This is a genomic window from Acidobacteriota bacterium (genome assembly GCA_033549365.1).
Lineage (GTDB): Bacteria > Acidobacteriota > Aminicenantia > Aminicenantales > Saccharicenantaceae > JAWSUF01.
In genome coordinates this window covers 1-57,671 of record JAWSUF010000015.1, presented here as the reverse complement: position 1 = coordinate 57,671, position 57,671 = coordinate 1, and the positions used below count along the sequence as shown (strand labels likewise).

At 59.0% G+C, this 57,671-nt stretch carries 44 protein-coding genes (1 of these 44 running past the window's edge); 19 read left to right on the top strand and 25 right to left on the bottom strand.

Going from position 1 to position 57,671, the window contains the following annotated elements:
• Positions 1-115, top strand: the final stretch of a protein-coding gene (locus SCM96_14435; GenBank protein MDW7761820.1) for a thioredoxin family protein. The gene continues 164 nt to the left of window position 1, outside the view; the window shows 115 of its 279 coding nt (coding positions 165-279); its start codon lies beyond the left edge, outside the window; it ends in the stop codon at positions 113-115.
• A 136-nt stretch (positions 116-251) separates the two neighbouring features.
• Positions 252-6,602 carry a translocation/assembly module TamB domain-containing protein gene (locus tag SCM96_14430; GenBank protein ID MDW7761819.1) on the top strand — a complete coding sequence of 2,117 codons (6,351 nt, stop codon included), beginning with the start codon at positions 252-254 and terminating at the stop codon, positions 6,600-6,602.
• A gap of 85 nt (positions 6,603-6,687) precedes the next feature.
• Here the strand turns inward: SCM96_14430 and SCM96_14425 are convergent, their stop codons facing one another.
• Together SCM96_14425 and SCM96_14420 are read right to left on the bottom strand one after the other, a co-directional pair.
• The gene (locus SCM96_14425; protein ID MDW7761818.1) at positions 6,688-7,341 is read right to left on the bottom strand and encodes a tetratricopeptide repeat protein; all 654 of its coding nucleotides are present in this window, start codon (positions 7,339-7,341) and stop codon (positions 6,688-6,690) included.
• Between the two features lie 91 nt (positions 7,342-7,432).
• Positions 7,433-8,125 carry a hypothetical protein gene (locus SCM96_14420; GenBank protein MDW7761817.1) on the bottom strand — a complete coding sequence of 231 codons (693 nt, stop codon included), beginning with the start codon at positions 8,123-8,125 and terminating at the stop codon, positions 7,433-7,435.
• Between the two features lie 219 nt (positions 8,126-8,344).
• Between SCM96_14420 and fusA the strand changes: the two genes are divergently transcribed.
• The 4 genes from fusA to SCM96_14400 all read left to right on the top strand — a co-directional run bounded on the left by fusA (position 8,345) and on the right by SCM96_14400 (position 14,089).
• Positions 8,345-10,435, top strand: coding sequence for an elongation factor G (gene fusA / locus SCM96_14415; protein ID MDW7761816.1), 2,091 nt, complete (start codon positions 8,345-8,347; stop codon positions 10,433-10,435).
• 15 nt (positions 10,436-10,450) lie between these two features.
• The gene (locus tag SCM96_14410) at positions 10,451-11,203 is read left to right on the top strand and encodes a hypothetical protein (protein ID MDW7761815.1); all 753 of its coding nucleotides are present in this window, start codon (positions 10,451-10,453) and stop codon (positions 11,201-11,203) included.
• 226 nt (positions 11,204-11,429) lie between these two features.
• Positions 11,430-12,860 (top strand): M24 family metallopeptidase, encoded by a 1,431-nt coding sequence (locus SCM96_14405; protein ID MDW7761814.1) that lies wholly within the window; start codon positions 11,430-11,432, stop codon positions 12,858-12,860.
• Between the two features lie 92 nt (positions 12,861-12,952).
• The gene (locus SCM96_14400; protein MDW7761813.1) at positions 12,953-14,089 is read left to right on the top strand and encodes a penicillin-insensitive murein endopeptidase; all 1,137 of its coding nucleotides are present in this window, start codon (positions 12,953-12,955) and stop codon (positions 14,087-14,089) included.
• Between the two features lie 64 nt (positions 14,090-14,153).
• Here the strand turns inward: SCM96_14400 and SCM96_14395 are convergent, their stop codons facing one another.
• Genes SCM96_14395 through SCM96_14385 form a run of 3 tightly spaced genes read right to left on the bottom strand, consistent with a single transcriptional unit; the run spans position 14,154 to position 20,091 of the window.
• A complete protein-coding gene (locus tag SCM96_14395; GenBank protein MDW7761812.1) occupies positions 14,154-17,231 on the bottom strand; it encodes an efflux RND transporter permease subunit in 3,078 nt (1,025 codons plus the stop codon).
• Positions 17,228-18,505, bottom strand: coding sequence for an efflux RND transporter periplasmic adaptor subunit (locus SCM96_14390; protein ID MDW7761811.1), 1,278 nt, complete (start codon positions 18,503-18,505; stop codon positions 17,228-17,230). Before SCM96_14390 ends, SCM96_14395 begins: the two co-directional genes overlap by 4 nt.
• A gap of 14 nt (positions 18,506-18,519) precedes the next feature.
• A complete protein-coding gene (locus SCM96_14385) occupies positions 18,520-20,091 on the bottom strand; it encodes a TolC family protein (protein MDW7761810.1) in 1,572 nt (523 codons plus the stop codon).
• Positions 20,092-20,248: 157 nt separating this feature from the next.
• Between SCM96_14385 and meaB the strand changes: the two genes are divergently transcribed.
• From meaB to SCM96_14350, 7 genes are read left to right on the top strand one after another with little or no spacing between them, the layout of a single operon-like run.
• Entirely contained in the window at positions 20,249-21,235 is a 987-nt protein-coding gene (gene meaB / locus SCM96_14380; GenBank protein MDW7761809.1) for a methylmalonyl Co-A mutase-associated GTPase MeaB, read from the top strand.
• Positions 21,204-22,862, top strand: a complete 1,659-nt coding sequence (locus tag SCM96_14375) for a methylmalonyl-CoA mutase family protein (GenBank protein MDW7761808.1) — start codon at positions 21,204-21,206, stop codon at positions 22,860-22,862. Before meaB ends, SCM96_14375 begins: the two co-directional genes overlap by 32 nt.
• Before the next feature lie 16 nt (positions 22,863-22,878).
• Positions 22,879-23,292, top strand: coding sequence for a cobalamin B12-binding domain-containing protein (locus SCM96_14370; protein ID MDW7761807.1), 414 nt, complete (start codon positions 22,879-22,881; stop codon positions 23,290-23,292).
• An 8-nt stretch (positions 23,293-23,300) separates the two neighbouring features.
• Complete coding sequence (locus SCM96_14365; protein ID MDW7761806.1) at positions 23,301-24,443, top strand: acyl-CoA dehydrogenase family protein; 1,143 nt, start codon at positions 23,301-23,303, stop codon at positions 24,441-24,443.
• Between the two features lie 12 nt (positions 24,444-24,455).
• The gene (locus SCM96_14360; GenBank protein ID MDW7761805.1) at positions 24,456-25,232 is read left to right on the top strand and encodes an enoyl-CoA hydratase-related protein; all 777 of its coding nucleotides are present in this window, start codon (positions 24,456-24,458) and stop codon (positions 25,230-25,232) included.
• A complete protein-coding gene (locus SCM96_14355; protein ID MDW7761804.1) occupies positions 25,229-26,566 on the top strand; it encodes a 3-hydroxyacyl-CoA dehydrogenase family protein in 1,338 nt (445 codons plus the stop codon). The genes SCM96_14360 and SCM96_14355 overlap by 4 nt, the downstream gene beginning before the upstream one ends.
• Positions 26,567-26,575: 9 nt before the next feature.
• Entirely contained in the window at positions 26,576-27,823 is a 1,248-nt protein-coding gene (locus SCM96_14350) for a beta-ketoacyl synthase N-terminal-like domain-containing protein (GenBank protein MDW7761803.1), read from the top strand.
• A gap of 35 nt (positions 27,824-27,858) precedes the next feature.
• Here SCM96_14350 and nfi read toward each other — a convergent pair whose 3' ends face one another.
• Both nfi and SCM96_14340 read right to left on the bottom strand, forming a co-directional pair.
• On the bottom strand, positions 27,859-28,563 hold the full coding sequence (nfi, locus tag SCM96_14345) for a deoxyribonuclease V (GenBank protein MDW7761802.1): 705 nt from the start codon (positions 28,561-28,563) through the stop codon (positions 27,859-27,861).
• 88 nt (positions 28,564-28,651) lie between these two features.
• Positions 28,652-31,387, bottom strand: a complete 2,736-nt coding sequence (locus tag SCM96_14340) for a TonB-dependent receptor (protein MDW7761801.1) — start codon at positions 31,385-31,387, stop codon at positions 28,652-28,654.
• Between the two features lie 183 nt (positions 31,388-31,570).
• Between SCM96_14340 and SCM96_14335 the strand changes: the two genes are divergently transcribed.
• Positions 31,571-32,716 (top strand): acyl-CoA dehydrogenase family protein, encoded by a 1,146-nt coding sequence (locus SCM96_14335; protein ID MDW7761800.1) that lies wholly within the window; start codon positions 31,571-31,573, stop codon positions 32,714-32,716.
• Positions 32,717-32,719: 3 nt separating this feature from the next.
• Here the strand turns inward: SCM96_14335 and SCM96_14330 are convergent, their stop codons facing one another.
• Genes SCM96_14330 through SCM96_14300 form a run of 7 tightly spaced genes read right to left on the bottom strand, consistent with a single transcriptional unit; the run spans position 32,720 to position 39,795 of the window.
• Positions 32,720-33,229, bottom strand: coding sequence for a biotin/lipoyl-containing protein (locus tag SCM96_14330; protein MDW7761799.1), 510 nt, complete (start codon positions 33,227-33,229; stop codon positions 32,720-32,722).
• Positions 33,219-34,754 (bottom strand): acetyl-CoA carboxylase biotin carboxylase subunit, encoded by a 1,536-nt coding sequence (accC, locus tag SCM96_14325; GenBank protein MDW7761798.1) that lies wholly within the window; start codon positions 34,752-34,754, stop codon positions 33,219-33,221. The genes SCM96_14330 and accC overlap by 11 nt, the downstream gene beginning before the upstream one ends.
• Complete coding sequence (locus SCM96_14320) at positions 34,751-35,560, bottom strand: enoyl-CoA hydratase-related protein (protein MDW7761797.1); 810 nt, start codon at positions 35,558-35,560, stop codon at positions 34,751-34,753. Before SCM96_14320 ends, accC begins: the two co-directional genes overlap by 4 nt.
• Positions 35,561-35,568: 8 nt before the next feature.
• Positions 35,569-37,176: a carboxyl transferase domain-containing protein gene (locus tag SCM96_14315; GenBank protein MDW7761796.1), complete on the bottom strand. Its 1,608-nt coding sequence runs from the start codon at positions 37,174-37,176 to the stop codon at positions 35,569-35,571.
• 3 nt (positions 37,177-37,179) lie between these two features.
• Positions 37,180-37,572 carry a Zn-ribbon domain-containing OB-fold protein gene (locus SCM96_14310; protein MDW7761795.1) on the bottom strand — a complete coding sequence of 131 codons (393 nt, stop codon included), beginning with the start codon at positions 37,570-37,572 and terminating at the stop codon, positions 37,180-37,182.
• A 12-nt stretch (positions 37,573-37,584) separates the two neighbouring features.
• The gene (locus tag SCM96_14305; protein ID MDW7761794.1) at positions 37,585-38,739 is read right to left on the bottom strand and encodes a thiolase domain-containing protein; all 1,155 of its coding nucleotides are present in this window, start codon (positions 38,737-38,739) and stop codon (positions 37,585-37,587) included.
• Between the two features lie 9 nt (positions 38,740-38,748).
• The gene (locus tag SCM96_14300) at positions 38,749-39,795 is read right to left on the bottom strand and encodes a hydroxymethylglutaryl-CoA synthase (protein ID MDW7761793.1); all 1,047 of its coding nucleotides are present in this window, start codon (positions 39,793-39,795) and stop codon (positions 38,749-38,751) included.
• Between the two features lie 186 nt (positions 39,796-39,981).
• On the opposite strand from SCM96_14300, the gene SCM96_14295 reads away from it, so the two are divergent.
• Positions 39,982-40,809 (top strand): MBL fold metallo-hydrolase, encoded by an 828-nt coding sequence (locus SCM96_14295; protein MDW7761792.1) that lies wholly within the window; start codon positions 39,982-39,984, stop codon positions 40,807-40,809.
• A gap of 103 nt (positions 40,810-40,912) precedes the next feature.
• Positions 40,913-41,398, top strand: a complete 486-nt coding sequence (locus SCM96_14290) for a DUF2769 domain-containing protein (GenBank protein ID MDW7761791.1) — start codon at positions 40,913-40,915, stop codon at positions 41,396-41,398.
• A 12-nt stretch (positions 41,399-41,410) separates the two neighbouring features.
• Here the strand turns inward: SCM96_14290 and SCM96_14285 are convergent, their stop codons facing one another.
• The 11 genes from SCM96_14285 to SCM96_14235 all read right to left on the bottom strand — a co-directional run bounded on the left by SCM96_14285 (position 41,411) and on the right by SCM96_14235 (position 50,950).
• Positions 41,411-41,893 (bottom strand): DUF456 domain-containing protein, encoded by a 483-nt coding sequence (locus SCM96_14285; protein MDW7761790.1) that lies wholly within the window; start codon positions 41,891-41,893, stop codon positions 41,411-41,413.
• Positions 41,894-42,042: 149 nt separating this feature from the next.
• The gene (locus SCM96_14280) at positions 42,043-42,525 is read right to left on the bottom strand and encodes a hypothetical protein (GenBank protein MDW7761789.1); all 483 of its coding nucleotides are present in this window, start codon (positions 42,523-42,525) and stop codon (positions 42,043-42,045) included.
• An 85-nt stretch (positions 42,526-42,610) separates the two neighbouring features.
• Positions 42,611-42,889 (bottom strand): MoaD/ThiS family protein, encoded by a 279-nt coding sequence (locus tag SCM96_14275; protein ID MDW7761788.1) that lies wholly within the window; start codon positions 42,887-42,889, stop codon positions 42,611-42,613.
• Entirely contained in the window at positions 42,886-43,398 is a 513-nt protein-coding gene (locus SCM96_14270) for a nucleoside-triphosphatase (protein MDW7761787.1), read from the bottom strand. The genes SCM96_14275 and SCM96_14270 overlap by 4 nt, the downstream gene beginning before the upstream one ends.
• A 1-nt stretch (position 43,399) precedes the next feature.
• On the bottom strand, positions 43,400-45,559 hold the full coding sequence (locus tag SCM96_14265; GenBank protein MDW7761786.1) for a secretin N-terminal domain-containing protein: 2,160 nt from the start codon (positions 45,557-45,559) through the stop codon (positions 43,400-43,402).
• The gene (locus SCM96_14260; protein ID MDW7761785.1) at positions 45,556-46,077 is read right to left on the bottom strand and encodes a hypothetical protein; all 522 of its coding nucleotides are present in this window, start codon (positions 46,075-46,077) and stop codon (positions 45,556-45,558) included. Before SCM96_14260 ends, SCM96_14265 begins: the two co-directional genes overlap by 4 nt.
• Positions 46,070-46,624: a hypothetical protein gene (locus tag SCM96_14255; protein ID MDW7761784.1), complete on the bottom strand. Its 555-nt coding sequence runs from the start codon at positions 46,622-46,624 to the stop codon at positions 46,070-46,072. Before SCM96_14255 ends, SCM96_14260 begins: the two co-directional genes overlap by 8 nt.
• Entirely contained in the window at positions 46,608-47,180 is a 573-nt protein-coding gene (locus SCM96_14250; protein ID MDW7761783.1) for a hypothetical protein, read from the bottom strand. Before SCM96_14250 ends, SCM96_14255 begins: the two co-directional genes overlap by 17 nt.
• Entirely contained in the window at positions 47,177-48,115 is a 939-nt protein-coding gene (locus tag SCM96_14245; GenBank protein MDW7761782.1) for a hypothetical protein, read from the bottom strand. The genes SCM96_14250 and SCM96_14245 overlap by 4 nt, the downstream gene beginning before the upstream one ends.
• Positions 48,112-49,731, bottom strand: a complete 1,620-nt coding sequence (locus tag SCM96_14240; GenBank protein ID MDW7761781.1) for a GspE/PulE family protein — start codon at positions 49,729-49,731, stop codon at positions 48,112-48,114. The genes SCM96_14245 and SCM96_14240 overlap by 4 nt, the downstream gene beginning before the upstream one ends.
• Before the next feature lie 10 nt (positions 49,732-49,741).
• Positions 49,742-50,950 (bottom strand): type II secretion system F family protein, encoded by a 1,209-nt coding sequence (locus SCM96_14235; protein MDW7761780.1) that lies wholly within the window; start codon positions 50,948-50,950, stop codon positions 49,742-49,744.
• A 405-nt stretch (positions 50,951-51,355) separates the two neighbouring features.
• Between SCM96_14235 and SCM96_14230 the strand changes: the two genes are divergently transcribed.
• The 3 genes from SCM96_14230 (at position 51,356) to SCM96_14220 (ending at position 57,599) form a co-directional block, all read left to right on the top strand.
• Complete coding sequence (locus SCM96_14230; protein MDW7761779.1) at positions 51,356-54,187, top strand: ATP-binding protein; 2,832 nt, start codon at positions 51,356-51,358, stop codon at positions 54,185-54,187.
• 3 nt (positions 54,188-54,190) lie between these two features.
• Entirely contained in the window at positions 54,191-55,561 is a 1,371-nt protein-coding gene (locus SCM96_14225; protein MDW7761778.1) for a sigma-54 dependent transcriptional regulator, read from the top strand.
• 1,108 nt (positions 55,562-56,669) lie between these two features.
• Positions 56,670-57,599 carry a hypothetical protein gene (locus tag SCM96_14220; protein MDW7761777.1) on the top strand — a complete coding sequence of 310 codons (930 nt, stop codon included), beginning with the start codon at positions 56,670-56,672 and terminating at the stop codon, positions 57,597-57,599.
• Positions 57,600-57,671: the final 72 nt, after the last annotated feature.

Here is a 57,671-nt window from a genome sequence, read left to right as displayed (position 1 = left end):
CGCGCCGAAATGCGGCGGCCAGTTGAAAACGCCGACGTTCTTCAACACGGAAACGCGCGACGTCCTCTGCGGCGAAGTGCCTTACGAAACGCTCAAGGCCTGGGCCGCGTGCTGAGGCCGCCCGACTCGTTCCCGCTCTTGGAGAAAGACGTTCTTTTTCGTGATTGAGGTCGCACAAAAGGACGGCACGCAAAGTCTTGTGGAGCGTTTCGACCGGCGCAAGTCCCCCAAAAATTCGTTATAATAGAGATATGTCGAGAGATCGAACGAAGCGGAAACGCCGGTGGAAAAAGAGACTCATCATCCTGGTCGTTGCCCTCGCCGTCATGCTTGCCGCCGCACTTGCTTTTCTCCACACCCGGACGGCGGGACAGCTTCTTCTCCGAATCGCAGACCGTGCCCTGAGACAATCAGCCGGATTGTCTATTGAAGCCCGTGAGGTGCGATTCCGGCCGTTTTCTCTTGCCGTAAAACTCGAGGATCCCGTCATCCGGAGCCTCGATCCTGATGAATCCTGGCTCCAATCCTTTGCCGCGAAGAAAATCGAGTTCGACTTTCACCGGTCCATCGTTCTCGGGAAGAAGATCCATCTGCAAAAGGTTCTCATCATCCGGCCGCATTTCGAAGCCGTCGCATCCCGCTCCCCCGGCTCGGCTCAGGATATCCCGCATGAAACCGCGCCTCCCGTTGAACCGGAATCCGGGGTCTCCCCGATTCCGGAGATCCGCATCGACGCCCTCGACCTCGTTGAAGGAACTCTGGAAATCGACGGCGGCCCGGCCTCTTTCCTTCTCTCCCTGCGCGACATCGAAGCCGCGGTCCGTTTTCAGGCGCCCGCCGCGATTCACGACGGCCGGTTGAAAATCGGCGGCGGAAAGGCCGTCATCGAAGGTTCGGAGTTCGAGATCCGTGAAGTCGAAACGCGTTTCCGCTTCGACGGGAGCACTGTTTTCCTTGACGAACTCCGCCTGCAGACGGCGGATTCCATCCTGGCCGCAAGCGGCTCGTCCTCTGTTTTCGAGCCTCAACCATTGTTTGATTTTCGAGTCCGAACATCCCTGAGTTTGGAGGAATTCCTGCCTCTTCTGAACTCCTCCGTCATGATCTCGGGCCGGCTCGACCTTTCGGGGCATATCCGAAGCCGGGACGGCACCTTGAACTACTCCGGACATATCGAAAGCCGCAACGCCTTGCTGGCCGATCTGGGCCCCGCATCCCTCGATACGGATTTCGAGGGGAGTGCATCCGTCTTCAAGCTGACCGACCTGTCTTTTCGCTCGGAAGTCGGTCAACTCGAAGGCCAAGCCGACCTCGTTCTTTCCGGGCCCGGAGACTTTCGGATCGACGCCCGGTGGAGCGGCTTTCTTCCGGATAAGTGGGCCGCGTTTTTTCAACAGGACATTGCGATCGGCCCCGTTTCTTCCGACGGACGAATCGCGGCCCGCTGGCCGGCGGGCGCCATCGAAGACGCCGAAGCCGAAGCCTCGATCCTGATTCAGGCCGTCGGGCCCGTTCCGACAGCGGAACCGGGGCGGCCCATTGTTCCCGAGGGGCGCATGGAACTCCGAGCTTCGAAGGGCCGCATCTCCGGAAACGGCCGATTGTCCGCGGCCGGGGCCCGGCTGGACTTCAAGGGCCATGCCGACCGAGCGGAGCATATCGACGCGGAATTTGCCCTGATCATCCCAAATGTATGGGGAACGGCGGATATCCTGGCCGGGAGCCAGGTCCTCGCCGATTTCTATCCCTCGGGACTGGGGCCTGTTCCTGAAATAGGAGGCTCTGCCGCGGTCCGCGGGCATATCCGGGGCTCTCTCAAGGATCCGAAGTTCGCCGTCACCGTCCATGCGGATGATCTTCTCTCCGATGATCTCAGCCTGTCCGGAGTCCGGATCGAAGCCGCCGGAGATCGCGGCTCCGTCGACCTCAAGCGCCTGTCCGCCGCGGTCAACGAAGGGAGCATCACCGGATCGGGGCGGATCGTTTTCCGTAAAGACTCCTTCGAACCGGGAGCAGGAACATCCGGCCGCCTGGAACTTTCCAATATCCCGCTCGGTCCCTTCGCCTCTCTTCTCCCCTCAGGTCCGGCCGAGGATGCCGCAGGCGTTCTCAATGGCGGGGCGGAAATTTTTATGGATGAGAAGGGGATCCAAGCCGAGTTTCGCATGGAAGCGGCACCGCTTACGTTTCATGGAGCCGTGTTCGACAAGGTCGCCGCCCGTGGCCGATTCGGCAACGGGGAACTCACGGTGGAATCCCTGACGATCGAGAGTCAGGACAGCGCCCTTGAGGGGCATTTCGGATGGGACATCGCCGGCGGCGGATTTCATGCCTCGCTGATCGGCAACCGCATCCCCCTGGCCATGGCCGGAGCATTTCTGCCCGGAATGCCTCCGATCGAAGGCATGGCCGGGTTCGTCATCGAGGGGGAAGGAACGGTTGAGGAGCCCCGCTTTACGGTCTCCGTTTCGCTGGACAACGTCGCCGCAGAGGGGTTCCATATCCCGCGCCTGGAATTCGACGCTTTCGGCGACGGCGCCGCGGCTGCGGCCATTCTGTCCGTTCCTTCTCTCAATCTGAAAGCCGAAGCCGGGATCGCCTTTGAGGATGTTTTCAACATCCACGGACGCCTCGATATGCCCGGGATATCTCTGGCCGCACTTCTTCCGCAATCGTTCGGGGATGCTCCCGAACCCGGCGCGGAAGATTCCGTCCTCTCCGCGGAACTTGTTTTCGACTTTCCCATCCTGAAACCGGAAGACTTCCAGGCCAAGGGCACATTGGCCCTCCGGGACACCGGTTTTCTGGCCTCACGAATCATGGACCGGCCCACCGAGGCCGCGGATTCGGGATCGCTGGACGCCCGCTTTTCCATTCGGGGGGATCCCGCGGACATCGAAAATCTTGAGGTTGAACTCAATCTTTCCAACTTCCACCTGTCCTCCGGAGATCTCCGCATCAGAAACACGGCGCCCGTCGAAATCCTTATGAGAGAAGGCACCATCCGCCTGAAGGATCTGCTTCTCGCCGCGGACAACAGCGAATTGGGGCTCTCGGGATTCTACCGGATCGCGCCGGAACCCGAAATCGAGGCCCGCCTCCGGATGAAGATCGATCTTGCGCCGTTCGACGCCCTGGTCCCCGAAGCCCGCATCGGCGGTGCCGTCACGGCCGACCTCGCCGTTTCGGGAAACCCGGCCCAACCCGATATTCAGGGCCGAGTCGAAATCCAGGATCTTTTCGCCCGGGTCCGCGATTTTCCTCTCAACTTGACCGGCATTCGCGGAGATGTGAATTTCGACGGCGAGGCGGCCGTTCTGTCCCGCGTCCGCGGTGCGGCCAACGGCGGTTCATTCACCCTCGAAGGCCGCATCGACCACGGCGGATTTCGGCGTATCTCGGCGGAAAGCCTCCGCATGGTTCTTCGGAATTTCGATCTGGTCTTCCCGGAGGGATTCCGTTCGGTGTCGAACGCGGACCTGGAGCTTCGGGGATTATGGGGGAACATGACGCTTTCCGGAGAAGCCGGAATGCTGCGGGGCTTTTATCGCGAGGACATTCATCCCGGCGTCGAACTCCTCGCCATGATCCGATACGCCACGCCTCCCAGTCCCGAGGATTTCCCGCCGTTCCTGCGGGACCTGAACCTGGACATCAATCTGTCGTCCGTCGAACCGATCCGCGTCAGGAACAACTTAACCGACATCGAGCTCGAACCCCGCCTCCATATCTCCGGAACTCCGCCCTTCCCGCTTCTTTCCGGGCAGGTGCAGAACGCCCGGGTCGGCCAGGCTTTTCTCGGAGACAGACGCTACACCGTTGAATCGATCCGCGTCGAATATCTGGGTACGGAGATCACGGACTTTCTGATCGACATCGTGGCCTATACCCGGGTCCGATGGAACACCCAGGATGTGGACATCCGGCTTCACTTGAGCGGACCCATCGACAAACCCTCCTATACTCTGACCTCGACAAACGCGCCCCATCTGTCCGGCGACGATCTGGCCTTTCTCCTGCTCACCGGGAAAACCCTGTCCAATATTTCCGGAAGCGCTCTCGACACTCTGGGCGGCCAGATGATCCAGTATTTCGCAACCCCCCTGACGTCTCCGGTCACTGAGGGTCTGAAAAGCCTCCTCAAGGCAGAGGATGTCGTCATCGAACCGCTCAACATCGCCTCCGAGGAAGACCCGGGAGCACGGCTGACATTTCGGAAGCGGGTGTCCGACCGGGCCTCCGTGACCTATTCGGCCGACATCACGCGAAGCCAGCGGCAGACCTGGATTCTGGATTACGACCTCAGCCGATCCTTTCAGATCAGCGCGTTTCACAAGGACGACGGAACCTACGGATCCAGTTTCCAGCATTCCTTTACAATCGGAGGGCGTCGCGCCGCCGTCCGGATGAGCGACGCCGCGGTTTTCGAAGCCGGGACCTTCGCGGGTATCGTTTTTCAGGGCAATCCGGCATTTCCCGATGCCGTTCTTGAGGCTTTGACGTCGAAGATGAAGCCCGGGCACGATTTTTCTTACGGCGACCTTTACACCTCGATCGAGGATCTTCTCCATTTTTACAAGGAGCGGGGGTACGTCAATGCCGTGATATCCCCAAACATCCTCCGGGAAGAAGACGGACGGATCGACATCGTCCTGGACATCGATGCCGGACGGCCGGCCTCTATCGTTTTTATCGGAGACAACATCCCCAGACGTTTGAAAGCAAGCGTTCAGGAAGCCTGGAGAGGCGAGTTTCCAGAAAGTGCCAATCTTGTCGAAGCCCGGACTCTTCTGCTAGACGGGTTGAGGCTGACACGGCATTACGCCGCCGAAGTCACAACCGAAAAGCGGGAATCCGACGACCTCATCGAGTATGTCTTCACGGTCCGGAAGGGCGGCCGGTACCGGATCCGGAAGCTGGATATCCGGGGAAGCGAACCGCTCAGCCCCCGCGACGTCCGGAGGACCGTCCGTGAATATATCATGGCCAGGACGAAAGGGCCGTGGAATTTGGTTATCGACACCTCGGCCGCCCTGACCGCTCTCGACCGCCGGTACCAGGATCTGGGGCATCGCAGCGCCGTCATTTCCTCCCCGCAAATCGATGTCGACCATTCTTCGCGGAAACTGGAGATCCGTCTGAACATTGCGGCGGGGCCGCGCTCCTTCATCGGGAATGTCGTCTATGACGGCCTGGAATCCTTTGAAAGCGGTCATCTCGACTCCCGTCTGTCCCTGCGGCCGGGAAGCGCCTTCAGCCCGACGCGTGTTCAGGAGGATCGGAATGTCCTTCTGACATTTTATCGAAGCCGGGGATACGTCGACGCCTTCGTCTCGGCCCGGGTGGTTCCGCGTCCGGGAGAAGACAATGTCGATCTTCTGTATGAGATCCGGGAAGGATCCCGCCACACCGTGGGGGACGCCGAGGTCGAAGGCAACTCCCGGACAAAGACCTCTTTCATTTTGAGAGAGGCGCGGCTGGCGGAGGGCGAGGCGGTCAGTCTCGAAACCTTCGCCCGGAGCAAAAAGCGGCTTTACGATACCGGTGTTTTCCGCGGCGTGGACATTTCCAACCGCCCGGCGGAGAACGGCGGGGACGGAGACACGGTTGTCGTCTCCGTTGAAGAATCCCCGCCTTTCGCCGTCACCTACGGCCTGCGCTACAACTCCGAGGAAAAACTCGGGGGATTCGGGGAACTGGGGTTCTCCAACCTTTTCGGCGGCGGGCGACGGGGATTTCTCTCCTACCGGGAAAATCTCAGGCAGACCGATCTCCGGTTTTCTTTCCGAGTGCCCTATCTCTTCGGCATTCGCTTCAACACACTCACCTCTCTCTATGCCCAAAAGGACGTCCGGGACTTTTTCGCAACGGAGACCCGGGGCGTCAGCGTGCAGCAGGAAATCCGCCTGCCCATGGATTTTTCCCTCACCTATCTTTACCGTTTCAACCGCATTCACACCTACGAACTCGAAAGCTGGGGGCCGTTTCCTTTCGACTTCACCATCAACCTTTCCGAACTCGCCTGGAACCTCGTGCGGGACAGGCGGGACGACCGATTGAATCCAAAATCCGGATCGTTCTTTTCCGCAAGCTTGACCTACGCGCCCGAGGCCTTGGGCTCGGATCTTCCCTATGTCAGCTTCTTCGGCCAATACACGGCGGTTCGAGAACTCGGCGGAGGATTCGTCTGGTCCTCCGGTCTGCGGCTGGGTCTGGCCGATGCCTATGACCAGGTTCTCATCCCCAGCAAGAGGTTCTACGCCGGAGGCGGCAATTCCATCCGCGGTTTCAAGCTCGACTCGCTGGGACCGATCGATCCCTATCTTGAAAGAGCGGAAGGCGGAGAGGCCGTTCTGATCGTCAACTCCGAACTGCGTTTCCCGATTTTCAGTCTGCTGGGCGGCGCCGTCTTCTATGACTTCGGCAATGTCACCGCGACGGCCCGCGATCTGAGCCTGTCCGATCTCCGCCACGGCGCCGGATTCGGCCTGCGGGCGGACAGCCCAGTCGGCCTCCTGCGTCTCGATCTCGGATTCAACCTCAACCCCCGTCCGGGCGAACCCCGCCGCGTGCTCTTCTTCAGCATCGGCCAGGCTTTTTAACCTGATCAAACACTCCACCCTCCGCGCCTTGCATCTGCAGCCGCCTCGACTCGTGTATAGATCAGGTTAGCCTGAGCCGTCCAGGTTATTTCCGGAGGAAATTCAGAAGGCTGCGGACCTGTTCCGCTTCCGGCGCATGAGACGCCAGAACCAAAAATTTATCCAGATGGACAATGGCCAGATCCTTTCGCTTTTTTTGGTTATAGGCAAGGCCGATCTGGTAATGCGCGTAGGCGTGGTTGGGCGCAACCTCATGGGTTTTCCGGTAAAACGTGATGGCGTCATCCGTTTTTTTCTGCCAACCGAAAACGTTGCCCTTCTCGTAGAGGGCATCGGCCGATTTCGGGTCCCATTTGAGCGCATCATCCACGGATTTCATGGCTTCCGTGTAATTCTTTCTCTTGATCCAGACCTTGGCCCTTCCGACATGACCCAGAGCGGATTCGGGATCGAGTTCCAGGATGCGGCTGAAACCCTCCCAGGCCTCGTCGATATGGTCGAGTCCGAGAAGAGCGGCGCCGCGATGATACATCGCGTCTTTCCGGCAGGGATCGGCTTCGAGGACTTCGTCAAAAAGCGCCCGGGCTTCGGCGTATTTTCCGCGGCCGAGAAGGACGACTCCGCGCTCGTAGGGATCCTCGGGGAGTTCAAGGTCCGGGATTTGTGCGGCGGCATAAATGGGAAAGACCAGCATCCCGAGAAAAACGACCGCTGCGGTTTCTATCCGGAGATGTTTCATGATCGGCCTCCTTTTTTTTTGTAATTATAACACGAGCGCAAACGATGACGGCTCGGAGGTGGTTCGGTTCCCGGTCCGGAACAAGGCGGTTCTAGGAAACGATTCTGACGGGTGCGCTCAGAAAACTCATCCCGCCGAAGCTCCCTCCCGGCTGAATCTCGAACCGGTAGATTCCCGGGGCGATACCGGATGGAATTGTTAGCTCGGCTTTCCCTGAGTTGGGCACTTGCCGGGCCAAAAGCGTCTCAGCGACCATGGCCCCCTCACGACGGAGGAAAATATCGATCCGAAGAGAAGAAGGTTGAGTCGTCCTCCAACCGATCGAATAGGTTCGTCCCCGGACAAGATCGCCGGCCGGAACGGTAAAAATCCAGGGCGACGTCTTGATGAAAAACGGCTTGGACGTCCCCCTGACTTTTCCGTCGGTGGTTTCAACCCGGATGGCATATTTACCTTCCGCCTGGTTCCTGTCCAGCTCAACGCTTTCGCTTCCATCATTTGGCGTGTCGGCAGCGAGGCGACCGAGCATCCGGTTGCCCGCTTCATCGCAGAGATGGATATGGACATTGGCAACGGCGAAAGTTCCGGATTTTGTCCATTCGACGCGATATCGGGACCCGGAACCGGAGAACCAGGTAACATCGGCCAGAGGATTGGTGACCCATATGGTCGACACCGGACTCATGGTTACTTTCCTGGGCGCCGTCTTCACTTGGTCGGTCGGCATGGCCGATGTTATAGCAAAGAAAAGAAGCAAGACAAAGACAAAAGTTGATTTTCTCATGATGCCCTCCCTATGGATTGCTCCTCTGTTTTATGAGAACAGAGAACGCCCTTCATGTCAAGCCGTTTTCTTTGTCCGCCGCCGGCTTGATTCCGCAGGACCGATCGGCTATAATGCCGCCTTAACCGTTGATTCGAGATGTGCTCGCCTCCCGACAGAGCGATCCGACTCCGACAACGCGACATTCACCCTATAGGTTTATGACAGGTGGAGATGTTTATGGACAACGATATCGCCCGCATGCGGAATATCGGCATCAGTGCGCACATCGACTCCGGCAAGACGACGCTGACCGAAAGAATCCTTTTTTACTGCAAAAAAATCCACCGGATCCACGAGGTCAAGGGCCGGGACGGAGTCGGCGCGACCATGGACTCCATGGAGCTCGAACGCGAGCGGGGCATCACCATCGCCTCGGCCACGACCAACGTCCGGTGGGTGGACCACTCCATCAACATCATCGATACACCCGGCCACGTTGACTTCACCATCGAGGTCGAACGCTCCCTCCGGGTTCTGGATTCGGCCGTCCTCGTCCTTTGCTCCGTCGGCGGAGTGCAGTCCCAGACGATCACGGTCGACCGCCAGCTCAAGCGCTACAATGTTCCGCGTCTGGCTTTCATCAACAAGCTCGACCGCACCGGCGCCGACCCCCTCAAGGTCGCCCGGCAACTCAAGGAGAAACTGGGCCACACCGCCGTCCTCCTGCAGATTCCGATCGGGCTCGAGGATCATTTCGATGGTGTCATCGATCTCGTGGACATGCAGGCCCTGTATTTCGAAGGCTCCGAAGGTGAAACCGTCAGAGCAGCGCCGATCCCCCGGGAGCTTCGGATTGAGGCCGAATCCCATCGGGAAAGGCTCGTCGACGCCGCCTCGATGTTCTCCGACGATCTCATGGAAGCCGCCCTCGAAAACCGCGTCGATGCCGACATGATCCGCTCCGCCATCCGTCAGGGAACGATCGCGCGCAAGCTCACCCCCGTCCTCATGGGCTCAGCTTACAGAAACAAGGGCGTCCAGCCCCTTCTCGATGCCGTCGTCCGCTATCTTCCGAACCCCGCCGACGTCGAAAACACCGCCCTCGATCTCGACGATGGAGAAAAGCCCGTCCGGCTGTCCGGCGATTCCGCCGACCCGTCCGTGGCCCTCGCCTTCAAGCTCGAAGACGGCCCCTACGGCCAGCTGACCTACATCCGCCTCTATCAAGGCGCCCTTAAGAAGGGGGACGAGCTTTACAACACCCGCTCGCGACAGAAATTCAAGGTCGGGCGCCTGGTCCGCATGCATGCCGACGAGATGAAGGATATCATCACGGCCTCGAGCGGCGATATCGTCGCCCTGTTCGGAATCGACTGTGCCTCGGGCGACACATTCGTTTCTCCGGGATTGAACCTGGCCATGACCTCCATTCATATCCCCGAACCCGTGATCTCGCTTGCCGTCGCGGCGGCCGACGGTGTCTCCCAGGACCGGATGGCCAAGGCCCTCAACCGCTTCATCAAGGAGGACCCCACCTTCCGCTCCCACGTCGACCCCGAATCCAACCAGACCATCATTCAGGGCATGGGTGAACTTCACCTGGATGTTTATCTGGAGAGGATGAAGAGGGAATACAAGGCCCAAGTTAAAACCGGGGCACCCCAAGTCGCCTACCGCGAATCCCTCGGACGGCGGGCCGACTTCGACTACACGCACAGGAAACAGACAGGCGGCGCCGGCCAGTACGGCCGGGTCGTCGGCTACCTGGAGCCCGCCCCCTCGGGCGGCTACGAGTTCGTCGACGAGGTCAAGGGCGGCCGGATCCCCCGGGAATTCATTCCTTCCTGCGACAAGGGATTCCGCGCGACGCTGAAAAAGGGACCGCTTCTCGGCTTTCCCGTGACCGGGGTACGCGTCGTCCTGACCGACGGACAATACCATGCCGTCGACTCTTCCGACATCGCCTTCCAGGCCGCGGCCCAGGGCGCCTTCCGGAACACGTTCCCGAAGGCCGCGCCCTTTATCCTTGAGCCCATCATGAAACTTTCCGTCGAGGGACCGTCGGAGTTTGTCGGCAACATCTTCGCGACAATCAGCCAGAGGCGGGGCGTCATCGTCAGTTCGGTCGAGGATGGAACCTTCGCCCGTGTGGACGCCGAGGTGCCGCTCAGCGAAATGTTCGGCTACGCGACCGCTCTGAGGTCTTTGACCCAGGGCAAGGCCGAGTTCACAATGGAATTCCTCAAGTACGGCCGCGTTCCGGAACAGGTCGCCGCGCGGCTGGCCGAGGAGATCGCGGAGAAGCGCCGCGCCGGCGTGCGGACTTAATCGGGGAGGAGCATCATGCCGAAAACCGATCTCGTCAAGAGAAGCCCCATCCGGGTCCTGGATAAAACCCTCCGCGGGGGGCTGGGGAAAGGCGGTGTCGGCGTCCTGGCTTCACGCAAAGGCGTTGGCAAGACGGCCTGCCTGGTCCACATCGCCCTGGACAAGATGCTCCAGGACAAGCCGGTCATCCATGTTTCCTACTCGAGCCGCGTCGACCACATCATCAAGTGGTATGAGGATCTGTTCCGGGAAATATCCAGGAAACCGCGGCTCAAGGATAAAGACCCGTCCGCCCTGTTCGAGGACCTCATCCGCAACCGAGTCATCATGAACTTCCGCCAGGAAGGAACGAAGACGGAACAGATCCTGAGAAGCATCGAGGCTTTGATTGTCCATGCGCCCTTCGCCGCGGAGACGGTCATTGTCGACGGCTACGACTTTGCGGCGGCCGAACCCGAAGACCTGGTCCGATTCAGGGATTTCGCCGTGCGGCGCGGGTTGGAGATCTGGTTCAGCGCATCTCTCAAAGGCCCCCAGCCGCTTTTCGACGAGGAAGGCGTCCCACGCCTTCTTTTCCCCTATTTGGATCTCATCGACGTGCTGATGACGCTGCGGTTCCAGGGCGAACAGGTCGGATTTCACCTCATCCGGCACCGCGGCCGGAAGCCGCGCGGGCGGCTCCGCCTGATGCTCGATCCGACGACGCTCCTCATCGCCCTAGAGAAAACGTCGCGTCCCTCCGCTCGGAAACCGTCCCGCCGGAATTGACCCTGAATTTATCTTCGCGCCGCTGTAAAGAAAAATGTTCCGACCGAAGGCACAAGACGAAAATTTGTCCCCGGATCCGTCGGCCCATCGAAGCTGAAAGCGACAGGATTGCCGCTGAGAATAATGGCGTATTTCTTTCCGGGATTGAGCTGTGACGCCGGCACGGAAACGCGCTGCGATGATATTCCGGTTGACTCGGCAAACGGTCATGATAAGATGAAAACAAATGAAAAACTTATGGATTTCGCTCCTTGTCATTCCCCTGGCCGTCTGCGCTCCGCGGACGGCCGCGCCCGACCCCTTCGATCCCGATGCCGCGGCTTCCGGACTGCGGCTCGGGCCTCCGGTTTTTGAGGCCGCTCCGGCCTGGACCGGACCCGGTCTTCCGTTTCCTCCCGAGGACAACCCCTGGCCGTCCGTTCGTAAGGAGCGCATCCGGACGCTTCTGGGACCGGCCATGGAACGGGCAGGCGTCGACGCCTGGGTTCTCGTTCTCCGTGAAAACAACAACGATCCTCTCGCCCACCACGTTGGAGGTGAGAATGCGGGGGGAACGGCTGTTTTTCTCTTCTTCCTTGAAAAGGCAACGGATGATGGAGAAACGCCCGGCGTTTCTTCAGTCGCGGTATCTCCCGCCGGGGAAGCCACGGCCCTTCGGGATATGGATCTCCATGACAGCGTCGTTGCCCCCGAACCGAATCTGTCGATTCTCGGCACGGCCGCCGAGGTTCTCCAAGGACGAAACCCGGCTAAGATCGCCGTCAACTCATCGGCGCTGGCCGCAGCCGACGGTCTTTCCCACACGCAGCGGATCCAACTTGAAAAAGCGCTCGGCCCGGATCTCTCCCGACGTCTTGTGTCATCCGAGGATCTGGTCGTCGAGTGGCTTTCCGTGAAAACGCCCCGGGAAGTCGACATCATGACTCGGGCCGCCGAGATCACGGCCCGGCTTCAGATCGAGGCTTATGCCCGGGCCGTTCCGGGAGAAACGACGGACGCCGATCTGGCCCGCTTCCTCAAGCGCCGCATGGCCCAGCTCAAAGTCGAGGATGCCTGGGCTCCGGATCAGAATCCCAACGTCAATTCCGGACCCGATCGCGGCCACTCCCATGCCACGGACCGCGTGATCCGTCCGGGCGACTTTATCCAGACGGACTTCGGCATCAAGGTTTGGGATATTTGGGTGACGGACATCCAGCGCTTCGCCTATGTCCTCGAACCCGGGGGAACCGAGCCTCCCGCCGACGCCCTGAGAAAGTGGGACGCGGCGGTGCGGGGCAGCCGGGCCGCCTTCGCGGCCATGCGCCCCGGAGTCCGCGGTCTCGACGTCGATCTCGCCCAGCGCCGGGTCATGGAAGAAGCCGGATCGATTCCGGTCTTCTGGGGCACCGGGCATCCCGTCGGCTACTGGGCTCACGATGTCGGGCCGGCCCTCAGCGGCGGCCAGCGCGGACGCACTCCCTCTCCGGCCGTTTCGCGGCTCCTCCGGCCCGGCCAGGTTTTCGCCTATGACGGCTTTTTCTCGTGGGAACTCTCAGGCGAAGAAACCGGGACGAAAACGATTTCCGTCGAAGAGATGGCCGTCGTAACCGAGGACGGCGCGCGGTTTCTGATCGCCCCACAGGACGACCTCATCCTCATCCGTTCGCGGAACTGATCCGGGCCTATTTCTTCAGGGCCTCGAGAATGGCGGTTTTGAAAGCTTGACCTGGGGATGCCGGCAAGGGTAAAAGGTAAGGTCGAGGACACATGATATCGTTGATTCTTGCCGCATGGCTGGGCTTCGGCACCGGGTGGACGGCCGATATTCTCGCTCTATCGAAAGGGGAAACCCCCAATGACGCCCAACCTGACGGCGCGGAGACCGGACTCCCCTTCCCGCCGTTGAGTCTCTCGGATGACGAGTTGGCCGAGCGCATCGCAACCGATCCGCATTCCCTGGCGTCCCTTTCCATCGGGGCTCCCGGCAGCGGACTGCAGCTGGGCTCCATACCGCTGCCGCCGGCTCCCGAATGGGAGATCATCCATCCCGGCGAATCCTATGGAACACGCGAGACCATCGCTTTTGTCCAAACGGCGCTCCGAACCGTGGCACGGATCTTCCCCGGAACACAGCCTCTCGCAATCGGCGATATCAGCCATCCCGGCGGCAGACAGCTCCGGCGCCATGCCACGCACCAGGCCGGCCGTGACGTCGACTTCGGATTCTACTACAAGGACGGCAAGACACACTGGCGAATTCCGGGAACTGCGACCAATCTCGATCTTCCCCGAAATTGGGCGCTGGTGCGGGCCCTGACTGCTTTGACCGACGTCGAAACCATTCTTCTCGACTGGAGAATCCAAAAGCCTCTCTACCATTACGCGCTTTCGATCGGCGAGGACAAGGAGTGGCTGGACGGGATCTTTCAGTTCGTCAAAGGATCGCGCGGGGCCCTGATCCGCCATGTCGCGGGTCATCGCACGCACTACCACGTGCGTTTCTTCAATCCCGAGGCTCAGGAACTCGGACGGCGGGTTTATCCGCATCTTCTCCGTCTGAAAGTCATCGACCCCCCCGTTTTCACGATCCCGCACCGGGTCCGCGAAGGCGAGACTCTGGGACACCTGGCCCGCCGCTACGGCACAACGGTTCGGGCCATTCAGAGGGCGAACGGACTGAGCGGCAACCTGATTCGCGCCGGCCGGACCTACCGGATCCCGCGATCCGGCGCAACGGCTCCACCCCAGGAACCGATCATGATTCCTCCGCGCAGGCTTCCCCCAACCACACCGGCTTTACTCGGCGGTATGGACTGGCCGACGGCAACCCGGATTTCCACGCCGACTTTGGATGAGGCGGTCCGGCTCGGCGGAATCATCCGGAAGGCCCTCCGCCGGTTTTAGCCCGGGGCGGTTATTCGACCGACTTCGCGAAGACCCGGAACTCGGCGATGGAAAATTGGGTCCTTCAGGATTCTTCGGTTTTTCGGCTGGCAAAAAACGAATAGACGACGGGAATAATGAGCAGGGTGATCAGGGTCGAACTCATCAGACCGCCCACCACCGCCCGGGCCATGGGCGCCTGGGCTTCGCTGCCTTCCCTGATCCCCAGGGCCAGGGGCATCATGGCCATGATGGTCGTCATTGCCGTCATCAGAATGGGACGAAGGCGCCGCCGGCCGGCTTCCTCGATCGCCGCGCGCATCGGCATCTTATCGCGGCGGCGGAGAAGATTGATGTGGTCCACCAGGAGAATGGCGTTGTTGACCACGATCCCGCCCAGCATGATGCAACCGATGTACGATTGGATGTTGAACGTTGTGCCCGTCAGAAAAAGCATCCAGATGACGCCGATGGCCGCCATGGGAACGGAAAACATGACGATGAACGGATCGCGCACGGACTCATAGAGCATGGCCATGATCATGTAGACCAGCAACAGGGCCAGGATGATGCTGACCAGGAGTTCCCGGAACGCTTTCTGCTGTTCCTCGAAATCCCCCGTAAACGTGACCGCGAAATCCCGGGGCATGGGGATGGTGCGGATCCCGGCCCGGATGTCGGACAAAATCGACCCAAGATCCCGGTTCTGAATTTCGGCCGAGATGGTCAGAACGCGCTCCCGGTCCCGCCTTTCGATGCGTTGCGGGCCGCGCCGGGGCTGGACGTCGACGACATTGCGCAGGCTGACCGGCCGCCCGTCCGAATTGGTGAGCGTCATGTCGAGGATGTCTTCCATGCTCAACCGTTCGGCATCCTTGATCCTGACGAGGATGCGGAATTCATCGCCGCTCTCGCGGAACATGCTGGCTTGGGTGCCCGTCAGAACGGTCTGGACCGTCCGGCCGATCTGGGACACGGAAAGTTTCATGTCCGCGGCCGCTTGTCTGTCGATGATGAGAAGCTCCTCGGGATTGCCGACATCCCGGCTGAGCCGGACATCGGCGACGCCGGGGACGCCCTCAACGATTCGCCTCACCTGCTGGGCCAGAGCTTCCCCTGTTTCTATATCGTAGCCGCGGATTTCAACCTGGACTCTTTCCGCCCCGCCGCCGCCCCGGAACATGAACTGGCCGCCGCTCGCCCGGGTCCGGATGACGGTTCCGGGAATATTCCGAAGATTTCGCCGGAGATCGGCTGCGATTTGCTCGCTCGATCTCGAACGCTGCGACCGGGGCACGAGCTTGACGGTGACATTCCCGGATTGGGAGCCGCGTCTCCAACCGCCGCCGCCGATGCTTTCCTCGATGGTCCGCATTTCCGGGACATTCCGCCTGACGATGTCGGCAATCACTTTGAAACGCTCGTCGATGACGGCCAGGCGTGTGCCGACTTCCATCTCGACCGTGACGCTCACCTCGCCTTCGTCCGTAGACGGCATGAATTCGTTGCCGACGAGCCTGGCGAGGAAGATGCTTCCGACAAGGAGCAGGGCGGCCCCGCCCAGGACGGCCGCCCGGTGGTTCAATGAAAAATGGAGAATCTTTTTATATCTGTTTTCCATTTTTACGAAAACGCTGCGGATGCCGGCGACAAGCTTCCCGACCGCTTCCCGGGAATTCGTGTCGTTCGGACGGGTCAACCGGAGAAAGCGGCTCGACAGCATGGGAATCATGGTCAGCGAGACAAACAACGAGCAAATGAGAGCAAAGCTGACCACGTAGGCCAGTTGTTTGAACATGATGCCGCTCATGCCCCGGATAAAGACCATAGGCATGAATACGGCCAGCGTGGTCAAGGTGCTGGCCACAATGGCCGATGAAACCTCCCGGGTTCCCTCCGAAGCGGCCTTTCGGGGCGGTTCTCCGGACTCCTGCAGCCGGAAAATATTTTCCAGAACGACGATGGAGTTGTCGAGGAGCATTCCGATGCCGAGAGCCAATCCGCCCAGCGTCATGACATTCAAAGTGAAACCGCCGAAATAAATCAGACTGAACGTCGCCACGATGGAGATGGGGATGGCGGTGGCGATAACGAATGTGCTCCGGATATTGGTCAGGAACAACAGCAGCACGAAAACCGCCAGGATTCCGCCGTAGACCGCCGTGGAACTGACATTGCGGATGGCGTTCTTGATATATTCCGAGCTGTCCGATACCGGAAGAAGCTGGATCTGGGGGATGTCCTCCTGGATTCTTTCGATTTCCCTGAGAACGCCTTCGGCGACCTGGACGGTATTGGTTCCCGATTGCTTGTAGATCGCGATCCTTGTTCCCGGAAGACCGTTGATGCGGACGACGCGGGTGATTCTGCGGAAGGTGTCGTCGACATCGGCGATTTCCCTGAGCTGAATGGGCACGCCGTCCCTTATGGCCACAACCGTCTCGCGGATCTGATCCAGGTTGGTATAAACTCCTGGAATGCGGACGAGGATGTCGTAATTCCCCCTCTCAATGATTCCCGCCGGAAGGTCGATGTTTTCCTGGCGGATTTTTGTGATGATCAAGTCCAGGGGAAGGCCGAGGGCCTTGACTTTGTCGGGATGGATATTGACCTGGATTTCGCGTTCGCGGCCGCCCCAGATATCGATCGACGCCACGCCCGGGACGCGCTCGATCCGGTAGGATATCTGCTCGTCGATAATCCGCCGCATCTGGATGGGATCCAGATTGCTCAGGGCGCCGATCATGAGAATGGGCCTCTGGGCCGGATCGAATTTCCGGAGAGTCGGACGGTTGATATCGGGCGGCAGCCGGGAGATCACGCGGTCGAGACGCTCGCGGACGTCATCGGCCGCGGCATTGAGGTCGACACCCCAGGAAAACATGACCCGCACGTTGCTGTTTCCTTCGGACGAGACGGAAAAGACTTCCTCGACGCCCGGAACCGCGCTCATGGCCTCTTCGATCGGCCGGGTGATGATCTGCTCAATTTCCTCCGGGCCCGTGTTTTCGTAGGAAGTGGAAATATTGAGCGTGGGGAAGGTGATGTCGGGCATGAGATCGATGGGAAGCCGCGAGACGGAAACAAGACCCACGGCCATGACGGCCAGGACGATCATGGTCGTGAAGACGGGACGCTTGATGGAGAAATCAGAGAGATTCACAGCCGGCCTCCCTGGGACGAGTCCGTTTTGCCGTCCGGTTTGGCAGGCATCTTGCCGCCCTCCCCGTTTCCGGAAACCGGAGCTCCGGGGGGCAAAATGACGCCGCCTTCTCTTTCCAGAAGATAATGCCCGAGCGTGACCACATATCCGGAGATCGAGGCGGGCTCGACGATTTCAACGAGGTTGCCCTCCACGATGCCCGTCTGAACCGGCTGGAAACGAGCTCTTGTGTTTTCGAGGTCGATCAAAAAGACTCCCGCCTGACCGTCGCGGGTCGCGACGGCATTGAACGGCACAACCGTGACATTCTCGCGCCGGTCGAACTCGATCTGGGCATTGATGAACATGCCCGGCTTGAGAAGTTTTTCGGGGTTGTCAATTTCGATTTCGACCCGGGCCTGCCGCGATGTCTCCTTGAGAAGCGGAGCAACGCGGACGACCCGGCCGTTGAAGGACTTCTCCGGGAAGGCGCTGCTCAACACCGCAGCCGGCTGATCGATCCTCAAGCGGAAATACTCCCTGTCGGTGACATGGATGACGGCCGTGATCGGGTGGAGTTCGACGATGGACAGAATCGGCGCATTGGCCGATAGCAGGGCGCCCTGATCGACGAATCTCTCGCCCACGTACCTTACGGCGCCGCCGGTTTCCCATAAGGCCGCGATCCGCGTATAGGACAGTCGAACCCGGGCCGTCTGAAGAGCGGCCTCGCGGTTGGCCAACTGGGCCACGGCGACATTGTAGCGGGCCTGCTGGGCGCCGTTCTGAGCGATCACGGCGTCCAGCTGGGAGTCCGATTGGATCCCTTTCTGATGCAGGGTTCTCGCCCGCTCCAGGTCTTTCGCGCTCATGTCGAGGGAGCTCGCGGCCTCTTCCAGGTTGGCGCGAGCGACGCGGAGGTCGGCTTCCGCCTGAATGACCTGCTGCTGGTATTCTTCATCCTCAAGTACGGCCACAAGCTGGCCGCTCGTCACCGGGTCACCGATATCGACAAGAAGCCTGTTCAGCTTGCCCGATATTTTGGGGGCGACAACGACATGGGATTTGGAGATCAATGTCCCGGAAAACAGGCCCATGTCTCTCAGCGAACTGATCCGGACGGGGCCGATTTCGACGGCCACGGCCACGCTTCCCGGACCGCCCCCCGGACCTTGTCCGGACGGAAAAACGGCCCGAAGGACCCTCCAGCCCAGGAACCCCAGGACGATGATCCCCAGGATCGCCGCCATGGTTTTGCGCGGGATTTCAAACTTGCCGATCTTCAAAGTCTTCATATCGTCATCCTTCTTCACAAGTTGTTTCCGTTTTCGACTTCATCCGCGGCGACCAATCGCACTCCGGTTCCCTGCACCCGGTCGAGGTTGGCCAGCGAAATACTATAGTCCACGAGGGCCCGGAGCTCCATGATTTGGGCCGAGGCCAGATCTCTCTGATATTGCAGAATAAAATAATTCGTGCTCAGGCCGACCTTGAATTTTTCCTCCTCGGCTTCGAGCTTTCTTTGGGCCAGCTCACGGGCGGCCCGGTAGGCTGATATCCTCAGATAATTGGCCTCGGCCGTCCGGACGGCATTCCGGATTTCCAGAAAAGCCCGCTGTTCGCTGTTCTGGAGTCTGATCCTGGCTTGCTCGAGGCCGAGTTTGTTCTGCTTGTAAAGGGCCCGGGTCAGAATATTGTTGAGAGGAAACGACAGAGACAATCCCACGGACCAGTTCTTGTATCGGAAATTCACGGCATCCCTCAGGGCGTCCGAACTGCCGCCGGGAACAATGCCGATGACGGCGCCGGTCAGGGCGTTTCCGCCTTCATAAAGGATCTGGTCGCCCGAGATGCCGGGGCTCCAGTAGGACGCTTGGAGACGAAGATCGGGGAAGAGCTGGTTGCGGGCATAGCTCATATTGAGTTCCCGGGTCCGGAGATCGATCCGTGACGCCTGAAGGTCGGGCCGGCGGGCCATGGCCGTCTTCAGAGCCCGATCCAGACTCAAATCTTCGCGGCGGACGGACGGGGCGTCCGTGGGCCTGATACGCACGGATTCCACATCCTCGAATTCGGCCGGAAGGTTGATGATGGTCTTGAGGAGGTCCTCAAAATTTCTGACCAGGGTCTCGGCCTCCAGGATATCCGCCTCCCGTGTCGCCACATCGGCCTCCGCGGTGAGAATTTCGATAGGGGCGAGCGTGCCGGCCTGGATTTCCGCCCTGTTTTTCTCGAGCAATTCCTGGGCCAGCTTCAGAGACTGCCTTCTGACCTTCAGGTTTTCGATGCTGTAGACCAGATTCCAATAGGCGCTTTCCGCGCTGTAAACCGTGTCCTCGAGAGCCTGTTGAAAAAGTTGTTCGGAGACGTCCCGGTTGTTTTTGGCGACGAGAATGTCCCGGCGACTCATTTTGGGGCCGAAATCCTTCAAAAGCGGTTGGGAAAACGTGAAGCGAAGCGTGTTGCCGTAACGGGGGTTGATGCTCTGGAAACGCCTGTTGGTGTCCGTCATATAGCCCGTCAATCCCAGCGCGAAATTGGCCCCCGTGGGAATAACCTGGGCGATCTGAAGGGAATAGTCGTTCTGCAGCGTGGTGACGGTCTCCGAGGCATCCAGAAACGAGAAAGAGGCGGAATTGGTATCCTGTTTATTGAAATGGGAGGTCATGGAGGGCAAAAATCGTTCCCTGGCCAGATCGACGGAAACGTCGGCAATGGCCGGCGTGATCCTTTCCACGGCCAACCCCAGATTGCTTGTCACGGTTCGGGCGATGCATTCGTCCAGGGACAACGCCAGCGTCTTTTCTTCATCGAGACCCTGCAACGGCAGAAGAGAGATCCACATCAGGGCGAGGCATCCCGCCGCGGCTCTTCGGATCATGTCAGCACCTCCAAAAGGATTCAGCCCGGATCTTTGATATAAAAATCCCATATCATTTGGACGCAATCCGGTCGGTTTTCTTCCCCCGATATTCCAAACCCGCTCTGTTCTTGACATCCGCATCATAATGACGCTATAGTCGTTTTTCCTTAAGCTTATGGCAGTCACAGCACTCCTGGAGGATTTTTTTCAGGGCCGCACTTTGGCCTGCGCCCGTTTGATCAGCCGGATCGAAAACGATCCCCGATCCATTCCGGAAATTCTCGACGCCGTTCTTCCCCGCCGGAAAGGCGCCGTCCGGATCGGCGTGACCGGCCCTCCCGGGGTCGGAAAAAGCACCGTGACGGCCGGCCTGGCCAAGCGGGCCGTCGCCGCCGGTCATTCCGTCGGAATCCTGGCCGTCGATCCTTCCAGCCCCTTCTCGGGAGGCGCCTTTCTGGGCGACCGCGTCCGGATGCATAACCTCGGCGATTCCGGCGTGTTTATCCGTTCCCTGGCCTCCCGGGAAGGAACCGGCGGGCTCTCACCCGCCGCGCCTTATGCCGCCGAAATTCTGGACGCCTTCGGCATGGACCGGATCTTCATCGAAACCGTCGGCGTCGGCCAGGCGGAACTCGACGTCATGACCTGCGCCGATCTGATTCTTCTCATCCTGCAGCCGGGCGCGGGAGACGTCATCCAGACGCTCAAGTCGGGGATCCTGGAAATCGCCGACCTGTTTCTGGTCAACAAGATCGATCTTCCCGGTGCCAACGCTCTCCTCGAATCCCTGCGGTTCCTTTTCGAAATCAGCGGCGGCCGGCGGGAAAAGACCGCTCCTCCCGTCCTTTCCCTTTCCGCCGACCGGAATATCGGCCTCGACGAAGCCCACGCCGCCATGGAAGACGCCGTCGGTGAATACGTTCAGTCGGGACGATATGATGAAAAACGGCGGGAACGCCTCGAAGCCGAAATCCGAAAAGCCCTTCGCGAGGATCTCTGGGAAAAGTTCTCCATGGGAACAAACGGGAAGATCGACATCCGGGCCGCGGCGGAAACGCTCCTCAAGGAGCGCCGGCCGCCCTATCGTTTCGTCCGCGATGTCTGTTCGAGGATCCTCATCGAATTCAAGAATGCGAGGCCCACCGGTGAAAACGAAGAATAAAACCCTTTGGAAAAAAACCTTCGATTCGAGCGGAAGGAGGGAAGCCGATTTTTCTTCCCTTTCAGGACGGCCCCTCGAACCCCTGTATTCCCGGGAAGATCTGGACGGCATCGATGCGGCATCCGAAATCGGTTTTCCCGGAGACTACCCTTTCACCCGTGGCGTTCATCCGTCGATGTACCGGGGAAAGCTCTGGACCATGCGCCAGTTCTCGGGCATGGGGACGGCCGACCAGACCAACGAGCGGTACAAGTTCCTTCTGGAAAAAGGCCAGACGGGTTTATCGGTCGCCTTCGACAACCCGACACTCTACGGCCGCGATTCCGACCACGGTCTTTCCGTCGGAGAGGTCGGAAAAACCGGAGTGGCCGTCGATACCGCGGCCGATATGGAGAGGCTTTTCCGCGACATCCCTCTGGACCGGGTATCGACATCCATGACCATCAACGCACCGGCAGCCTGGATCTTCGCCATGTTTCTGGCCAATGCCGAGAACCGGGGCATCTCCTTCGCCGGGCTCCGGGGCACCCTGCAGAACGACATCCTCAAGGAATACATCGCCCAGAAGGAATGGATCTTTCCTCCGGAACCCCACATGCGGCTGATCACGGATCTCATGGCTTTCTGCGCGGACCACGTGCCGCAGTGGAACACGATCTCGATTAGCGGCTACCACATCCGGGAAGCCGGTTCGACCGCGGCCCAGGAACTGGCCTTCACTCTGGCCGACGGTTTCGCTTATGTCGAATACGGCATGCGTGCCGGCCTGAACGTCGATGATTTCGCGCCCCGGTTGTCGTTCTTTTTCAACGCGCATCTCGATTTCTTCGAGGAAATCGCCAAGATGCGGGCCGCCCGGCGGATCTGGGCCCGCCACATGAAAGACAAATACGGCGCAAAAAATCCCCGGTCCTGGCTTTGCCGCTTTCATGTTCAGACGGCCGGCTGCAGCCTGACGGCCCAGCAGCCCGAAATCAACATCGTCCGCACGGCCCTCGAGGCTCTGGCGGGAGTGCTCGGGGGATGCCAGAGTCTTCACACGAATTCCATGGATGAAGCCCTGGCTCTGCCTTCGGAAAAGGCGGTCGAAATCGCTCTCAGGACCCAGCAGATCATCGCTTTCGAAAGCGGCGTCGCCAACGTCATCGACCCCCTGGGCGGCTCCTATTATGTTGAAAAACTGACCCGGGAACTGGAAGACGAGGCTGAGGCCTATTTCCGGAAAATTGAAGAGATGGGCGGCATCGTCGGAGCCATCGAGCAGGGATTTCCCCAGAGAGAGATCACCCGGGCCGCCTACGAATACCAGATGGCGCTTTCGAGAAAAAAGAAGTTCCAGGTCGGCGTCAATGCCTTCGCCAATCCCGGCGAAACCCTGGAAATCCCCATCTTGGAAATCGAAGAGTCGGTGGAAAAAGACCAGCTCGCTTTCCTGGAGAGGACCAAGGCGGAGCGCGATAACGGCGCCGTCCGCCGGAGCCTCGAGGCCCTGGCCGCCGCCGCGGCCGGGAGAGACAACCTCATGCCCCGCCTGCTCGACTGTTCCCGCGTCCGGGTCACGGTAGGGGAAATCAGCGACGCCCTGGCCGCCGTTTTCGGTGAATACAGGGAACAGCCCTTTTTCTGACGGGAGGAGAGGAACGATGGCCGCAAAAAAAATCAAGGTGATCGTCGCCAAACCCGGACTCGACGGACACGACCGGGGCGTCAAGGTCGTCGCCCGGGCCCTGGTCGAAGCCGGAATGGAAGTCGTCTATCTCGGGCTTCAGCAGACGCCGGAAAGCATCGTGCGGGCGGCCGTCGAGGAGGATGCCGACGCCATCGGTTTGTCCATTCTTTCCGGCGCCCACATGGTTCATTTCCGGAAAGTCCGGGAACTCATGGACCAAAACGGCATCGGGGACCGCCTGCTGACGGGAGGCGGCATCATCCCGACCAAAGACCAGGGAAAATTGAAAGATCTGGGCGTCGACCGGGTTTTCGGGCCGGGGGATGACCTGGAGGATATCATCGAATACATTCGGACAAGCGCCGGGCGCCGTCCGGAAAATTCATAGGAGGGCACATGGATTTCGAACTGACGGAAGAACAGAAAATGGTCATCGACGGGGCGAAGAAGTTTACGGAAAAAGAGCTCGCTCCCGGGATGGAGGAGCGCGATGAAAAAGGCGAGTTCAACCTCGCCGCCTTCAAGGCGCTCGGGCAGTTGGGTTACCTCGGCATGACCGTTCCGGAAGCCTACGGCGGCACCGAACTGGGCGCCGTGGCTTATGTCGGCGCCATCATGGAATTCAGCAAAGCCGACAACGGTCTTGCGGTCGCCGTCTCCGTCCAGAACTCGCTGGTCAACGATGCTCTGCTCATGTTCGGAACGGACGAACAAAAGCAGACCTATCTTCCCAAGCTGACCTCGGGGGAATGGATCGGCTGCTTTTCGCTGACCGAAGCCGACGCCGGAAGCGACCCGGCGGGCGTCCGGGCCTCGGCCGTGCGCGACGGCGATGAGTTCGTTCTCAACGGGGCAAAAACCTTCGTCTCGAACGGAGATCCGGCCGACCTCGTCATCGGGTTTTTCAGCACCGACAAGGAAAAAGGAGCCAAAGGCATTTCGGCCATCCTCGTCCCCAAGACGACGCCCGGCCTGGCCGTGGGCAAGCACGAAAACAAAATGGGCATCCGGACATCGAGCACGACGGAGCTCATTTTCACGGACTGCCGGGTTCCGGCGGCCAACCTGCTGGGACAGGAAAACAAAGGTTTGAGTATCGCCCTGGCCACCCTGGACTGCGGCCGGCTGGGCATTGCGGCCCAGGCGGTCGGCATCGCCGAGGCGGCCCTCGAGGAATCCATCCGCTACTCCAAGGAACGCGTCCAGTTCGGGAAACCCATCGCCCACCAGCAGGCCGTTCAGTTCATGCTGGCCGACATGGCCGTGGATGTCGAGGTGGCCAAATCCATGCTCTACCGCGTCGCCTGGATGAAGGACAAGGGCGACCGGAGGTTCACGGCCGAGGCCGCCATGATCAAGCTCTTCGCCTCCGAGATGTCCCACCGCGTCTGTCACAAAGCCATCCAGGTTCACGGCGGTTACGGCTACATGAAGGAATACAAGGTCGAGCGTCTCTACCGCGATCAGCGGATCACGGAAATTTACGAAGGAACGTCGGAGATCCAGCGCCTGGTCATCGCCAGATCGCTTCTCTCCTGAGGAGGACCGGATATGGAACGCGAAATCCTGAAAATGAATGTGGCCGATGGAATCGCCACGGTCACCATCTCCCGGCCCCAGGCCCTGAATGCGCTGAATGTGGATTTCTTCCGGGAATGGGACGGCCTGTTGGACGAAGTCGGCCGGAGGGACGACATCCTCGTCCTGATCCTGACCGGTGAGGGGAAAGCCTTCGTCGCCGGAGCCGACATCGCCGAAATGTCGGGGAAAACCCGGGAAGAGGGAACCGCCTTCTCCCTCGCAGGGCAAAAGGCTCTGCGCAGGCTGGAACTTCTGGAGAAGCCCGTGATCGCTGCGATCAACGGCTTCGCCCTGGGAGGCGGCCTGGAGCTGGCCATGGCCTGCGACATCCGGATCGCCTCCTCCAAGGCGCGCTTCGGCCAGCCCGAGGTCAATCTCGGGATCATCCCGGGTTATGCCGGGACCCAGCGGCTGCCGCGTCTCGTCGGTCTCGGGGACGCTTTGTTTCTGTTGATGACCGGAGACATGATCGGAGCCGAAGACGCTCTTCGCATGGGCCTTGTCCAGAAGGTTGTCGAGCCCGAAAACCTCATCGCCGCAGCCGAAGAAACCGCAAAAACGATCGCCGCCAAGGGACCGCGGGCCGTCCGCCTGGCTAAAAGCGTCGCCCGCAGGGGACTTCTCATGGATTTCGAAAGCGGCTGCGCCCTGGAAGCCGAAGAGTTCGGAACGCTGTTTGAAAACGAGGCCGTTGAGGGCATGCGGGCGTTTCTGGAAAAACGCAAACCCGACTGGAGCCGCACATGAGCGATGTCGACCTTCTGGAAAAAGTCGCCGTTCTCGGCGCCGCCGGGAAAATGGGCAGCGGAATCACCCTGCTCACCGCGCTGGAAATGGCCGACCTGAGCCTGGATCCGGCGAATGCCGGCCGGAAATTCGCTCTGACCGCCATCGACATCTCCGCCCAGGCCCTGGCCGATCTTCGCAAATACCTCCGGGCTCAGGTCCTGCGCGCGGCGGAGAAAAAAACAGTGCGCCTCCGAAGCCTCTACATGCACCGCACCGATCTCGTCGAAAACGAAGAGGTTATCAACCAGTACATCGAGGACGTTCTGGACCTCGTTCACCCGGCGACGGATATCGCAGCCGCGGCCGAATGCAGAGTCGTCTTCGAGGCAGCCTCGGAAAACCTGGACCTCAAGATCAAGCTTCTCTCCGGAATCAGGGACCGGAACACGCGGGAGGCCTGGTTTCTGACCAACACCTCCTCCATCCCCATTTCCGAATTGGACGCCAAGGCCGGACTCGGCGGCCGCATCATCGGATTCCACTTCTACAATCCTCCGGCCGTCCAGAAACTTGTCGAGGTCATTGCGGCGGACTCCACCAATCCCGAGCTTACGGAATTCGCCGGACGTTTCGCGGCCCGTCTGAGAAAAACCGTCGTCCCCTCCCGCGACGTCGCCGGATTCATCGGCAACGGGCACTTCATGCGGGACGCCCTGCACGCGCTCTCTGAAACAGACCGGCTGGCCAAGGACCATGGCTTCACAACGGCAATCGCCATGATCGACAAGGTCAGCCGCGACTTTCTCATCCGGCCCATGGGCATCTTCCAGCTCATCGACTATGTCGGCGTCGACGTCTGTCAATGCATTTTGCGCGTCATGGACGAGCGGCTGCCCGGACAAGGGCTTCACAGCTCGCTTCTCGATCAGATGATGGAACTCGAAGTCAAGGGAGGACAGTTCGCCGACGGTTCGCAGAAGGACGGTTTCCTCAAATACGAAAAGGGCCGCCCGGCGGGCGTCTTCGATCCTCAGGCGAAAACCTATGTTTCCCTGCCGGAGATCGCCGGGACCGTGGACGAAAAACTGGGCCCCCTCCCCGGGAGCGCCAAGCCCTGGAAAGCCGCGATGCAGCTCCCGGACCGTCCGGGCTTTCTCGAAGGATTCTTTCGGGAGCTCAAGGACATGAAAACCCCGGGCGCCGAAATCGCCGTGAGCTACGGCCGAAAGTCCCGGGAAATCGGACAGGGGCTCGTCGACGACGGCGTCGCGGCGAATGCCGAGGACGTCAACACCGTTCTTCTGACGGGTTTCTACCATGCCTACGGTCCGATCAACCCTTATTTCGATTGAGAGGTAAACATGTGCCAAGACGGCCGAAAAATCTACATGATCGCGGGATATCAGACCGTATCGATGGGTACGGGACGCAAGGAATTTCACCCGAAAAAACCCCGGCCGGGCCTTGAGGACTACATCCGGGAAGCCGGACAAGGCACGCTCAAACAGATCGGCGGCGGAGGCGTCGTCGACGAGGGCGTCATCGGCAATTTCATGGCCGCCCGCTTCAACCGGCAGGGCCATCTGGCCGCGTTCATCCCCTCGATCGACGAGAATCTGAGATGGAAACCCTGCACCCGGGTGGAAGGCGCCTGCGCTTCGGGAGGGGTGGCGTTGTCGACGGCCATGAAAGCCGTTCTGGCCGGAGCGTCGGACGTCGTTCTCACAGTCGGCGTTGAAGTTCAAAACACGGTCAAGGCGATCTACGGCGCCGACATTCTGGCCGGTGCGGGCTGGTATCAGGGCGAGCGCAAGAAGGGACATGCTTACTTTTTTCCCGCTCTTTTCAGCGACCGGGCCGGCGTGTGCTTCGAAAAATACGGACGGGACAAAATGCGCCGGGCCTTCGCCAGCTGGTATCGGAACGCCGTCGAAAACGCGCGCCTGTGCCCGACGGCTCAGGAACACCACAACACCGTCGCCGACCTCGAGGCGCTGGCCATATGCGAACCCAACCCGAAAGCTTTTGTCGATAACCTCAACGTTTACGACTGCTCCAAGGTCTCCGACGCCGCCGCCGCTATCGCCGTCGTCTCGGAGGAGGGATTGGCGCGCTGCGGCGTGCCGCGATCCGAGGCGATCGAAGTCCTCGGTTGGGGCCATGTTCAGGCGGACCTCACCCGGCCGCCGGATGACCCCACTCGCCTGGAAACGACCGAGAGAGCCGTCAAGAGAGCCATGGAAGAGGCCGGCATCACGCTCTCCGATATCGGAACGGTCGAGTGCCACGACTGCTTTACCATCTCCGGCATCCTTTCGGTCGAAGCGGTCGGTCTGGCCGGTCCGGGCCAGGGTGCCGAAGCCGTCCTCGAGGGTCTGACCGCCAGGGACGGCCGCATACCCTTCAATACCACAGGCGGCCTCGTCGGCTGGGGCCACCCGACCGGAGGCACGGGCGTCCGCCAGGCGGTCACGATTTGGGAGCAGTTGACGGGCAAGGCCGGAGACGCCCAGGTCAGGATTTCCGCGGACCGGCCCTGCGGTCTTTCCATCAACATGGGCGGAAACGACAAGACCGTGGTTGCCGTCGTTTATCGCCGCGCCGCCTGATCGGCGGCTGCGGCCTCAAGACATTCCGCCGTCGTTCATGACTTCGACGCGGCGCGCGACAGAGCGTCGGCCCGGCGCAGCGGTTCGGGAATCCTGAATCGCGGGGCGGTCCGGAGGACGAAACGGACGGAACCGGGAATATCGACAAGGTGTCCCGGCGAGACGAAAAGCGGCCGAACGCCCGTTCGCGTCCGGACAACGGCACCGATGGTTTGCCCGTTTAAAGTCAATTGAGACCGGCAGCCGCGGCCGGGTCCCGGCTCGCGGAATTCACCGATGAGCCGGGACTTGGCGCATCCGATCGACGGAAGACCGAGGAGCACGCCGATATGGGAGGCAAGTCCCAGCTTCCGGGGATGGGCCATCCCCTGGCCGTCGATAAGCAGGAGATCGGGTTTCCGGCCGAGTGCGGCAAGAACATCCAGAACGACGGGACCTTCCCGGAATGAGAGGAAGCCCGGCACATACGGAAAAGTCAGCGGGCGGGAGGCCACGGCCTCTTCCACCACACCCAACGAAGGAAAATCGTAAAGGCAGGCCGCGGCGAAAACCCGATCGCCGGAGAAAGATGCGTCGACTCCGGCGATAAGCCGGATCGGAGAAGCCAACGGAATGCAGCGGACCTGCGCGGCCAGCGCGATCTGAATTTCGCGAGCCTCCCGAATGTCTGTCGGCCAAACCGGCGAAAGCCGATTTCGTTTCGTCGCGATTCGTCGAGCGGTTCTTAAGTTCCGGGGCATTGTCCCCATTAAGAAAGACACACCGCTGGCGGGGATTTTGAGGGGGGCCCGGAGGCCCCTCTCGCTAAAAAAACACCGGGACGTGACACTAGAAATTGATATAGAACGTCAATGCGAATTTGCGCGGCGGCGCATAGGATGTCGGGAGCGTGAAATTCGGCTGATCGGATCTCATGTCAACACTCATGACGGTCTGCCTGTCGAGCAGATTCATGAGCCGGGCTTCAAGAATTCCCTGCAGGCGGCCGCCCAGCGGGACCGTATAGGTGAATTGGAGATCGAGGTTGGTCCAGACGGGAAGACGCCGCGAACCGGCCTCCTCGACATAACGGTAGTAGTTTCCGTAGTAGTCCCGCATCCGGGCTTCCCAGGGCCGTCCGCTTTGAATCCGAAGATATCCGCCCACGGACAGATTCCGGTAGAATTCCCAAGTGCCGAACATCTTGACGACATGTGTCCGGTCGCCCGACATCAAGCCCATCCTGAGAGGATCCTGAACATACAGGCCCGGCGCGTCCTGAATGTAGGAGGAGGCATAGAAAAGGGATGTCCCCGGGGCATAATCGAGATCCCAGTTTCCGTAAAGCCGGCTCCATGTGTACATGGCCGTGGCGGCCCAGTTGTCGGCCCACTGTTTGCTGACTTCAAAGCTCAGAGCCATGTATTCCCGTTTGGCCACAACGTCCTCGAATCCCGGAATGATATTGCCGTTGATGTCGCGCAGGGCGCCGTTGAGATTGCCGTAGACGAACCGTGAAGGCGCGGTCATGACGTTGATGGAGGGATAATCTTCGATGACGTTTTTGACATCCCGGTACTGGCCCCAGATCTCGACGGTCCAAAGCCGGTTGATCGGGCGGCTGTAGCCGAGAACGAACTCGTCCTGATAGGTCGGCTTGATGTCCGGCAGGATGACCTTCCCCGTTTCGGAGGCCTGGGGCCGGTCGGAAAGCAGCGAGCCGTCGGAGGCCAGGAAATAGGCGTCGGAACGATAGACGCGCAGCGGCGCCGCCGCCCGGGCCAGGCTGCGGTTGTCCATGGTATTGTAGCGGCCGAAGCTGCCGTAAAACTTGTCGCCGACCTTCTTGTCGATCATGTAGGTGAAGCCGAGCCGGGGCTGGATCTCGTCCTTGAAATCGAAGGTCAGGAAGGTGCGTTTTTCGTCGGTCTTGACGCTGAATTCGTCGCGGTTGGCGAGAACGCCGAGCGTCAGGGTCAGACGTTCGCCGATGCTGACCTGATCCTGGAGGAAAAGAGAATAGGTCCGCCCCCGGGAGTCCTGGGCGGGTTGCTGCGGATAGTAACGGGCCCGGTATCCCGGCCTCCGAAGCGGGTCGATCGAGGCCGAGAGCGCCGTGTAATAAATGAGGCTGCCCCAGCCGTTGGCCAGACGCTCCAGGTATTCGCCTCCGTCGTCATAGGCGAATCCGGCCTTGATCAGGTGGGAATGGCCGCGGAAATCCAGGTATTGACTCAGGACGAGCTTGAACTCGTCGCGGAAAAAGTTCTGGGTGTTGAACTCCGAGGCTGCGCCGACATACTGCCCCGAAGCCGTGGCCCCTCCCAAAATGTAGCCGGGGGCGGTCTGAAAATAGCCCATGAGGTCGGGCCGCGTCGGGTCAAAGGCCGGCTGGTACCCGATTGTTTTATCGGGAACGCTCTGGGAATCCATCTTGACGTGATTGTACTTGAGTTCGAGGTAAGTCGAATTCGAGATCGTCCAGTTCCAGGCGATATAGAAAATCCGGTTGAGGCTTTCGCTGGTGATCGAGGTGTCGGGATGGGCATTGACGCCGACGCCGGCATTGTCGCTCCGGCCGTCGTCATTCCGGAAGCTGGCGACAAGAAGGTGGTTGGGATGAGGGTTTGCACTCAGCTTGAGGAAAAATTCGTTCCGGCGGGTCTTTGAGTCGGGAACGGGGCCGAGGTTGTTAATCCGGCCCGTCGTCGAAGACCTCGGGGTGTTGGCCGAAAGATAAAACCAGACCTTGTCCCTGACGACCGGTCCGCCCAGCGAAAGTGCGGGATTGTAGGTGTTGAACTTGGTGACAATATTGGGATCGGCGGATTTCCAAGTGAAGTCCGAGGGCTCGGCGACCAGCCGGAATGTACCGCTCAGCGTGTTCGTTCCGGACTTGGTGATGGCGTTCGTGACCATGCCGGCCGCCCGGCCGAATTCGGCGCTGATACCGCCCCGCTTGATGCTGAACTCGGCGATGTCGAGTTCGGAGAAGTTCGCGCCCAGGGTTCCGAAAAACGGATTGGTGATGTTCGAGCCGTCGAAGAGAAAGACGTTGTCCTGCTTGTTGCCGCCGGCGTTCGGGGCGAAATCACGGTTGTCGGCGACGCCGGGAGCGAGTTGCCAGAGAGAGGCATAGGACCGGCCCAGGGGCATTTTCTGGACAAGCTCCCGGCTCCAGCTCGACGTGATTTCGGTGGATTTGAGATCGATGTTGGGCGACGGCGCCCGAACCGTGATTTCCTCCATCTGGCGTCCGACGGCGACCATGACGATCACGACCTGAATCGACCGCCCGAGGGACACCGTGATCTCTTCCTTTTCCGAAAGAGAAACCATGTCCGGATGCGTCGCGACAAGGACGTAACTTCCCGGAATCAGTCCGACAAAACGGAACTGGCCGTCGCGGCCGGTCGTGAAAGTCCGTCCCCCGGGCAGAAACGGACCGGAGATCCGGACTTCGGCGTTTTCTATGGGGGAATTGTCTTCGCCTTGAACGACGCCGGTCACATTGCTCCGCTCCTGGGCGGACGCCGAACCGATCAGAAGCAGAAGCGCACACGCCCACAAAAGAATGCGTTTCATGACACCCTCCTTTGATATGGATTAATCGTTTATTTAATAATAAGCCGATTTCGACTTTTGTCAAGACGCATTTTTCCCACAGGAATCCACGCCCCAATATTTCTCGATCGGGTCGGCCGTGATCGATCTTCTCCCGAAATTCATGTTAATATACTTGAAGAAAAAGACAGGAGGAGAATAACCATGGATTTTGCTCTGACCGAAGAACAAGAAATGATGAAACAGGCGGTCCGCAGCTTTGCCGAAAAGGAGATCCTGCCCGTCCGCGAAAAACTGGACGAAAAGGAGGAGTTCGGTTACGAGATCACCCAACAAATGTTCGACCTGGGCTTTTTCGGCGTCCTCATTCCCGAGGAATACGGAGGCATGGGCATGGACTATCAGTCCTACATCCTGGTCGTCGAGGAGCTGGCCCGGGTGGACGCCTGCCAGGCGGCCACCGTCGCCGCCGGGACCTCCCTGGGGGCCGCGCCCATCTACTATTACGGGAACGAGAAACAGCGCCGGGAGCTCCTGCCCGATCTTCTCAAGGGGAAACTCATCGGATTTGGGTTGACGGAACCTGACGCGGGCTCCGACGCCGGGGGGACCAAAACCAAGGCGGTTCAGAAGGACGGGAAGTGGATCCTCAACGGGTCGAAGATCTTCATCACCAACGCCTCAACGGCTATCACGATGGGATCAATCATCCAGGCCGTCAGCGGAGAACGGCCGGACGGCAAGAAGGAGTACACCTGCTTCCTGGTCCGCCAAGACCAGCCCGGCTACAAGGCCATCCCCATGCACAAGAAGATGACCTGGCGATCCAGCAATACGTCGGAGATCTACCTGGACGACGTGGAGGTGACCGACGAGGACATCCTGGGAAAACGAGGTGAGGGCTTCCACCAGATGCTCGAGACTCTCGACAACGGCCGTCTGGCCATTGCCGCCATGGGCGTCGGCGGGGCCCAGGGCGCCTTCGAGGCGGCCTTGAAATACTCCCAGGAACGCACGCAGTTCGGACGGCCCATCAGCGGGTTCCAGTCCACGGCCTTCAAGCTGGCCGACATGGCCACCGAGATCGAAGCCGCCCGCAACCTTCTCTACAAGGCGTGCTGGCTCAAGGACAACAAAAAGCCTTTCGGCATGGAGGCGGCGATGGCCAAGCTCTACGCCAGCGAGGTCATGAAACGGGTCGCCCACGAGGCCGTCCAGATCTACGGCGGTTACGGGCTCATGGAGGAATATCCCGTCGCCAAGTTCTATCGGGATCAGCGGCTTCTGGAGATCGGGGAGGGAACGTCGGAGATCCAGCGGCTGGTCATCGCCCGCAAACTGGGGATCTGAACACTAGAGGGTCTTCGTCTCGACCTCAACCAGCGGTTTTTGGGAATCGACGAGATCCCCGACGGCGACATGGATTTTCTTGACGACGCCGGCGGCGGCCGATTTGATTTCGTTCTCCATTTTCATGGCTTCGACGATGACCAGGGTCTGGTTTTTCCGGACATCCTCGCCTTCGGCGACGGCGATCTTGATGACCTTGCCCGGCATGGGCGCTTTGACCCGAAGGATCCCCTCGATGGACGGATCATCGCCGGACGCGGAACGTCCGGAATCCGGACGCGGCGTTTCGAGGGTATAGGTCCTCCCGTCGACCGAAACAAAGATCGAATCCCCGCGCCGGGCGAGGAAAATCCTGCGGCGGCGGCCGCCGGCAAGTACGGCGATCTCATCCGGAGCAACCGTGCGAATCCCGGCCTCGAAAACGGATTCGCCCTCGCGGATGACGAAGCCGTCTCCCTTCTTCTCCAGTCCGATCCGGGCGGGAAACCCGTCGACGATGAATTCAAACTCCATGGGATCCGCCTCCTCCGATTCTCCAACGACCCAGCGAGATCCAGGGCGTCGCCGTTTTCGCCGCCGCACGCCCCGTGTCTCTCGGCCGTCCGGTCGCGCCCGACGCCGCGAAGGCCGCAGCGGCCATGGCCAGTCTCCGGCTTTCATCGTTTTCGTTGTCCCGCCCCCAGGCCTCGAAATTCCGGGCGATGAACGACGTCGTCGTTCGGCCCGCCAGGAACTCGGCATGACCGACGACGTCATGGAGGAATCCGATGGTCGTCTGAATCCCCAAAATCGCGTAATCCTCGAGGGCGGCGGCCATTCTGCGGGCGGCGGCGTCCCGGTTTTCGGCCCAGACGATGAGCTTGGCCAGGATCGGATCGTAATAGACCGGGACCTCCCAGCCTTCGGAGATGCCGCTGTCCAAACGGATGCCCGGGCCGGCCGGTTCCCGGAGGAGTTCGATCCGCCCGGAAGAGGGCAGAAATCCGTTTCGGGGATCTTCGGCGTAAATCCGGCATTCGATGGCATGGCCGCGCTGCCGGAGCTCTTCCTGATTCAATCCCAGTTCTTCACCGGCGGCGATACGGATCTGCCGCTGCACGAGATCGAGGCCCACCGTCAGTTCGGTCACCGGATGCTCGACCTGCAGACGGGCATTGACTTCGAGAAAATAGAAGCGGCCGCCGGCGTCGAGAAGGAACTCCACGGTCCCGGCATTGTTGTAGTTCGCGGCCTTTATGGCTTTGACGGCCGTCTCGCCCATCGTCCTTCGGAGTTCCGGACTCAAGGCCGGAGAGGGAGTCTCTTCCAGGATTTTCTGATGCCGCCGTTGGATCGAACACTCGCGTTCGAAGAGATGGACCGTTCGGCCGTGGTTGTCGGCCAGGACCTGGAATTCGATGTGCCGGGGATCCTCGATGTATTTTTCCAGATAGACCGAATCATCGCCGAAGGCGGACCGGGCCTCGCGCCGTCCGGCATCGACGGCCGGACCGAGATCCTCGGCGTTTCGAGCGATGCGCATGCCTTTTCCGCCGCCTCCGGCCGAAGCCTTGACCATGACGGGATATCCCAGCTTGCGGGCCGCGGCTTCATATTCCCCGGCCGAGCCTTGAACCGCATTGAAGCCGGGGATGACGGGTACCCCGGCCTTCTCCATGGCCCGGCGGGCGCGAACCTTGTCTCCAACAAGTTCCATGGCCTCGGACCGCGGGCCGATGAAGACCAGCCCCTCCTTTTCGCAACGGCGGGCGAATTCGGAGTTTTCGGCCAGAAACCCGTAGCCGGGATGAACGGCCTCGGCGCCCGTTTGACGCGCGGCTGCGACGATTCTTTCCATATCGAGATAGCTTTCGACGGCCGGCGGCGGCCCGATCGGCACGGCTTCGTCGGCCGTGCGGACATGCAGGCTTTCGGCGTCGGCCTCGGAATAAACAGCGACGGACGGGATGCCCATCTCCCGGCAGGCGCGAATCACCCGGACGGCGATTTCCCCCCTGTTGGCAATCAGGATTTTTCGAAACAGTCTTGGCTCCATCATCCGGACCACCGAGGCTTTCTCTTTTCCAGAAAGGCGGCCATGCCTTCCTGGGCTTCGGGACTGACCCGAAGACCGGCGATCATTTCCGCCGTAAACAGGCGGGCCTCATCGAAGGACATTCCCGGAACAGTCCGAAGAAGTTCCTTGACTTTGACAAGAGCCTCCGGACCCGAGGTCAGGAGCAAAGCGAGACAGGAGTCGACGGCGGCATCCAACTGATCGGGTTCGGCGACGAGACTCACAAGGCCGATGTCCTCGGCCCGGCGGGCGTCGAATCGCTCACCCGTCAGAAAGTAGCGGCGGGCCCGGCTCTCGCCGATCCGCCTCACGACATAAGGCGAGATGGCGGCCGGAACAAGCCCGATTTTGACCTCGCTCAGGCCGAAACGCGCCGCGGTCGAGGCGATGACGATGTCGCAGGCGGACAGGAACCCGACACCGCCGCCGACGGCCGGACCGTTGACCCGGGCTAGGGTCGGTTTGCGGAGGGCATAGAGTTCGTAAAGACAGGCGGAAAGTTCAAGGGATTCCTTGAGGTTCTCCTCATACGATTGGGTAATGATCTCCCGCATCCAGTTGAGATCGGCCCCGGCACAAAACGAAGTTCCGGATCCAGAAATCACCACGGCGCGGACCTCTTCATCTTTTCCGGCGGCGGCGACCGCTTGGCGCATTTCCCGGACCAATTGGATATTGAAGGCATTGCGGACGTCCGGGCGGTCGAGCCAGATCCGGACCGTCCTGTCCGCGTATTCGACACGGATCGTTTCGTAGATTCCGTCTCCCGATGCATTCGATGTCATCATCCGCAGCCTCACATCCTGAAAATGCCGACTTTGAAGTCCGGAATCGGCGTATTGAGGGACATGGCAATTCCCAGGGCCAGGGCCTGCCGCGTTTCCCCGGGCTCCAGAATGCCGTCATCCCAGAGCCTGGCCGTGCTGTAGTAGGGACCGGCCTCTTCCTCGTATTTCTCAAGAATGGGCTTCATCATGGCCGCCTTGTCCTCATCGCTCAATACGGCCCCTTGTGCCTGGAGACGCTTGATCTTCACCGTCACCAAAACATTGGCCGCCTGTTCTCCGCCCATCACGCAGATTTTCGCGTTGGGCCACATCCAGAGAAGTCGCGGGCCGTAGGCCCGGCCGCACATGGCGTAATTTCCGGCTCCGTAGGACCCGCCGACGATGACCGTGAACTTCGGCACATCGGCGTTGGCCACGGCGTGGACGAGTTTGGCTCCATCTTTGGCGATGCCGTGATGTTCGTATTCCTTGCCGACGATGAATCCGGTGATGTTCTGAAGGAAGACGAGCGGCACCTTGCGCATGGCGCACAACGTGACGAAGTGGGCGCCTTTTTGCGAACTTTCGGAAAAAAGAACCCCGTTGTTGGCCAGAATGCCCACCGGATAGCCCATGATCCGGGCAAAGCCGCAGACGAGGGTCGGTCCGTAGAGCTCCTTGAACTCCTGAAACCGGCTGCCGTCGACGATCCGGGCGATGACTTCCTTGATGTCGAAGGCCTTGCGCAGGTCCGACGGAACGATCCCATACAGTTCCGCCGGGTCGTAGAACGGATCCTCGGGCGCCGCCTGATCGAGTTCGAAGCGGCGGGGAGGATCGAGTGTCTCGACGATGTTGCGGGCGATCTCCAGAGCATGCCCGTCATTGTGCGCATAGTAGTCCGAGACACCGGAGATGCGGCAATGAACGTCCGCGCCGCCGAGGTCCTCGTCCGAGACCTCCTCGCCTGTGGCGGCCTTGACCAGAGGCGGGCCGCCGATGAAAATCGTCCCCTGGCGGCGCACGATCACGGTTTCATCGCTCATGGCCGGAACATAGGCTCCCCCGGCCGTGCACGATCCCATGACGATGGAGATCTGGGGGATACCGAGGGCCGAGAGCCGGGCCTGATTGTAGAAAATCCGCCCGAAATGTTCCTTGTCGGGAAACGTCCCCGACTGATGAGGCAGAAAGATTCCGCCGGAATCGACGAGATAGATGCAGGGCAGCCTGTTTTCAAGGGCCACTTCCTGGGCCCGGATGTGTTTCTTGATGGTGGACGGGAAATACGTCCCCCCCTTGACCGTGGCGTCGTTGGCGACGACGAGAACTTCGCGGCCGTGGACGACGCCGACGCCGGTCACCATGCCCGCACCGGGGGCCTCGTTGTCGTAAAGGCCCCAGGCGGCCAGCGGACTCAGTTCCAGAAACGGCGTGTTCGGATCGAACAGTTTTTCCAGCCGCTCGCGGACGAGCATCTTGCCGCGAGAAACGTGGAGGTCGCGGCTCTTCTGCGGTCCCCCTTCGCGGACCCTGGCCAGGCGTTCCTTGAACTCGCCGACCGTCCGCTCCATGTGTTCGCGGTTCCGGAGGAAATCCGGACTTCGGGTGTCGACTCGGGATTCGATTCGGAACATGGCTTATTCCGGAACGAATTTGTAGCCGTAGTAAATGACCCCTGTCTCGCCCTCCTCATAGATTTTTCGAAACTCGAGTTTGACCCGCAGTCCGACCTTCAAATCCTCGAAATCGCAGTCGACGATCTGAGCGGTCAGCCGGGTTCCGTCGTCGAGATCGGCGATTCCGACGGCATAAGGAGACTGGTCGACAAACGCATGAGGTGCGACGCGGATGACCGTAAAGGATACGAGCGAACCCGCCTCGGCCAACCGGATGTCTTCGAACTCCCGGGCGCCGCAGCGCGGGCAGACGAGGCGGGGAGGGAAACACACATAACCGCAGGACCGGCATTTTCCGGCCTCGAACCTGTAACGTTGGGGAATTTCACGCCAATATCGGGATGGTGTCGGCATCGTGTCCTCCTCTCAGTCCGCCTCGAAAATATGGATGACGGAGCTTCCGCCGGTCCCGCCCATGTTCTGCGTGAGTCCGCGCCGGGCGTTTTTGACCTGCCGGTCCGCCGCTTCGCCGCGGAGCTGCTTGACAACCTCGACGGCCTGGGCGACTCCGGTGGCGCCGACGGGATGACCTTTGGCTTTCAGACCGCCGCTGGGATTGACCGGAAACTTCCCGTCGACGGCCGTCAGGCCCTCCTCGACGGCCCGGCCGCCCCGTCCTTTCCCGGCGATGCCGAGAGCTTCCGTGATCATGATCTCGGCGATCGTGAAACAGTCGTGGACCTCGAAAAGATCGATGTCCTTGACGGCCAGGCCCGCCATCTCCAGGGCTTTACCCGCGGCGACATGCGTGGATTCCATCCAGGTCAGGTCCTTCCGGGAACTCAGTGCGATGGTATCCGTCGCCTGGCCCGTGCCGATGATTCGAACGGCGGGTTTTTTCATCGAGCGGGCCATATCCGCGGGACAGAGGATGACGGCCGCCGCGCCGTCCGTGATGGGAGAACAGTCCAGGATCCGCAGCGGGTCGGCGACAAGGACGGAACACAGAACATCATCGACGCTGATTTTGAAGGGATATTGGGCCAGCGGGTTCTTGGAGCCGTTGGCGTGATTCTTGACGGCGACCATGGCCAGCTGCTCCCGCGTCGTGCCGTGTTGATGCATGTGGGCGACGGCCATCATGGCATAAAGGGCGGGGAAAGTCAGACCGTGATAGCCCTCGTATTCCTGGTCGGCCGCGGTCCCCAACGCGAACGTGGCTTCATGCCCGTTGACATCGGTCATTTTTTCGATGCCCCCGACAAGAACGATGTCGCTCATGCCGGAGGCGACTTCGATGAAGCCCTGGCGGAGGGCCAGACCGCCCGACGCACAGGCGGATTCGACTCTGGCCGCGGGCACGGGGGTCTTCCCGAGATAATCCGCAAGCAGGGAGGCCAGATGCTCCTGGCCGGTAAAAATGCCCGAAGACATACAGCCGACGATCATGGAGTCGATCCGATCGACGCCGGCATCTTCGATAGCCAGGAGGGCGGTCTCGACGAAATTCGTCCGAAGCGATTTCTCCCAGAGTTCGCCCCACTTGGTCATTCCCACACCGATAACAGCAACGTCTCTCATGGCTCTCTCCTAATCCGCCTTACGGATTTTGCGGCGGTATTTGGCGTACACGCCGTAATCGATGTAGACCTTGTTGTGATCCAACAGGTTTCGCGTCCGGGGCGCTAGGTCCCGGACTTCGTCGATGCGGTCGGTGACGCGGAAGACGAAGGCGTCGCTTCCCGCGCCGGAACCGTAGGAGACGAGAAGGATCATATCGCCGGCCTTGGCGATATCCAGAGTCGCCGTGAGACCGAGAGGCGAAGATCCGGAATAAGTGTTGCCAAGCTTGTTCACCAGCCAGCCCGGCTCGATTTGTTTCTTTTCGAAGCCCAGCATGGCGCCCACACGGAAGGGGAACTTGCCGTTGGGCTGGTGGAAGATGACATACTGAAAGTCCGCCGGCTTCATCTTGGCCTTGGCCATGATGCCCCGGGCCGCCCCGGTGACATGTTGGAAGTAGGCGGGTTCCCCGGTGAAGCGGCCGCCGTGCTGGGGATAATACTGGTATTCGCGCCTCCAGAAATCCGGCATATCCGTCATATAGGCATAAGTCTCGACAGCCTCGGCCACAAGACGTTCCTTGCCGAAAATGAAAGCGGCGGCGCCGGCCGCGGCCGAGTATTCCAGGGCGTCTCCCGGCGCGCCCTGGGAAGTGTCGGCTCCGACGGCCAGGGCATATTTGACGGCCCCCGCCTGAACCAGGCTCAGGGCGATGAACATGCCTTCGGTCCCGGCTTTGCAGGCGAATTCGAGGTCGGCCGTATGCGTTTCAGGGGTTGAACCGAGGGCCTCGGCCAGGACGGTTCCGCTCGGTTTGACGGCGTAGGGATGGGACTCCGATCCCACATAGACCGCGCCGATTTCCCGGGGATCGATCCCGGCCCTCTTCAAGGCCCGCTTCGAACCCTCGACCGACATGGTGATGGTGTCCTGGTCGGGAGAGGGAACGGATTTCTCCTCAAGCATCAGCCCTTTCTTGTAGCTTGGGGCGTCCGTCCCCCAGACTTTGGCGATCTCCTCGACCTTGATGCGGTTGCGGGGGATGTAGGCTCCGTAGCCGATGATTCCGGCCATTGATCCGGCCTCCTTTCACGGCAGAACGCGACTGCCTATTCAGGAATTATGAGAGCGCCGTATCAAACCCATATGATGACAAACGAATAAAAAGAGTTTTTATCCTTCCATATCTCCAAAGCGAAGTCAAGACATGTTCTGGCGCGGGTTTTGGGGATGTGGTAGCATGTCCCCGGAAAACGCGAAATGAAAATCGACCGGTTCGAAGTTTCCGTTCACAACCACGGGTTCTTCCGGGTGGACGGCGGGGCCATGTTCGGCCCCATTCCCAAAGTCGTCTGGTCGCGCCGGATCGCCGCGGACGCCGACAACCGCATCCGCCTGGCGACACGATCCCTCCTGGTCCGCGATGCGGACCGGCTGTTTATGGTCGATGCCGGAAACGGCGATTACTGGCCTGAAAGAATCCTTTCCATCTATGCCATGGAGCCGCCCCCCGCCGGCGGCCCGGCCCTTGACCCCGAGGCCGTCACGGATGTCATCCTCAGCCATCTCCATATCGACCACGCCGGGGGCATCGCCGTTCGCGGGCCGGGAAATGCGCTGCGACTCCGCTACCCGCGGGCCCGCATCCATGTCCAGGCCGATAATCTATCCAATGCGCTGAATCCGAACTCCCGCGAAAAGGCCGGTTATAGGAAGGATTATCTTGAGCTTCTTGAAAAGGCCGAATGCGTTCCCGCCCAAGGCTCCCGGGAAATCCATCCCGGCATATGGGTTCACACCTCGAACGGCCATACACGCGGCCATCAATGGGTCGAAGTGAAAGCCGGGCGAGAGACCGTGGCTTTCCCCGCCGACATGATCCCGACGTCCCATCATATTCCCATCGCCTACACCATGGGATTCGACATCCACGCCGAGCAGGCCATGGCCGACAAGGAGGATTTCCTCAGGCGGGCCGTGGACGGAAACTGGATCGTCGTCTTCGGTCACGACCCGGATATCGCGGCCGCACGGCTGAAAATCGACGGCGACGGCCGCTTCGCCGTCAAGGACGCCGTCGGTCTATAACCTCCCATTTGAACCTCCCGCCCCCGATGCGGATTGTGTTTTCTTCCGACGGGGTTGACAGAGCGACCGATTTATGAGGTAATGATTTTAAGAGGAGGGAAAAATGAAGAGACGTGATTTTTTCGAGAAGGGCGGATGCGGACTCGCCGCGGCTTTTATGGCCTATCTCGGCGGTTCGGCCTGCAGGAGGAAGGAAACCGACATCGCCGTCGGCGTCATAGATGTCGAACCCGTTGAGCATTTTGCCCCTGCCGTCGGAGAAACCCTCGAAGACCGAAGGGAAGTCCTCCATAAAATTCTCATGGAAAAAATGGGCAAGACGCACGAAGAGACCGAGGCCATGATCGCCGATTTCGAGGAAAAGCTGCCCATGGTCAAGGACGCCTGCATCTGCAAAACCTGCCCGTCCTACGTTGCCGAGGAAATCGAGTCCGGCTTCTGTCATCCTTTGATCGGCAAGAGCAAGATCATTACCGAGGAAAAGGGATGCCTTTGCGCGGATTGCCCGATCTACGTCCCCATGGAACTCAAGAACGGTTACTATTGCACGCGCGGCTCGGAACTGGAAATCGAAACGGCCAAGGCCTGACCCGAGTCATCGTTAAAACACTATCCGCCAGAAAAAAGCGCCGATCATCACGACGCCGAGAACGATTTTAAATAGCGTTCCGGCCAGAAATCCGACAAAGGTTCCCCACCCGGCGCGCCACGCGCTGCGGGAGCTCTTGCCTGACAACAATTCCCCCGAGGCGGCGCCGAGGAACGTTCCTGCCAGAAGGCCGATAAAGCCGAGAAAAACCAGGCCCAGGACTCCCCCCAGAATACTCCCCCAGATGCCCGCCGCCGAGGCGCCGTACTTTTTCGCGCCGAGAATCCCCGCGTAATAGTCCAGGGCGATGCTGACCAGAACGACGGCGCCCCAGACGAGCATGGTTTTTCCCCCGTAATCCCGCCACCCGGTTCCCAAACCATAGATGACATAGCCCGTGTAGATCAGCGGGATTCCGGGAAGGAAAGGAAGAATGGTTCCGGCCAGGCCGGCCGCCATCACCAGAAGGGCCGCAATCAGAAAAATGACGTCCACGCTATCCCCCGAATTTCAAAACGGCGGACCCGGCCGTCTGCTGATTCGTCCGCCCGATCCGACCCGGGCTCCAGGGCTTGAAGCCGCAGACATAAAAAAAAGGGGAGGCTTTTTCAAGCCTCCCCGGATATCGGCATTTTCTTCAGGAATCAACGGAAGCGGACGCCGCCGCGGATCGCGACCGACGTCGAAGAATCGGAGATTCCACCGAAACTGATCGAAGCGATGCCCAGAACGGCTTCGACAAAGGGCGTCAGGTTTTTCCCGGAGACGAACTCCGCACCTCCACCGACGTTCAGCTTGAGGGAGGTGAAGTTTTCCATCGTGTTCAGATGGAACCCGCCCACGGCATAAGGGGCGAATTTGGAGGCCGCGAAGCTGAAGAGGACATCCAGATTCATTCCGGTCCCCAGATAGAGAGCTGTTCCTTCCGTCAAGTTGAGATTCAACACCGTGGCCCGGAGACGGATCTTTTCCGTGATATCGAAAAGGGCTCCGCCGCTGATTCCGAACAGGGTTTCTCCCTCCCCAATGGTCAGGTTGGCCGCGCCTTCCACGGTAAAGGGAAGCTCGGCATGGGACACACCGGCAAAAACCAAAAGGGCAACCACAAACACCAGGACTCTTTTCATGTTCCCTCCATCTGAGTTGTATTCAATCCAACCAGTGCTATTTTATCACATTTAAAATCCGGAGTCAAAAAATGCCGGCCGATCCTCAGCCTCCTCCCAAAAAAGGGAACACGGCAACCACGTCTCCGTCATGAAGCAGCTCTTCCAAACCCCGGCGCGGATCGATGGGCCGGCCGTTGATCATGACGACAATGTGACTGCGCAGCAACCGCTCCGAATAGAACTCGCGCTTTCTCACGGGTGAATCGCAAAGATTTTCGAGAAGATCGCCGACCGCGGCCCCATCGGGAAGTTCCGTCGTGAGTTCCGAGGCACCGAAAAGTTCGCGGAAATAGGCAAAGAAACGGACCTTGACGGCGATCACCCGAAAAGGCCTCCTTCGATTTTAACGGCGGCACACGGATCATCGACGGAAACAACATCGGGACGTTCCAGACCGGCAAAAGTGCAGAATCGTTCCAGGAAGCCGTCCCGGACGACAAGCAGAATCGGCCGGGACGGCGTGGAGAGCAACCGGGCCGCGGCCGGCCACCATCCGCGCCCCTGAAGTTCGAGAGGTCCGGCCTCATCAATGATCACGGGGTTATCCGGTGAAACGCGGAGCATAATCTCGGAGGCGGCCGCAACAGCGCCCGGAAGAACCGCAAAGCGACCGGTTTTTTCCCATTCCTGATGACCTTCGCGGCGGAGAAATGGAAAGACCTCTCCGGTTTCCAGGTTGTATATATCATACCCCGATACATCTTCGGGGGACCCGACAGCCAGGCTCAGAATGCCTCCAAACGACATGCCGCGCCTCTTCCAGGATGTCGCAACATCCCGCAGGAGCGTCGTTTTCCCGGACCGGCGCGGGCCCGTCAGGATGACCGTCATGTCAGCGAACGGAAACGCGCGATTCGTTTTTCGAAAAAACCACCGCCGCCCCGGCCGGAGTGTTGGCCGTGATGCCCGAAATGGTCACATGGGATTCGCCGGGCCCGACGGATTCAAAAACAAGAACAGCCAGAAGCCCGACCCCTTTGAACCCCTTGCCCGGAGTCGGGCTCGAAATTCCGATCGTGGCCCCGCCTCCGGTGTTGTCGATATTCTTTAAAAAAGGTACGGACGGGCCGATCTGCCGGATGAGACCGCCTTCCTGAATATCCTTCAATCGAATGATCTGGGGATTGAAGGAGAGGTTGAGGGACATCGTTGCAATATCCCTGTTCGTTCTCATGTCGAGACTGATCCGGAATTCGCGACCCTGCGGCAATTCGAAATTCGGAGGATTTAAGAACAGGACATGGGAACCGGTCTCCTCGTTCTCAGGGTCCTCTCCGCCCGGCCGGCCGGAAACCGGAGCGACAGGCATGCGGACAGCGGCCGCCATCTCATCCATGGGCAAAAAGGGTGTTGATGCAGCGGACCGGCTGAGGCCCTCGGTGTCCACCCAGACCGGACGTTCATCCTCCTCGGTCATGGGAATGGCCCGGATGATATAGGGCGTGATTGTCAGAATGACGTCGGTTTGCTCGATCTGCCTGTCCGTATTGGAAAAAAGCGTCCCAAGAAGAGGCACATCCTTGAGGAGCGCAATCCCCTTAAGCGACCGCCTCTCTTCATCGCGGAGGAGCCCGGCCAGAAGGTTGGTTTCACCGTCCTTCAGACGGATGATATTCTTGACCTCGCGGGTGGTGATGATGGGGATGCCGGCAAATCCCGTATCGCCGATCGAGGTGATCTTGATTTCGATCTCCAGGGAGATGTCCTTTTCGAGGTGGATGCGGGGTTTGATCTTCACGTCGATGCCCACATCCTGATAGGTATAGCTTGTGATCGGTTGCTGGCTGACCCCACCGGCTGCGAAGGGCGTAAAGGTCGTCTGCGGAATGGGGATCTTCTGACCGACCAGGTACTTGATGTCCTGGGAATCCAGGCCGCGCAGGCGGGGCTGGGCGATGATCTTGGTATCGCCTTCCGTTTCGAGAAACTGGAGAAACGCGCTGGGAAGCGAGATTTGATAGTTCCCGGTCCGGGCAAGATCGATGGTGTTCAAGTCGAACCAGCCCGAGTCCTCTCCTCCCGTCTCCTGGCCTCCATACCGCAATCCCAGAATGTTCTGGGACAGATCGAGTCCGAGTTTCTTGAGCTTGATCCGCGAAACCTCCATGATTTCCAGATCGATGATCACTTCGCCCTGAGGTTTATCCCACAAACGGATGAGCCGTTCCGCCAGAGCTACAGCCGCTGGAGTATCCCGGATGGTCAGGGCATTCAGATTCTTGTCGACGGTGATGATGGGCGCCTTGTACTGGCTGCGGACCATCATGGCCAGCCCCGTCTGGGCTTCCTGGGCGTTGATATTGGAGAGAAAGAATGTTTTGACGACATTCATTTCATACTGAAGACGCTTCATCGGCTGATCGGGATAAATGATGACGGTCTTCCGATCGATGATCCGAAAATGGTTCCGGGTTGCCAGACAAAGCTGAATGACGGCATCCTCGACTGTCAGATCGGTGAGATCGATGGTCACGGGGACATCCCGGAACTGCTCATCATAAAGGACATTGACCCCGCTGTGGCGGCTGAGAGCCTGGAATACGGACCGGAGAGAGGCCTCGGAGAATTTCAACCGGATCTTTTCCTCGGGGGTCTGCAGCCGGACCGGAGGTTCCAGAAGAGACGGCCTTTCCGTTTTTTCCGGCGGCTTTTCCTCGGTGAGGGCCAGCGCTTCCCGCGCGGCCAAACGGTTCTGGGGATCGTATTGGAGGGCTTTGGCATAGACTTCGAGAGCCTCGTCAATTTTCTCCTGCGCCGCAAGATTTCTGGCTTTTTGGAGATAGGACAGGGAGGCGGAAGCCCGAGCCCTCATGAGGGCCAACCGATAGACCGGTTCCCGCGGATTTTCGAGGGCAGCCTGTTCGTAATGGAGAATGGCGGCATCCCAATCCCTGTTGATTTCAGCCCGCCCCCCCTGTTTATAGGCCGTGGAAAACCCCGAACATCCCCAAAGGATGGAAAGGATGACGGGCAAGAGGATGGTCTTCTTCATGACAGATCTCCTTCGATGGGGAAGGCCTTGACTTCGGAATCGGGTTCGGCGATTTCCAGTTTATCGGGCGTAATGCGGACGATTCGGATTCCGGGACCGATCTCTTCCCCTTCCGCAACGGCCATGGGTTGCCCCTGATAGACAATAAGGGCGATATAAAACGAACCGGATGAAACGTATCCGGTGTAGGTCAAGTGGACGGGTTGGCGAAAGGAGGCGACTCCCATTTCGGGAAACCGGCTCTCCACCAGTGGAAGTCCCGCAAGATCGGGACGATCCGTAACGGAGGAAACAGAAACCGCCGGTTTGGGAACGAAGATATCCCGAACTTGTGGAAGGCCCTTTTCGCCGGCAACGTCAAGAAGGTCCGATCGGATGATAGGCGGGCGGGCGGACTCTTCTTTCTGTGGTTCGCGTGTCTCTTCTCCTCCAAGGTCAGCAGAGCCCGAAAACGCCGTTCCGATTCCCGGCCACAGCCATAAGAGAGACATGATGACAGTCGTGCATCGTTTATTCATGATATCCCGCCAATGTCAGCCTCAGATCCAGAATTCCTCCCGGGCCGGGGTTTTGAAAGGCGACGGATTCGATGGTCAGCAAGCGGGGAAATTTTTCGATTTCGGCCAGAAGCCTCCGGACCGATTGATACGAACCTTTGTAGGCAAAAGAGACCGTGATTTTTTTGAGAGGATCGTCGTCTTTTCCCGAGTAGCCGTATTTGAGCGGAGGGACTTGGGCGCCGACTCCGGCCAAAATCCGGCCGATATCGACACGAAGAGCCTCCATGGCCCCCTCTCCGCTGTAGAAAAAGCCTTTCCGCAGATCTTCCAAGTCCCGGCGGGCCGCTTCCCAGGCTTTTCGGTCGGCCTGTTTTTCCTCGAACGCCCTCTCCGCACTTTGCAGGACGGTTTCGGCCCGGGCCAGACGGTCCCGGGTCCGGTCCAATTCCGGATTCCGGAAGAGCATCACTCCGGCGATCAGGACCAACGCTGCGGTGGAGCCCAAGAAAAGCAGGCCCAGCCCGCGCTTTTCTCCACCGCTCAACAGCTCAAAATAGTCTTTCATGGCTCATGGTGATTTCGGCCACGAGACGGCCTTGATCGTCCTGGGTTTCGTTTTCGACGCGAATGTTCCGGAAATCCCGTCGACGAAGATTTTCGACGAGAAGATGGAGATCCTCCAAGTTTCGGGAAACGACCTTGGCCCGGATGGCCAGGGCCGACGGTCCGGAAAAGGCCGGAGAAAATGCGGCGACATGGCTTCCATCGGGAAGAGCGGATTCCCAGGCCGCAAGAACATCGGTCAACCGGTAGCTTTTACGGAAGATTGCGGAATTGACGGCTTCGACGGTCTTGCCGAGTTCCTTTTCCACCGCCTGCACGGCCGCCGCCTCCCGGCGTTCCTCGGCCTGCAGCGATGCCGTCGCCCGAGCCGTCTTCTCCAGGGAAACCCGTAGATTTTTCATCTCCGAACCCGTCCGCACAATAAGAAACGCGGCCCCTGCGGAAAGCCCGAAAAAGAGTCCTGCCAGCACGGCAAGAGCCACCCGAAAAAACAGCGTGTTTCGGGCGGGCCGGCGGGACAGGTTCAAATGCAGGTTGCGCTCAGGTTTTGGTGTCATGACGTCAATCCCGCAACCGCCGCCAGGATGTCCGCCGGGCCGGAAACGACCGGGATCCATTCCTCTGCGGGCACAACGGGGATGGACAGTCCGTTATGCAGAGCCTCCGCCATGCCGTTTCCTCCATCGAGAAGGCCGAGCCGGAGCCGGGCTGCGGGAATTCTGCGCTTTTCCCTGTCCTCGATGAAATGCAGGGTATTCTCGACGTCCTGGAGAATGGCATCCCGATCCGGGCCTGAAGACTCTCCGGATTGTCGCTCCGTTCCATAGGGTTTTTGCCGGAAAAGGGAAATGTCCCGGTCAATGACCGCGGCCAGGCTCAGGGCATCCTCTTCGACATCGATGAGAAGAACGTCCGGATCCGCGTTGTTTTTTAAAAGATTGACCAGGGTCAGCGAGGGCAGGGTGACCATGTTCGATCGGAATCGCAGACGATCGGCCAGATCCTCATATTCGGCGACGACACTTCGGCGCGCCGCCAGAACGACGACCTTTCCGGAAGAGGACCGGGGATATCTCTGATAAACCAGATGCGCGTCCTCCGGCAAAAGAGGCATGAGTTTGGCCGTTCTCCAGCGCACGATGCGGTCTCTCTCTTTCAGGGAACGGGGCCAAGACGGGAGGGGCAGAATGACGACGCGGGCGCTCGATTCGGGCAACAGCAAGGCGGCCTTTCCCGACTCCAGTCCGAGGCGGCGCGTTCCTTCCCGGATGAGCTCTTCCAGAACCTCGGGACGGATAAGATTCGGCTTGTCGAAGGACGGCCTGAGAACCCCGGCCGGCAAAGGGAGGATGAAATGAGCGCCGGCTTTTCTTTCCGCGGGATGAATCCGGACACCGCAGAGAAATCGGGAGGTGATCTGGATGGCCACATCGGGAAGAGGCGTTCTGAAGAAAGCCTCCCGCCAACGCTTCAGCAACGGAGCGGTCTTCATTCGACGAAAGTCACCTTGTTCAAATCCTTGAGACTGGTTGCGCCTTCCAGGACTTTTTCGATGCCGATCTCTCTCAGGAATGACATGCCTTCCGCCCGGGCTCTTTTCTTGACTTCGGAGAGCGGCTTGCGTTCAAGGATCAGTTCGCGGATGGGATCCGAAAGTTCGAGAATTTCTGCGATGGCCGTCCGGCCGCGGTATCCCGTCATGGCGCAATCCGGACATCCCACGGGCTCATAAAAGACCTGTCCCCTGTAGAGCGTGGGATCCAGGCCCGATTCCCGGAGTTGGACGTCATCGTATTCGACCGGCGTCTTGCATTTCGGACATAAAATCCGAACCAGCCTTTGGGCCAGGATGCAGTTGAGCGCGGAGATGAAGCTGTAGGGGTCGACCTGCATGTGCAGGAAACGGCCGATGACATCGAAGACGTTGTTGGCATGGACCGTCGTGAAAACGAGGTGGCCGGTCAGGGCCGACTGGATGGCGATCTGAGCCGTCTCGGGATCGCGGATTTCGCCGACCATGATCTTGTCCGGGTCATGCCGGAGAATGGATCTCAGACCCCGGGCGAAGGTCAGTCCTTTTTTCTCGTTGACGGGGATCTGGGTGATGCCTTCGATCTGGTACTCCACGGGATCCTCGATGGTCACGATTTTGTCTTCGGGGGACTTGATCTCCGTTAAGGCCGCGTAGAGCGTGGTCGTTTTCCCGCTCCCGGTCGGTCCGGTCACGAGAATCATGCCGTAGGGCTGGGTGATGTATTTATGAAACCGTCTCTCGATGTCCTCGGTGAAACCGAGCATGTCCAATCTCAGCTCCGCAATGGCTTCGGTGATCATCTCTTTGTCGAGCACACGCACAACCGCATCCTCGCCGTGAATGCAGGGCATGATGGACACACGGAAGTCGATCGTTTTGTCCCGGATCTTCAAGCGGAAGCGGCCGTCCTGGGGCACACGCCGCTCGGCGATGTCCAGGTCGCTCATGACCTTGATCCGCGAAATGATGGGCAACTGGAACTGCTTGTCGATCGGATCCATGGCCTCGACCAGGACCCCGTCCAGGCGGAATTTGATGCGGACGAAGTCGTCCTTGGATTCGATGTGAATGTCGCTGGCTCTTTTCTGGACCGCCGTGAAGATGATGGTGTGAACCAGCTTGATGATGGAGCCGTCCTGGTCGGCCAGCTTTTCGATCGAGATGACGTCATCGCTTTCCTCATCGGCCCCGTTCACGATCCGGGTGATGAACCCTTCCGTGGCTCCTTTCAGAACCTGTTGGGCGGTTTCTCCCTTGCGCAGGGCTTCCTGAATGGATCTTTTTGATGCGGCGAAGACCTGGACCTTGCGGCCGAGAAAGGACTCGACCGCGTCAATCACGGCGATGTCCGAGGGGTCGGCCACGGCGATGGACAGGGTTTCGCCGCCGTCCTTGATCGGAACGAAATTCAGGCGATAGAGAAAATCCGCCGGGAACGATTGGATGAGGGTGCGATCCAGGGCGGCCGAAGCCAGATCGATATAAGGGACCCGGTATCTCTGGGCCAGTTTCTTCGTCTGAGTCTCCTCGGCCCTGAGGAGATCGTCCATTTCTTCGCGGCTCAGTTTCGCCATTTGTTCCCGCCTAACGCGCCACGCGTATGATATTGAAAATCGGGAGGTACACGGAAAGGAGCATCCCCGCCACGACCAGTCCCATGACGATGATGATGATGGGTTCGATCATCGACACCGCCGCCTGTATTTTAACACGAATTCTCTCGTCGTAGAAATCGGCGACGTCGGCCAGCATGCCCTGAAGGTTGGCCGATGTCTCCCCGATCCGGATCATGTCCAGGGCCAGGGGGGGGAATAGCGTCACCCGGGAGAGAGCGCCGGACAGGCTTTCGCCGTTTTTGATATCGTCGGCCAGCCGGGACATATCCCGGATGATATGGGTGTTGGGAACGGCCTGAACGGCGATTCCGATCGCGGAAAGAAGCGAGATCCCCGCTTCGAGAAGAAGGCCGAGAGTCCGGCAGAACAGGGCGACCCCGGATTCCAGAAGAACGGAACCGATGAACGGGATGCGCAAGCGGAGCCGGTCGATCCCCCGCCGGGTTTTCGGTTTGCGCAACATTCGAATATACAGGAGGACAGCCAGAACGGAGCCCGTCAAGGTGAACGGCCACCAGCTCCTGATGGCCATGGACACGGCCAGGAGCCACTGGGTCGCGACCGGGAGCCGGGTGTCGAAATCCTGGTAGAAGTCGGCGAACTTGGGGATGATGAAGTTGACGAGAATGGCCATGAGGACGAAAGAAAACAGGATGAGGATCGCCGGGTAGGCCAGGGCCGCCCGAACCCGGGATTTCGTGTCGGCGATGACTTTGGCATATTGGACGTATCGGGCCAGAGCTCCCGGAAGATTCCCGCTGCGTTCACCCGCCATCAAACCTGCGGTATAGACCTTGGAGAACAGATCCTCGTAAGGACGAAACGCCTCCGAGAGGGCCTTGCCCGCCTTGATATCCGCTTCTACGCGGATGAGGATTTCCTTCAAGGGAAGGCTTTTCATGCGGGCCGCAACGGCCTGAATGCTCTTGAGCACCGGATAACCCGATTTTATAAGCGCAATAAGTTCCTGATTGAACAGGATGAAATCCCTGAGCTTGACTTTCTTCCCGAAAGCCGGGACTTTCAGCGAGATTTTCTTCCAATCCCGGGATACGGAAAGAACCAGGAATCCCTGGCCTTCGAGGTGATCCCGGCATTCCTCGCGCGAGGGAGCCAGGAGAGAACGCTTGACGACGCGTCCGTCTTCGCCGGCCGTACGACAGAGATAATAAGGCATGAACGAGCCCTTCACCTATGGATTGTCTGAATCATTATCGGACGATCCCCGGATTCTTGTCAAACCGGAACTTGACGGGTGGTTGACAAGACCGGGAAAAAGCCATTATCTTAAAGGCGTGAAAAGACTTATCATCGGGGCGGCTTTTCTGTGCTTTTGTCTGATTTCACCCGGGCGCACTCAGGAAGAATCTCCTCCCCAGGATATCCCCGTCCAGAAACCCAAATACGATTATTTGAGCACTTTTCTGTCCAGAAGTACGCGTCCCCTGGGCTTCAAGGAAGACCAGGAGATGAGGAAATTGATTCGTCAGCCGGCCAGCAAATGGGCCGCCCGGGCCGGTGTCCGGCATATCCTCCATTGAGCGTCTCCGCCCTTCCGCCTCGTTCCGCAATGAAAAAGGCCATGGTTCTCGCGGCCGTCCCCATCGCCGTTCTTCTCGTTCTGGGGGGGTTCAACGTCCAGCGCAAAGCCGTTTGGAAGGAACCCACGGACGGCATCACCTGGGAAATGCGCCCCGGAGGACTGACGGCCACCCGCGTCGACACGGGAAGCGAAGCTTATTTGAGGGCAGGCATCCGAAAAGGCGATATCCTGTATTCCATCAACAAGAATCCCGTCGGCACGCGGATCGATATCGCCAAAAACATCTGGCTCGCCGCCCACCTCGACCAGATGGTCATCTATGAGATCAACCGTGACGGTCTGCTGATCCATCCGTCGTTTTATCTGAAAAAATCCGGCCCGAATCCGGTGTATTTCTATCTGGCCCTTGTGGGCTTGACGACGGTTCTCATCAGCCTGATCGTGTTCATCAATTCCCGGGATAAACTCAGCCCCCCCTATGTCTATTTTTATCTCCTGTCGATCCTTTTTTATTCCCTGGCGGTGTTTTCGCCAACAGGATCGCTGGACGGACTCGACACGGTTTTTTACTGGCTGGATAAGGCCGCTTTCCTGCTTTTCCCCCCCCTGCTCCTCCATTTTTTCCTCATTTTTCCCCAGAGAAAAAAGCTCATCCGGCATCGGCCGCAAATCATTCTTTCGGTTTATGCGCCCGCCGTCGTTTTTCTCCTGTCCCGCATCGTCTATCACGTGATCGGTCCGACCCTTCTCGAGGACGCGGGAATTCTCCGCATCCACGACGTTCTGGAAAGACTGGGGCTTCTGCATTTTTCGCTGTTCGCCCTGGCCGCCGCTTCGGCCGTTTTGCACAGCGCTCACCGCGCCTCCAACGTGCTGATCCGGAAACAGCTTCGATTCATCGTCTCGGGTCTCGGGTTCGGCATCCTCCCCTTCTCGATCTTCTATGTCACGCCTTTCCTGGCCGGACGAACCCCCTCCAGCGTTTCCGAACTGACCGTTCTCCTGATGGCCCTTGTCCCCCTGGCCTTCGCTTATTCCATTTCCCGCTATAAACTCATCGATCTCGAGGTCTTGATCAAGAAGGCGGCCACCCTTGTCATGACCTTTTTCGTCATCGCCACCTTCTATTATTTCGTCAGTTCGCAGACCCGCATTTTTTCCGAAAACAGGCTCAACGTCATCATTCTCGGCATTCTGGCCATTCTCCTGGGATCGACTCTTTTCACCCCGCTGAAAAAACTCTTTCAGGCCCTGTTCGACAGAGTCATTTACAGGCGGAGCTATGAATACCGAAAAACCCTCTTCCATATCAGCAAGGAAATCGGCCGGGAAAGAGATCTGCAGGACTTGTCGCAATCCCTTCTCGATTCGATCGCCAACGCCCTTTCGCTGAGGACGATTTCCCTCCTTCTGGCCGATGAGGAAGATCCCCATGTCTTTTCGGTGCTGAAATCCCACGGAGACCGTCTGACGCCCTCCGGAGAACTCCGGATCGGAGATGCCATGCAGACCCGTCTCCAGGAGGGGGATTTTGTCTCCTATTATGCCCTTCAGGACTATCAGGAGCTGAAACCCGATCTCGAAGCCTGTGCGGCCCACGGCTATTTTCATATTCTTCCCCTCAAAGTCGAAGACAAAATCATCGGCCTCCTGGGCATGGGCCGGAAGATCGACGGAACCTATCTGACGAGCGAAGATTGGGAATTGTTGGCCACCATTTCCGCCTCGGTGGCTCTGGCCCTGGAAAACGCCTACCTCTACAACCGGGAAAGCATCCGCGCCCGGGAAATGCAGAGGCTCAAGGATTACAGCGAAAACATCATCGAAAGCCTGACCGTGGGCGTCACCGTGATCGATGACAAGGGCCTGGTCATCGGCTGGAACCGCGTCATGGAAAGCCTCTTCGGGATGAAAAAACACACGGTTATGAACAGAAATCTGTCCGAAGTCATCGGCGGCCGGGCCTTTTCCGCCGTTTTCCCCTCGGACACCCAGCAGGATTATCGTCTTCTGAGCGAAATCCCCCTGGAAATCCCCCGAGGCCCGGCCAAGGTCTTCGACATCGCCCGCACGCCCCTTCTCGACAACCGCATGCAGCCGTACGGGACCATTATCGTTTTTGAAGACGTCACGGAAAAAATCAATCTTCAACGCCAGCTCCTGACTTCGGAGAAATTGGCCTCCATCGGGCTTCTCTCGGCGGGGGTCGCCCACGAGATCAACACCCCGTTGACCGGCATTTCAAGCTACGTTCAGATCCTGCAGAAAAAACTCACCGACACCCACAACACACAGATCCTCGAGAAAATCGAAACCCAGACCGACCGCGTCGGGCGGATCATCAAGAACCTCCTGAGTTTCGCCCGAAACCCATCGGACGAATCTTTCCACAAGGTGGATCTCAAGCAAAGCCTCGAAGAGATCCTGTCCCTCATCGATTACAAGCTCAAGACCATGAATATCATTCTGGAACTCGATCTGGACCCGGTTCCGCCGGTCAACGTTCAGGGCGAGAGGCTGCAACAGGTGTTCATCAACATCTTTCTCAACGCCCTGGACGCCATGCCGGACGGAGGACGGCTGGGGATCGAACTCAAGGGATCCGGTCAGGAGGTCGTCATCCGGATCCGGGATTCGGGGACCGGCATCAAACCGGAGCACCTGCCCCACATCTTCGATCCGTTTTTCACAACCAAAGGCATCGGAAAGGGGACCGGTCTCGGATTGTCCATCAGCTACGGCATCGTCCAGGAACACGCCGGCCATATTTCCGTTCAAAGTGAGTTGAACAAGGGCACGGTATTCACCATCTCCATTCCCATGGACGCACGGGCGGCCGCGGCCGAGGCCAGACATTCCCGCCGGGAGTAGACCATGAGCCATCAGGGATTTATCCATGTCATCGACGACGAACCCATCATCCAGGAAGTTCTGGGCCAGCTTCTGGCCGCCGAGGGATACGACGTCGAAATATCCTCCTCGGGGGAAGAGGGCCTGGCCAAGCATGCCGCCCAGACCTTCGATCTCGTTCTTCTCGATCTTCTCATGCCGGGAATGGGCGGCATTGAGGCGCTGCAGAAAATCCTGAAGATTGATCCGTACGCCACGGTCATCATCATCACGGCCTTCGCCTCCATCGAATCGGCCATTTCAGCCATGAAGCTCGGCGCCTATGACTACATCCAGAAGCCCTTCAAGAACGACGCCCTCCTGATGACCGTCTCGCGCGCCCTGGCCCACCGGAAACTTCAGGAGGAAAACACCCGGCTCAGGGAGGAACTGCGCCGCAAGTTCAGCTTCGAAAACATCATCGGCAAAAGCCAAAGAATGCAGAAGGTTTTCGAGTTGATCCAGGCTGTGGCGCCCTCGCGCAGCACCATTCTCATCCAGGGCGAAAGCGGCACCGGCAAGGAACTCGTGGCCCGGGCTTCGCACACGCACAGCCCCAGGTCGGAAGCGCCTTTTATCGTCGTCAACAGCGGCTCCCTGCCGCCCGATCTCCTGGAAAGCCATCTTTTCGGTCATGTCAAGGGCGCCTTTACGGGAGCCGTCGCTCTCAAGAAAGGTCTTTTCGAAGCGGCCGACCAGGGAACGCTTTTTTTCGATGAGATCTCGTCTCTCAATATCGAGACCCAGGCCAAGTTACTCCGCGTGCTCCAGGAAAGGGAATTCATGAGGCTGGGAGGAACCAAAACCATCAGGGTCGACGTCCGCATCATCGCCGCCACGAACACCGACATCGAGGAGCTGATCGCCCAGAAAACATTCCGGAAGGACCTTTTTTACCGCCTGAATGTCATCAAGATCGAACTTCCTCCCTTGCGGGACAGGAAAGAGGATATCCCGCTTCTGGCCCGGCATTTCATCGACGTCTTCAGCCGGGAAAACGACAAAGAGGTCGAAGGCATCTCCGAGGATGCCCTCGAAATCCTGGACGCCTACCACTGGCCCGGAAACGTCCGCGAGCTCGAAAATCTCATGGAAAGAGCCGTCGTGTTGTCGAATGTACCTCTGATCACCCGGGAGCATCTCCCGCCTTTCCTTACGGCCGACCGGTTCGAGGACTCCGGGATTTCGGGGGACGGCTCACTGGTTCTCAAGGACCGTCTCCAAGAGTATCAGAAAAAGCTCATTCTCACGGCCCTCCGAAAAACCAAGGGCGCGCAAAACAAGGCGGCCCAATTGCTCGGCGTCAAGCCGACGACGCTCAATGAAATGATGAAGCGGCTCCACATCACCCCTTAGCCCGATTTCTTCAGAAAAATGCCGTTGTGCTGCCTCACTATTTTTTCTGGTGTTCTGTTTTTTTTTCTATAAAAACCGGCATTTTCCCCCTTCGGGCGAGCCGATCCGACCGCATCTGCTGCGTTGCGCAGGGTTCGCAGTACCGAAGAGTACAGCTTCACCCTCCGCGCCTTGCATCTGCAGCCGCCTCGACTCGTGAATAAATCGTCCTGACCGAAGCTGTGCGTTAAAAAAGCCTGGGGTTATTTTTTTCTCTATATTCCCGGCTTCTTTTAACCCTTTGGGCGTGCCGATCTCACCATTCCGACTGCGTCGCAGCCTGTTCGACGTAGCTCAACTACGCCTTCACAAGCTGCTTCCTTGTCGAAAAGGCAATCTCGACACGCGCACAGCTTCGGTTCCCGGCAAACCGAAAGATTTCCGGCTTATCGGCATTTCTTTTATATGCCTGATTTTTCCACGAAGATCCGGCCGCCTCGACTCGTGAATAAATCGTCCTGACCGAAGCTGCGCGTTTATAAAAAAAGCTTGACTTTTAGATATGGGGGGGGGTATATTTCAATTGTGGGAAGGTCGGAAAGGGGCGTTTTCAGCTTTATAGCGTTGATTATTATTCTTATAATTAGCGCTGTTTTCTATGTTTATAGCCGCGCCCCAAAAGAACGGATCCGGCCATCTCTCGAACAGAATCTCGGAATTTTAGCAGAGCTTAGCAATTCGCCAATAACAGCTTTTTATTTCATAAAAGATGTCAATTTGATCTGCAGGTCTTTGCCGCAATATGATGAATACCGCGATCAACATATTCCCCATTATTTTTTTTTCGATTTTAGTTACTCCGACCATGATATAGAAAATTTTAAGCGAGCTTTCAATGTTCCCGATTGGAGTGTCGCAACAAGAATTAGCAAGCGTTTACACTATTTATTTGAAAAGAGTCGCAATCTTTACGGCGATGGTAATTTTGTTTGTGTTTTCGCGAGCGATGGAAAGCTCCTCGAAATGAAGAGGTTTTAAAATGAGAATATTGGGGACATGCCTCTTGTGCCTTATGCTTTCAACGCCTTGCTTATCTCAAGACGTTATGCGCTTGAAATATGAGAAAACGATGCCACTTTCCGAGCATGAAGTTTTTTTCAAGTCCGTTCCTCCGCTGGTTGTCGACCAAAAAGGAACAATTTTCGCCGTTGACAATCGAGAACATGCGATTATCAAGTTGAAAGACGATGGCCGAGAAGTTCTTAGAATCGGAAAGCGCGGTCAAGGTCCCGGAGAGTTACTGAATCCAAGTTTAGTAACACTAACAAGTGATCGGGTTTGCGTGCTTGATGGAAACGGAATTTCCATGTTCGGAACAGATGGAGGTTTCCTGAATCGATTTCGTGTTTTCAGTGCGGTCAGCAGCATGGAATCATTCCAGCATGGTTTATTTCTAGCCGAGTCAGGGTATTCGAAGTTGATTCATCAGTACGATTTTTATGGAAAACTCATCCGGGATTTCGGCAATAAAATCGATATCGATTATTCGGGATTTAGTCCCTGGTCTCCGATGCTTGCTGAGTTCATTCTCAACACCGGGAAGCTTTTTTGTGCCGGTGATCACACCCATTTTATCAATAAGTTATTCGGAGACTGGAGTGTCTATGATGGAGCAGGTCTTCCAATAAAAAAAGTAAAACTGGCCGATCCTCGATGGGTGCGGGATCTGGAGCGCGAAATTTTCAAAAAGAAACCGTCACAAACGGAACTTCAAAGAATGGGGATGATTCCTGTTTTTCTTGATTTGGCTTTATTGGACGGTCATTTCTATGCGTTGGTGAAAAAGGAGCGATTATTGGAATGTCCCGGAGATATCCTCCGTTATTCCGCAGACGACGGTCATATCGAAGCCTTTTATATTCTCTCAGGAGGGCCGGATGTGTTTTATCAAAGCTTTGTGATTCACCGGGATACACAAGGTTTGAAATTCATATTATCGGGACCTGACAGCAACACCCATGAAATTCGCATAGACATTTTCAGGCCAGATTTCGAATGAAAACTCCCCGGGCTGAAGCCCGGGGTTTCGGCCCTGTGGCATAATCTGACTATGGGTTTTTTCGCTGATCAC

Bases quoted from the DNA above. Each gene is read 5' to 3' on its own strand.
- SCM96_14430 (MDW7761819.1), top strand. From the start codon at position 252: ATGTCGAGAGATCGAACGAAGCGGAAACGCCGGTGGAAAAAGAGACTC.
- SCM96_14425 (MDW7761818.1), bottom strand. From the start codon at position 7,341: ATGAAACATCTCCGGATAGAAACCGCAGCGGTCGTTTTTCTCGGGATG.
- SCM96_14420 (MDW7761817.1), bottom strand. From the start codon at position 8,125: ATGAGAAAATCAACTTTTGTCTTTGTCTTGCTTCTTTTCTTTGCTATA.
- fusA (MDW7761816.1), top strand. From the start codon at position 8,345: ATGGACAACGATATCGCCCGCATGCGGAATATCGGCATCAGTGCGCAC.
- SCM96_14410 (MDW7761815.1), top strand. From the start codon at position 10,451: ATGCCGAAAACCGATCTCGTCAAGAGAAGCCCCATCCGGGTCCTGGAT.
- SCM96_14405 (MDW7761814.1), top strand. From the start codon at position 11,430: ATGAAAAACTTATGGATTTCGCTCCTTGTCATTCCCCTGGCCGTCTGC.
- SCM96_14400 (MDW7761813.1), top strand. From the start codon at position 12,953: ATGATATCGTTGATTCTTGCCGCATGGCTGGGCTTCGGCACCGGGTGG.
- SCM96_14390 (MDW7761811.1), bottom strand. From the start codon at position 18,505: ATGAAGACTTTGAAGATCGGCAAGTTTGAAATCCCGCGCAAAACCATG.
- SCM96_14385 (MDW7761810.1), bottom strand. From the start codon at position 20,091: ATGATCCGAAGAGCCGCGGCGGGATGCCTCGCCCTGATGTGGATCTCT.
- meaB (MDW7761809.1), top strand. From the start codon at position 20,249: ATGGCAGTCACAGCACTCCTGGAGGATTTTTTTCAGGGCCGCACTTTG.
- SCM96_14375 (MDW7761808.1), top strand. From the start codon at position 21,204: ATGCGAGGCCCACCGGTGAAAACGAAGAATAAAACCCTTTGGAAAAAA.
- SCM96_14370 (MDW7761807.1), top strand. From the start codon at position 22,879: ATGGCCGCAAAAAAAATCAAGGTGATCGTCGCCAAACCCGGACTCGAC.
- SCM96_14365 (MDW7761806.1), top strand. From the start codon at position 23,301: ATGGATTTCGAACTGACGGAAGAACAGAAAATGGTCATCGACGGGGCG.
- SCM96_14360 (MDW7761805.1), top strand. From the start codon at position 24,456: ATGGAACGCGAAATCCTGAAAATGAATGTGGCCGATGGAATCGCCACG.
- SCM96_14355 (MDW7761804.1), top strand. From the start codon at position 25,229: ATGAGCGATGTCGACCTTCTGGAAAAAGTCGCCGTTCTCGGCGCCGCC.
- SCM96_14350 (MDW7761803.1), top strand. From the start codon at position 26,576: ATGTGCCAAGACGGCCGAAAAATCTACATGATCGCGGGATATCAGACC.
- nfi (MDW7761802.1), bottom strand. From the start codon at position 28,563: ATGCCCCGGAACTTAAGAACCGCTCGACGAATCGCGACGAAACGAAAT.
- SCM96_14340 (MDW7761801.1), bottom strand. From the start codon at position 31,387: ATGAAACGCATTCTTTTGTGGGCGTGTGCGCTTCTGCTTCTGATCGGT.
- SCM96_14335 (MDW7761800.1), top strand. From the start codon at position 31,571: ATGGATTTTGCTCTGACCGAAGAACAAGAAATGATGAAACAGGCGGTC.
- SCM96_14330 (MDW7761799.1), bottom strand. From the start codon at position 33,229: ATGGAGTTTGAATTCATCGTCGACGGGTTTCCCGCCCGGATCGGACTG.
- accC (MDW7761798.1), bottom strand. From the start codon at position 34,754: ATGATGGAGCCAAGACTGTTTCGAAAAATCCTGATTGCCAACAGGGGG.
- SCM96_14320 (MDW7761797.1), bottom strand. From the start codon at position 35,560: ATGATGACATCGAATGCATCGGGAGACGGAATCTACGAAACGATCCGT.
- SCM96_14315 (MDW7761796.1), bottom strand. From the start codon at position 37,176: ATGTTCCGAATCGAATCCCGAGTCGACACCCGAAGTCCGGATTTCCTC.
- SCM96_14310 (MDW7761795.1), bottom strand. From the start codon at position 37,572: ATGCCGACACCATCCCGATATTGGCGTGAAATTCCCCAACGTTACAGG.
- SCM96_14305 (MDW7761794.1), bottom strand. From the start codon at position 38,739: ATGAGAGACGTTGCTGTTATCGGTGTGGGAATGACCAAGTGGGGCGAA.
- SCM96_14300 (MDW7761793.1), bottom strand. From the start codon at position 39,795: ATGGCCGGAATCATCGGCTACGGAGCCTACATCCCCCGCAACCGCATC.
- SCM96_14295 (MDW7761792.1), top strand. From the start codon at position 39,982: ATGAAAATCGACCGGTTCGAAGTTTCCGTTCACAACCACGGGTTCTTC.
- SCM96_14290 (MDW7761791.1), top strand. From the start codon at position 40,913: ATGAAGAGACGTGATTTTTTCGAGAAGGGCGGATGCGGACTCGCCGCG.
- SCM96_14280 (MDW7761789.1), bottom strand. From the start codon at position 42,525: ATGAAAAGAGTCCTGGTGTTTGTGGTTGCCCTTTTGGTTTTTGCCGGT.
- SCM96_14270 (MDW7761787.1), bottom strand. From the start codon at position 43,398: ATGACGGTCATCCTGACGGGCCCGCGCCGGTCCGGGAAAACGACGCTC.
- SCM96_14265 (MDW7761786.1), bottom strand. From the start codon at position 45,559: ATGAAGAAGACCATCCTCTTGCCCGTCATCCTTTCCATCCTTTGGGGA.
- SCM96_14260 (MDW7761785.1), bottom strand. From the start codon at position 46,077: ATGAATAAACGATGCACGACTGTCATCATGTCTCTCTTATGGCTGTGG.
- SCM96_14255 (MDW7761784.1), bottom strand. From the start codon at position 46,624: ATGAAAGACTATTTTGAGCTGTTGAGCGGTGGAGAAAAGCGCGGGCTG.
- SCM96_14250 (MDW7761783.1), bottom strand. From the start codon at position 47,180: ATGACACCAAAACCTGAGCGCAACCTGCATTTGAACCTGTCCCGCCGG.
- SCM96_14245 (MDW7761782.1), bottom strand. From the start codon at position 48,115: ATGAAGACCGCTCCGTTGCTGAAGCGTTGGCGGGAGGCTTTCTTCAGA.
- SCM96_14240 (MDW7761781.1), bottom strand. From the start codon at position 49,731: ATGGCGAAACTGAGCCGCGAAGAAATGGACGATCTCCTCAGGGCCGAG.
- SCM96_14235 (MDW7761780.1), bottom strand. From the start codon at position 50,950: ATGCCTTATTATCTCTGTCGTACGGCCGGCGAAGACGGACGCGTCGTC.
- SCM96_14230 (MDW7761779.1), top strand. From the start codon at position 51,356: ATGGTTCTCGCGGCCGTCCCCATCGCCGTTCTTCTCGTTCTGGGGGGG.
- SCM96_14225 (MDW7761778.1), top strand. From the start codon at position 54,191: ATGAGCCATCAGGGATTTATCCATGTCATCGACGACGAACCCATCATC.
- SCM96_14220 (MDW7761777.1), top strand. From the start codon at position 56,670: ATGCCACTTTCCGAGCATGAAGTTTTTTTCAAGTCCGTTCCTCCGCTG.